A 50,081-nucleotide genomic window follows, 5' to 3' on the forward strand; every position below is an offset into this window, starting at 1 on the left:
CGGTATGACTGTAGTAACACCGAGCAAAACCACACCCGCCGAAGGCAAGCCGACCGGAGGGTCAAGGACGCGCCCCGGAAAGCTCGCCGAGTCCGGCAGCCCCACTGTCCGGCCGCCGGCCGCCGCCCACCTGAGTGATGAGCAGGTGGCGGAACTCGGGCGCGAACTCGACGCCATCCGCGACGAGATCCTGGCCAAGCGCGGTTCAGCCGACGCCGCCTACATCCGCCGCGTGATCAAGATCCAGCGTGGCCTGGAGATCTCCGGCCGTGCCGCCCTGCTGGTCAGCAAGAACAAGGCTGCCTGGGTCACCGGAACCACCCTGCTGAGTTTGGCCAAGATCCTGGAAAACATGGAAATCGGGCACAACGTCCTGCACGGCCAGTGGGACTGGATGCGGGACCCGGACATCCATTCCACCACCTGGGAGTGGGACTTCGTCACCCCCTCGCGTTCGTGGCAGCACACCCACAATGACCTCCACCACCGCTGGACCAACGTGGTGGGCAAGGACAACGACGTCGGATACAACCTCCTGCGGATGGACGAACAGCAGCCGTGGAAGCCCATCAACCTGGCCAACCCGGTGTTCAACGCCATCCTGGCGCCGCTCTTCGAGTGGGGCATCGCCATCTACGACCTTGAGCTCACGGAGTTCAAGGAAGGCAAGAAGTCCAAGGAAGCGCTGCTCAAGGACCTCAAGGCCCTCGGCAAGAAGGTTGTCACCCAGTTCACCAAGGACTACGCCGCGACCCCCGCCGTCGCCATGCTGACCGGCTCCGGAAAGCAGGCGCTATACGGGACCCTGACGGCCAATGCCGTGCGCAACGTCTGGGCCCACGCCGTGATCTTCTGCGGCCACTTCCCCGAAGGCACTGACACCTTCACGGAGGAAATGGCGGAGGGCGAAACCCGCGGCGACTGGTACATCCGCCAGATGATCGGCTCCGCCAACATTTCCGGGTCCAAACTCATGCACATCATGACCGGTAATCTCTCTCACCAGATTGAGCACCACCTCTTCCCGGACCTGCCCTCCAACCGGTACGCCGAGGTGGCGCCCAAGGTCCGTGAGATCTGCCAGCGCTACGGTTTGAAGTACACCACCGGGCCGCTGCTGAAGCAGGTCGGATCCACCTGGGGCAAGATCTTCAAGCTGGCACTGCCCGGCAAGACGGCCACGGCTTAACAACCGCACCGCCTGTCCAAAGCACTGAAGGCACCTCCGGCTCCGGGATTATCCCCGGGACCGGAGGTGCTTTTCTGTCCCCACCGACGCTCTCTCACTTAACGCAACGTTTCCCCTGACGCTCTCTCACTCCCTGCAGGTTTCCGGCAGACGCTCTCTCACTCCCTGCAGGTTTCCGGCAGACGCTCTCTCACTTTCCCTGGACCCCTCTCGTGCACCCGGGGCAGGCGCGCATAATTGATTCCACAGCCGCGGCGCCCAACGGAGGAATCATGCGGATTCTCGGAGCACTCATCGTTATCTGGCTCATCATTGGCGGCGTGGCCGCCTGGCAGCGCGGCTATTTCGGCGCCGCGCCCGGCAACTGCGCGGAGGCGGGAACCATTGCCGTCACCATCGCTGCCGGCCCCCTGAACTACATGGGAGCAAATCCCCAGATTTCCTGCGAACTTCCGCAACCCTCCCCGTAGCAGGGCCGGCCCGGCAACCAACTCACGCGGGGAAGACTGGACGGGGCGGTGGACCGCCCTAGAGTAGGTACTGCGCGGCCGCGGCTCCTTCGGCGGCCGCACCGAACCCACAGTCTCGAAAGGACCCGCCGCGATGGCCTTCATCACCGTTGGAACCGAAAACAGCACTGATATCGAGCTCTACTACGAAGACCACGGCTCCGGCCAGCCCGTCGTCCTGATCCACGGCTACCCCCTGGACGGATCCTCCTGGGAAAAGCAGACCGCTGCGCTCCTTGACGCCGGCTACCGTGTCATCACCTACGACCGGCGCGGCTTCGGGAAATCCAGCAAGACCACCGAGGGATACGACTACGACACCTTCGCCGCCGACCTCAACACCATACTGACAACTCTGGACCTGACCGACGTCGTTCTGGTGGGCTTCTCCATGGGCACCGGCGAGGTGGGCCGTTACCTGGGCACCTACGGCTCCTCCCGGGTTGCGCGGGCAGCCTTCCTCGGCTCCTTGGAACCGTTCCTGCTCAAGACTGACGACAACCCGGACGGCGTCCCGCAGGAGGTTTTCGATGGGCTGAAGGAGGCCGTCACTGCGGACCGGTATGCCTTCTTCACCGAATTCTTCAAGAACTTCTACAACTCGGACACGTTCCTGGGCACGCCCCGACTCAGCCAGGAGGCCGTCAACGCCAGCTGGAGCCTGGCCGCGGGTGCTGGCGCCACTGCATCAGTGGCGGCCCAGCCCACGTGGCTCACGGACTTCCGGGATGACATCCCTAAGATCGACGTCCCCGCGCTTATCCTCCACGGCACCGCGGACAATATCCTGCCCATCGACTCCACCGGCCGGCTGTTCGCCAAGGCACTGCCCAGCGCCGACTATGTGGAAATCGAAGGTGCCCCGCACGGCCTGCTGTGGACGCACGCCCCCGAAGTGAACGAAGCACTCCTGCGCTTCCTCGCCAAGTAGCCGCTGCCCTCCCCGCACGTCCAGCGCACGTAAAACGTCCGGCGGCGGCATGACTGCCGCCGCCGGACGTGAGTGAGCGTTGGGGGAAACGTTGCGTTAAGTGAGAGAGCGTTGGGGGAAACGTTGCGTTAGGTGATAGAGGATTGGGGGCTACCAGCGGGGGCCGCCGCCTCCGCCGGGGCCCTGCGCTGCGGTGTAGTCTCCGGCGGTGACCGTACCCTGTTCCGTGGCGCCGTCGAGCGACCCTTCACCGATGCCCGCGCTGACCGTTGCCGTCCCGCCGGTGTAAATGGTGTATTCCTGGCCGTCGCTGATGGCCGCGGAGGAGAACACCAGTGACGCTGCGGCCTTGGTGGTGACGAAGGCTGCCACCACGTTGCCGGAGGAATCGGCAATCTGGACTACCGTGCCGGCGGGAACGGAGGATTCCAGGGTCACCTGCACGCCGGACTGCGTGGAGGAGGCTCCCGGTGAGACAGCCATGCCCGCGCTGCCGGCAGCGGCCACGGTTCCGCCCGTGACGGCCAGCTCACCGTTGACGTCCAGCGCCCCGTTGCCGTTGTTGGTGGGCCCATTGACGACGACGGTGCCGCCGGAGATGCTGGCGTTGCCGTTGGAGTCCAGGCCGTCGCCTTCGGCGTTGATGGTGAGCAGGCCGCCGCTGATGTTCACGGTGTAGTCGCCCACGGCCATCTCCCCGCCACCCATGCCACCGCCCATTCCGCTGCCCATTCCGCCTGCGGCGGTGGTGCTGGAACTTGTGCTGCCGCCTGAGGCGTTCACGCCGTCGTCGTTGGCGGTGACGGTGGCGGTGCCGCCGGTCATGATGATGTGCTGGGCTTCGAGGCCTTCCTCCGATTCCTCCACGGTGGTGGTGCCGGCAGCGATAGTGAGCGTGTTGAAGGCCTTGATCCCGTCGTCTCCGGCGTTGACGTTCAGGGTGCCGCCGTTGACCAGGACCCAGCCGCGGCCCTCGTCCTCCTCGTTGTCGGACTTGAAGCCATCGTCGCCCGCTGTCACCTGGTAGGCGCCGTCCAGGAGCACCGCATAGTCCTTGCCGACGATGCCGTCGTCCGCAGCGTCCACCGTCACGTTGCCGGCGGCCAGGACCAGGCCATCCTTCGAGGAGATGCCGTCGTTGAAGTTGCCGTCTACGGTGAGGGACCCGGGCCCGGCAATCGTGAGGTCGGCCATGGAGTACACGGCGGCGTTGGGGGCGTCCGTGCCCTGGTCGGCGTAGGTTGAGGCGTCGCTGAGGGAGTTGGTGGTTCCGTCAGCGAGGTAGACGATCGCCTCGTTCGCGCCCTCCACCACAAATGGGGAACCCGTGGAGTTGGTGATGTCTGCCCCGTCGAGGATGATGCGGACCACGTCTTCTTCACCGGCAGCCACCACCACCTGCCCGTCGGACAGCGAGCCGCTGAGGCGGTAGGTGCCGGCGGCGGTGATGGTGACGGTGTCGCCGTCGATCTTTACGGCGGACGACGACGTGCCGCCGGCGGCAGTGCTGGTAGCGTCCGCCAGCGTCACGGCTACTTCGGCGGCGGCCTCCCAGGTGAGGTCGTCGGCGTCGTAGTGGGTGTCTTCTGCGAGGGCGTCCAACGAGACGGCCTCGGCAGTGCCGGTGGAGGCAGTGGAGGCGGCAGTGCCCGCGCTGGTGGTGGAGGCCGAACTGCTGACGGCCGAGACCCCGGTGGGCGTCGTGCCGCCCACCGAGCAGCCCGCCAGGCCGAGGGCGAGGGCGAGCGCGGTGACGGACAGGTGTGTGCGGAAGCGTTTCATGGTTTTTCCTTCAGGTTAAATCGGGGGGAGATGTGGTCAGGCTGCGGGCCGGAGGGAGAGGCTGCGGCGCAGCGTCCGGTTCCAGCGGTTTGCGGGCAGGTCCGGGCACAGGGCGGCCATGCCGGTGGCGAATTTTGAGATCCGGGAGGGGCGGACGCCGTAGGCCCACAGATGCCGGTCCAGCGGCCCGGCCGTGGAGCCCGACTTGGTCTCCAGGATCACCGCATCATTGAGCACCCAAGCAGTCTGGCCGGGACGCTGCCAGGTCACGTCCGTGTCGATGGTGGCGCGGCTCCCGGACTCCGGCAGGTAGAGCGTGGTCCGGTGGTAGCGGGTTTCCAGGACCGGGTGGAGGCGGCCTGGGGGCACTGAACCCACAGCCGCGGTGAGCGTTTCGCGGACGTATTCCAGGCCTTCGGCCGTGAGCCGGGCGCGGTCCTCGGGAAGGTACGGGATGCGTTCCTTGACCGTCGCTTCCCGGGCGCCTTCGGTCTTCACCTCCAGGAAGCTCACCGCGCTGTCCACGTAGGTCCGGGTGCGGATCTTGTACCGGCGCCGGCGGCCGTGGGCTGCCAACAGGTAACTGTCCAGGCCGGCGGTGTCGAAGTAGACGGAGTCGTAGGCGAAGCTGCGGGAGCCGTCCATCTCCAGGACGCGGACGTCGGCGCGGAACGTGGCGAGGAGCTGGCCCGCAAGCCGGGCCGGGACCACGTACTTGCGGTCCACCCGGGTCTGCAGTGCGGCTTCGGAGTTGAGCTCCTCCAGCCCAACGGACCGGAGGGAATGAAGGTTGCTCACGACGGCGGCCGTTGCGAGGATGCTCATGCGGCACCTGCAGGGGTTGTCAGGCGGGCGGTGGCTGGTTCTCCGGTGGAAGGTTGAAGGGAGGCAGGTTCCATGCGGGCAGGTTCCGCGTGCCGCGGCGCCGGCAGGGCCGTGACGGCTGCAGCGAAGGCTGCGGGGGAGTAGGCGTACCGGACATCCACGATGGTCTTGTCGTTCACCAGGTCCAGTTCCTGGATGGTGGCGGAGTGGACCTTGCCGTGGAGGACTTCTTCCAGCCGGGCGTAGAGTTCGCCGTCCTCGGCAATGGCGCGGTCCAGGACAACGGTCTGGTGGCGGTGGGCCGGCAGGACCCGCGGGTGGTCACCCACGAACATCACCAGCAGGATCAGGGCCATCAGGGAACCGGTCAGCCAGAGGGGCTCAATCCCCAGGCCGGCAATCAGGCCAAGGGCCAGGGCTGAGAAGTAGTAGGCCACCTCGTGCTGGGCCAGTTCGGTGGAACGGAGCCGGATGATGGACAGGACCCCGAACAGGCCCAGTCCCAGGCCAAGCCCGGCGGCGGAACCCGAGAGCGCTGTGGCCACGGCCAGGACGCCCACGTTCATGCCCAGGTAGGACACCACCAGGTCGCGGCGGCGGTGGCGGCGGAGGTACAGGGCGAAGGTCAGGATGCTGATGGCTGCCAGGTCGGCGAGGATGAAAATAAGGGGGTTCATGGGATTCTCCGGGATGTTTTCGGTGGGCTGGTATTCACGATGCCCGGCCAAACTGTGCGGGTGCTGTGACGGAACCTAGCCGGGTATGTGAGAGCTGGCTGACGGTTCGCTGGGACCGGTAGGCGCGGTTTTGCCGGCTGCTTTTCCGCGAGCTTGTGCCGTGAAGAGGAAGCGCTGCTGCACCACGAAACTGATGCCCAGCAGGATGACCTCGGCTATGACCTTGGCGGGAAGTGCCAGCAGTCCGGTGCCTTCCAGGCCCCAGATAAGGCCGAAGTTGGCGGCAAGCAGCAGGGCGGCAAGGCTGAAGTAGCGGACGCCGGTGGTGCCGGCCGGCCTGTCCCTGCCGTGGTCGAAGACGATGCGCCGGTTCACCATGAAGTTCACGGCGGAACTCACAGCCCGGGCGCCCAGCACAGCCAGGAGCAGGGAATCGACCAGCAGCGTGAGCAGCACGAACAGCACGGTGTCCACCAGGAACGCCGTGAAGGACGAGGCCAGGAACTTCAGCAGCGGGGCGTAGATCCGCACCGAGTCGGCCAGCGGCCGGAAGTGGGAACCGGAGTTGTGGTCCAGGTACACCGTGGCGATGTCCACCGAACGGATGGCGTAGCCGGCATTACGGGCTTCCAGCAGAAGGTTCAGCTCGTATTCGTACCGGTCGCCGCGGACGGACCGGAGCCAGGGGATCATGGCGGCGGGGTAGCCGCGGAGGCCGGTCTGGGTATCGGAAATGCGCTCGCCGGTGGCCAGGGTGAAGAGCAGCTTCGTTGCGGTGTTGCCGAACCGGCTGCGCGCCGGGACGTCGCCGGTGAACTTCCGGCTGCCCAGCACCATCGTGGACCTGCCCTGTCCAGCCCGGTTCTCCTGCAGGGCATGGGCTACCCGGAGGATGTCCGCCGTCAGGTGCTGGCCGTCGCTGTCGGCGCACACCACGTCATGGCCGGGCAGGTTGTCCGCAATGAAGCCCAGTCCGGACTTGAGGGCGAAGCCCTTTCCCCTGTTGCGCCCGTAACTGATGACATGGCACCCAAGGTCCCTGACGGCGTCGAACACGTTCGGGTACTCCTGGCCGCTGCCGTCATCCACCACCACGATCGGCACGCTTGGCTTGGCGGTGCGGAGGGAGCGGATCAGGGCGGGAAGCTGCAGGTCCGGCTCGTAGGCCGGGATCAGGATGATCATGGCCGGACCTACTGCGCGATGTAGAGGATGTCGGAGGTGCCGCGTTCCTTGTTTTCACCCAGCGGGTTGTTGACCAGTTCGCCGTTGAAGTACATGGTGGACGAGCCGCCGCCGTCGATGTTGTACGCCGTGGTGGCGCCCAGGCCCTGCATGATCTCGGCCAGGCCGGTCATGGTGACGCCGGCGCTGTAGCCTGGGCTGCGGCCATCCACCACCACGAAAACCAGGTGGTTCTCATCGATGATGCCGACGGCGGTGCGCGGCTGCTCGCCCTGGATGGAGTGGTTGCCGAAGTTGGTGTCCACCTCCACGTCCTCGATTCCGGAAGCCACCTCTCCGTTGTCCAGCAGGGACGGGCCGAAGGACAGTGTGTTCCAGACGCCCTCGGCGACCAGTTGCCCGGCCGTGGTGGTGGCTTCGTCATAAACCTTGACGGTGCCGTCGCGGTAGAACGCCAGGCCCTGCCGCGCGCCCTCGTCGCGGAACACCACGCCGTTGCGGATCACGATGCCTGTGTCCCGGAAGCCGTAATAATCGCCGTTAACGGCGAAAACTGCGTTGTTGGCCACGGCAGTGGCCGAGGTGGTTTCGGTGATGTTCTCGCCGAAGCTGTCGTTGGCGAAGGCGGACTGGAGGGTGGTGGCGTCATCGAGCACGACGTCGGCAACGTAGTACGCGACGGTGGTGTCGCCGCTGCCGGTGGTCACCGTGGAGATGTTGATGTTGGACGAGCCGGAGACGTAGGAGGTGTCCGTGGTGACGGCGGTGCCGCCCGAGCCGCTGGCGGTGTCTGCCGCCGTGCCGGTGGAAGCGCTGGTGGAAGTGCCGGCAGAGGTTCCTGCAGAGCTGCCGGCCTGGTTGGCTTCGTAGGCTGAGACGTCGGCGATCTCGACGTGCTGGACCACAAACCGGTCCAGCGCCCAGGCCGTGGCGCCCCCGGCAGAAAGGGTGAGGGCCACGGCCCCGGCGATGATGGCCCGCCGGGCGCGGCCGGGTTTACGTTGTCTGGTTTGTTGCGGAGTCATGCCTCATTTCTAGGGAGGCAAGCTTGCAGGGGGATTTGCCGGATATATGAGGGGCCTGTGAAAACTAGCCGTCGTAGTGCGTGCGTGCCGGCCCTTGGCCCAGCGAATTCACCACAGCCGCGGCAACGTCATGAAGCTTGGAGTTGCGGGTGCTGGACGCCGTTTTCAGGATCTCGAAGGCGTCCTGCTGGCTGCACCTGTTCTGGGCCATGATGATGCCCACGGCCATGTCGATGACCGTCCGGGACTCCAACGTGGCGCGGAGGTTCGCCGCAGTCTCGCTGTAGTGGGCAAAGCGCACTGCCAGCCGCAGGGCCAGGGAAGTCTGGCCCACGAAGTCCTCGGCGAATTCCAGGATGCGCGGCTCGAAACGGTGTGGCCGGCGGGAGTACAGCAGCAGGGCAGCCTTCGTCCCGCCCTCCAGTTGGAAGGGCAGCGCGAGGACGGAGCGGATGCCCTGGGCGAGCACGGCCGAGGAGTATTCGGGCCAGCGGCCGTCGTCGCGGGCATCTGGGACGTGAATGCTCTCCTGGGCGGCGGACGCCGTCAGGCTCGGCGTTTCGCTGAACTCGTACTCGAGGTGCGCAATGGCCTTCGCATCCGGGCTGCTGCTCGCAACGGTCGCGGCCTTGCGTTGCCGCAGGAGGGTGATGGCGCACATGATCTCATCGCCGGGCTCGGAAAGGTTACGTGCGGACACCTGTGCCAGTTCGTTGAGGAAGTCCTCAACATCAGAGCTGTTGAGGACCAGTTCATGCAGGTGCCCGGTAATGGATGTATCAGTTTTTGCTGTTGACTCGCTGGCCACGGTTTTTTTGGTGCCATTCGCTCAGGACAACCCGGCAACTTCCAGCATCCCCCCGGCGGTGCGGGCAGGCTGTGAAGGTCGCTGGATCGAGGAACTTTCCAACGGCCTGCTGCTAAACCGATTTCCAAAAGTATATACATCCTCCGGCGGGGGACATGGTCACTTTGACACATGCGGGTGTGGGCTCTCTGGCGCCGGCCGGGGACTTACCGGCAGAATGAAGCAGGCGCCGGTGCTCCCGGCGGCAGACCCCCGAAACCGGCGGCTGGCAGGCCCCGCTGGGGCAGGAAGAGGGACAGGACATGACCAGGCTGCTCATCATCGGTCCGCCGGGCTCCGGCAAGGGAACGCAGGCAGAACACCTGGCCCGGCACTTTGGCGTCCCCACGCTCTCCACCGGAGAGATTTTCCGGACCAACGTCAACGAGGAAACGGAGCTGGGAAACCAGGCTGCCGGCTATCTCGACGACGGCGATTTTGTCCCGGACCACCTCACCAACGCGATGGTCAAGGACCGCCTGCAGGACAGCGACCTGCAGGAAGGCTTCCTGCTGGACGGCTATCCGCGCACGGCTCCGCAGGTGGCGGAGCTGGACAACATGCTCGTGTCCCAAGGGTTTGCGCTGGATGCGGTCATTGAGCTGACCGCCCCCGACGCCGTCCTGGAACAGCGGATGCTCCGGCGTGCCGCGGAGCAGGGCCGCACGGATGACACCGTGGACGTGTTCCGGCGCCGCCTGGATCTCTACCACCGCGAGACGCATGAAGTAGTCTCGGTCTACGCCGGCCGCGGAATGCTCGTCTCCGTGGACGGCAGCGGGGACGCCGGCGACATCACCGAACTGGCGATCGCCGCCGTCGAAAAGTTCCTGGCTTCCCCGCGCCCCGGCGCCTGAACCGGCGCAAGCCACCAACGTAAAGGACAACCTGATGAGAATTGCGGTCACCGGCGGTAGCGGAAAACTTGGACGGCACGTGGTCCGCAGGCTCACGGAGGACGGCCACCAGGTCCTCAACCTGGACCGCGAAGGCAGCCGCAGTCCCGGCCTGGTTGTGGTGGACCTGCGGAACTACGGCCAGGTCCTGGACGTGCTGCTGGGGGTGGATGACCGGCATGACGGTTTTGACGCCGTGGTACACCTCGGTGCCATCCCCGCCCCGGGCATCATTCCCGACGCCGCCACCTTCGAAAACAACATGCTGTCCACCTACAACGTCTTCCAGGCAGCGCGCCGTGCGGGCATCAAGAAGGTGGTGTACGCCTCCAGCGAGACGGTGCTGGGACTTCCGTTCGACGTCGACCCGCCCTACATCCCTGTGGACGAGGAGTACCCGGCGCGGCCGGAAAGCACCTACTCCCTGGTGAAGCACCTGGAAGAGCAGATGGCCGCTGAACTGACGCGCTGGGACCCGGAACTGAGCATCGTGGGGCTGCGGTTCTCCAACGTCATGGACGTGGAGGACTACGAAAAGTTCCCTTCCTTCGACTCCGACGCAACCCTCCGGAAATGGAACCTGTGGGGCTACATCGACGGCCGTGACGGGGCCCAGGCGGTGGTCCGCGCCCTCGACAACGGTAAGCCGGGATTCGAGGCGTTCATCATCGCCAACGCGGATACCGTCATGGGCCGGTCAAGTGCCAGCCTGGCCGCGGAAGTGTTCCCCGGCGTCAAGGTGGTCAAGGAGTTGGGCGAACACGAAACCATGCTGTCCATCGACAAGGCACGCCGGCTGCTCGGCTTTGAGCCCGAGTACACCTGGCGGGACCACTGGCAGGACCCCGCAGGCGGCTCGCCACGCTAGCTGCTAGCCGGCACTGCCGGTTTCGAGCAGGAACTCGGCGCGCCCATGCACGGCACCGTTGACTTGCAGCTCCAGGGCGTGCAGGCCGGGGTGGTGCACCCTGGTGGTCATCTGCCTGAAAGCATGGCGTTTGGAGAGGCTCCGCGTCTCACCCGGAGCAAGGGTGAGCGTTGACACTTTGAAAACCTTGGCGGACTGGCTGCCATTGGCCTTGCGGTAGTGGACCAGATAATCCACTGCCAGGCGCGCATCGCGCGTGCCGGTATTGGCGATCTCGAAGGAGAACGTCAGCTCGCCGGGCAGGGTCAGGACCTCCCGGTCCAGGTGCGGCCCGGACACCGCCACCTGCGCCGGCGTAAAACCGAGCAGCTCCAGTGCCTCCGGATGGCCCTTCTTGATGAGCGTGCGGAGACCATGCCGCACCACCCATCCCGTGTTGCCGTCAGCTGCGGACAGCCACTCCTTCGCCGTGGCCACCACGGGGCCGGGTGCGTGCCGGGCAAGGTCATTGAGGTGATTGGCCACGGACCGCCGCACGTACTCCGAGGGGTCCCGATACAGCGCGGTGAGGACGGGAAGGGTGGCTTCGGGCCGCTCCACGAGGCCGGGCACACGCACCGCCCACGGCAGGTAGGGGCGGGTTCCCTCACTCGCCAGGCGGCGGACGTGCTCATCCGGGTGGGACGTCCACTCCAGGGCGGCGGCCAGTGCCCGGTCCAGGTTGTGGCGCAGCAGGCGGCGGACGGCAAATTCGCTGGTGAGCCGGGGCGTCAGTTCCGCCAGCAGGGCCAGGGCGTCGTCAAAGTCCTCCCCGGCGCCGGAATCAACGGCAAGGGCGGCAGCAGCCTCTGACACCGGCCACAGGATCCAGCCCGTGAACTCCGGAAACCGCAGTGCTGCACGGAAGCTGCCCGCCGCCGTCGGATATCCCGCCCCGGGAACGCCCCGGATGTCCTCCTGCAGCGCCTCGGCCACAAGATCAGTCCTGGCGCGCAGGTTCAGGTCCCCCAGCAGGGAGGCGGTGGCGCGTGTCCGGGCCCACCGCACAACGGGAGCGGCCTCCGTGAGGATGGCCGCGGCAGAATGAACGGCGGCAGCGTCAATCAGTTCGTTCATTGCACCCATGGAGTCAGGCTACCGCCAGTGCGGAACGCGATACTCTTCCCCTAGGCAATTCTCAACGGAGCAGGGACGGGCATCACAGTGGGACATCAGGATTCAGCAGGCTCCGGAACCACCAGCCGGAGCCACAGCAGGTGGCGGACCTTCCACGACAAGTTCGTGGTGGAGGAGCGCTACATGGACCCCGCCGACCGGCGCGGGCTGTACCGGGCGGCCATCATCCTGGTGGTGGCGGGGGTTGCGCTGTTCATAGCCACGCTGGTCAGTGTGCTGCAGGCCGATGGCCTCTCGGCGGCAGATGTGCCGGTCCGCGACTGGCTCCTGGGGATGAGGTCCGACGCCGGCACGGCCTTCATGATTTTCCTCGCCGTGGTCTTCGGTCCTGTCGCCCTGCCCATCATTGTCCTGGTGGTCATCCTGTGGTGGGGCTTCGCCGCCAAGCACGCCTGGCGCCCCATCCTGCTGGCGTCGGCGATGGTCACCGGCGTCATCATTTCCCAGATCATCCTGCGGATCGTCCAGCGCTCGCGGCCGCCAGTGGAGCAGATGCTGTTCGGGATCGACCATACGTTTTCGTTCCCGTCGGGGCATGTCCTGGGGGCATGCGACTTCCTCCTGGTTGGTGCCTTCCTGGTGTTCTCCCGGCACAGCAACACCAAAGCGGCCGTTCTCGGTTTCGTGGGAGCGGGGATCGGCATTGTGCTTGCCGCCCTGAGCAGGCTGTACCTGGGGTACCACTGGCTCAGCGACGCCCTCGCTTCGTTGTCCCTCTCCCTCATCATCCTGGGCGGGGTCATTGCCCTGGACACGTGGCGCACCGCCCGTGTTCCCGGGGAGCGGATCACGGGTGAACTGTCCAAGGCGGACTTGCCCCAGGATTGACTGGCTCCGGGACTGAACTGTTCACTGGCCGCCAGCCCGGCCGCCAGCCCAGCCCCTCAGCCCGGCGGCCGGGACCTGGCCCTCTTAAGGGCGCGGTGCAGCTTGTTGTTGGCCGCCTCAAGTTCCAGCACCTTGGCCACGCCCGCGAGGTTGAGGCCCTGTTCCAGGAGCTCGCCGATCCGCAGCAGGACAGCGATGTCGTCATCACTGTACTGGCGGGTGCCGCCGGACGTCCGCGACGGCGTCAGCAGGCCCTTGGTCTCGTAGAGCCGGATGTTCTGCTGGCCTGTTCCAGCCAGCTTTGCCGCCACGGAGATGGCGTACAGCGCGCGGCTGCTGCTGGGGCCGGTTTCCCGTCCCGCGTCCTGTTCCGCCATCAGTTCTCCAGTATCCGTCCGGGGTCTTGCTTCAGTTTCGCACGGGTGCTATAAAAAATCTATATCCATCACCATAGATTAAGAACAGTGGATATTGGCACAGGTGAACACCTACTGAAGCTGAAGGAGTGGGAAATGATGTTAATGCGCACGGACCCGTTCCGTGAGCTGGACCGGCTCACGCAGCAGGTCTTTGGAACCGCCGCCCGGCCGGCTGCCATGCCCATGGACGCCTGGCAGGAAAATGGCGAGTTTGTGGTGGCCTTCGACCTGCCCGGCGTGAAGATGGATTCCCTGGACCTGAACGTTGAGCGCAACGTCCTCACCGTCAGGGCGGAGCGCAAGGACCCCACCCAGCCCAGCGTGGAACTGGTGGCCTCCGAACGTCCCCGCGGCGTCTTCAGCCGGCAGCTGATCCTCGGTGACACGCTGGACACTGACAACATCAAGGCCAGCTACGACCAGGGCGTCCTGACCCTGCGGATACCGGTGGCTGAAAAGGCGAAGCCGCGCAGGATCGAGATCCAGACCCAGGAGAGCGAGAAGCGCCAGATCGGAACCTAGCCACAGCCGGCCGGCGCGGGGAACCACTTCACGGTTGCCCGCGCCCGGCATTCTTTTCTGGCCGGCGTCCGCGCCCAGATGCGGACGCCGGCGGAGCGGAAAAGGCCACCATGACATCAAGCCCCGACTACTACGACACCCTGCGGGTCCAGCCGCACGCCACTCAACAGGAAATTTCGCGCGCCTACCGGGCCCTGATGCGCAGCCATCACCCGGATGTCGACGGCGGTACCTCCCCGGAAGGTGAGCTTCTGATGATCATGCAGGCCTACAACGTCCTCCGGGATCCTGGGCGGCGCGCCGCCTATGACAAGCAAAGGGCCGCAGCTGCCGGACAGCCCGTTCCCGTCCGGAAGGTCCGCAGCCCCGGCGGTTCCCCGGACCCCATCATCAGGATCACGCCGGTGCGGTGGGAAAGCGGGCCCTGGGCCTGACAGCGGTCCTGGCACCGGTCCTGGCAATGCGTCCCGCGGGGAACGGAACGGGAGATGGAACACAACAACAACACCGCGAGGAGGCGGAGAACCGGATGAGCGACTGGCGCCGATACGATTCACACCTGATTCCGGCATTCCACGAGCGCTTTGAACAGCGCTGGGGTGCCGGAACTGCTCCCTTCCTGGACCCTGAAGCGCATGAGCAGCCGCTGCCCCGTGCGCAATGGATCAACCCCGCCACGGGCGCAGCCCTTGCCGTTGTGCCGGTATGGACTACGGATGAGAAGCAGCAGCGGTCCTTTGGCGTGTTCTACCTTCCGCCCGGAGGCGACATCTGGGTGCTGCGGCCCGGCTATACGGGCTACCTGGAACCTGCTGAGGGGGAAACCGAGCACCTGGCGACGCTCCGGAACGACGCCTTCCGGAAAGCGGTGGCCCACGCCAAGGAGTTCCTGTTCGGCTCCCAGTAACTTCAGAGGCGGACCGGCAGTCCACGGGTTACTGCTGGCCGTGGCTTTGCGCCGGCACCGTTCCGGCAGCGCTTCCGAGCAGGCTGCGGGTCAGGGACTCGGTGTCCGCCATTAGCTCGTCCACTGCGGCATACAGGTGGGCGTCAGCCACGGCCTCATCCGCTGCGGCAGCGGTCAACACCGCGCGCCGGACCAGCTCACGTGCGAAGGACGCCGTGGTGCCGGCGGTCCGTTCCGCGGCAGACTGCAGGGCCTGCGGACTGAAGGCCGCATGCCTGCTGTAAAGCCGAAGAAGGCCAGTGCGTTCGGCGAGTGCGGGGAGGGGAATTTCCACGGCCAGGTCCACGCGGCCGGGACGCTGGGCCAGTGCCCGTTCAAGTAGGTCCGGCCGGTTTGTGGTGAGCACAAAGGCGACGTCCGCGTCCTCGTCCAGGCCGTCCATGGCATCCAGTACCTCGAACAGCAGCGGCTGGGGGCCGTGGCCAAAGCTGCGGTCCTCCGCAATGAGGTCGCAGTCCTCCAGGACGACCATGGAGGGCTGCAGTGCCCTGGCTATCCGGGCCGCCTCGGAAATACGGGCGAGGGAACCGCCGGAGAGCAGGATCGCCGTGGTGCCCCCGCCCTGGCCCAAGAGGTAACGGACGGTGTGGGTTTTACCCGTTCCAGGCGGCCCGTAGAGCAGGACGCCGCGCTTGAGGTGCTGTCCATGCTCCCTGAGTGACTGCCGGTGGCTGGCAATACCGACCACATGGCCGGCCACCTTCTGCAGCAGCCCGGACGGAAGGACCACCTCCTGTTCCTTGAGCCGGGGCCTATGGTGAAAGGTCACCCCGCCGCTGCTGGGTCCGTACTCTCCCATGGTCAATGAAATGACCTGCCCCTGGAGGACGCTCTGGCTGTCCATCCGCCGGCGGTACTCCGCCAGGAACGCGGCGCCGGTTTCTGCGGTTCCAGCCACCAGTTCAAGTGCCGCGGACTGCCTCCCGGCGCGCGGATCCGCGGCCCGCTGCAGGACCGCAAGGCTGCCGCCGTCGTACGAAAAAAGCCGCAACCCAAATGCCACGGCCTGGCGTTGCGTGTCAGGGCCAACTGCCATGTTCACGAAGTCCGGCTGGGCGAGCGGAAACTGGGGGAAAAGCTGTGACTGCTGCACCATGTCGCTGAGGGATGCATGGTGGCGCTGGCCTCCGCCGCCGATGCCCACGAGCCTGCCCTGGGGATCCGTGGCTGCGAGTTCAGCCAGGACGATGTCCGCATCCACAAACCGGTGGGGCGGAATCTGTTCTTCCACCACGGCGAGTTTTTCGGCCGGCAGCCCCAGGTGCTCCGTCAGCGCCTCAAGCAGTTGCGTACCCGCCGTTGCCTTGTGGTTGCCAGCCTGTGCCAGCTGCACAAGTGCAGCGAAATCGTCGATGAACTTCCCCAGTTTTTCATCCATCCACAGACCCTAGCAGGACCCACCGGCATGCCATCCGGCCTGCCGGGCTGCCGGGAGACCAGCCGGGAACCGCCGTGCTCGTCAGGCGCCCACAGCTGTGCGATCCTGTTACGTACTTACAAACGCTCCGTTACAAAAGGCCCGCAGATGCACATCACCGCCAAAGAACTCGCTGCCCTTATCCCGTCCGGATTTACGCTGGGCGTGGCCACGGCAGCCTTCCAAATTGAGGGCGCGCTTGATGAGGACGGGCGGGGCCCCGCGGGCTGGGATGTCTTCGCGGCCAAGGATGGCGCCATCGTGGAAAACCACAGCCCCGTCGTCGCCACGGACCACTACCACCGCATGCCCCAGGACGTTGCGCTCATGAAGCAGCTCGGCGTGGACTCCTATCGGTTCTCCTTCGCGTGGCCGCGCATCCAGCCGACCGGGCGCGGGTCGGCCAACCGCGCCGGCCTGGCCTTCTACGACAGGCTCCTGGACGAACTGCTGGCCAACGGCATTTCCCCCATGGCCACCATCTACCACTGGGACACCCCCCTGACGCTGGACGACGCCGGCGGCTGGATGAACCGGGACACCGCCTACCGCCTGGGCGAATACGCTGCCATCCTGGCGGAGGAATTCGGCGACAGGGTGGCGCGCTGGGTGACCATCAACGAACCTGCCACGGTCAGCACCAACGGCTACACGCTCGGCCTGCACTCACCCGGCAAGGAACTGATGATGGGGGCGTTCCCGACTGTGCACCACCAGCTGCTGGGGCACGGCCTCGCCGTCGAGGCCCTGCGCGCCGCCAAGGTTCCTGGGGAGATCGGCATGACCAACGTCTACTCACCCATGGTGCCCAATTCCATCAACCCGCTGGACAGGATCAGTGCCGGGCTGATGGACCTGGCCCAGAACCGGCTGTACGCAGACCCGGTGCTGACCGGAAAATACCCGGACCTGATCCGGGCGGCCAAGTTCTTCAGCTCCTTCGAACACCCGGACGAGGACATGGAACTTATTTCCCAGCCGCTGGACTTCTACGGGCTCAACTACTACATGCCCACCAAAGTGGCGGTAGGGCCGGGCGGGGGAGCAGTGCCCGCCAGCATGGCCGAAGCCATGGGCAGCGACCTGAGCGCGGCCGGCAACGGCGGAACACCGTTCCACGTGGAAACCTGGCCCGAGGCGGACATTACTTCCTACGGCTGGCCGGTGAAGCCCGAGTACATGGCCGTGGCCCTGAAGGAGATGGGCGAACGCTACCCCAACCTTCCGCCGGTCATCCTCACCGAGGGCGGTGCCAGCTTCGAGGACATCATCGTCCGGGACAAGTCCACCAATACCAAGTTCATTCCGGATGAGCGGCGGCTCAAGTACCTCTCGGACCATCTGGAGGCCGCCCTGAAGGCTACTGCCCCGGGCGGGGAGGCTGCATCGGTTGACCTTCGGGGCTACTACGTGTGGTCGCTCCTGGACAACTTCGAATGGTCCGCCGGGTACAACCAGCCCTTTGGCCTCCTGCACGTGGACTTCGAAACACTGGAACGGACGCCAAAAGCTTCCTACTTCTGGTTCCAGGAACTCATCGAGGAGCGTGACCTGGCCGCCGCGGCAGGCACTGCGATCGCAGAGGCCATGGTGGGTGGCGCCATGGACGTCGAGGTCCTTGGCGCAGGGGCGTTGGGCAGTGAGATGCCCGACGACGACGTTCCCGCCGTGGGTGCCAGCGCCTAGAGCAGGTCCAGGGCCGTGAGCTGTTTGGCGATGCCGGCGCCGTCCGGGGAGTAGATCCACGGAACCTGGGACGCGGTATGGTCCCCGTCCTCGGAGTGGCCGCCGGCGAATACCGATTCACTGACGGACAGTTGGCGGATGGCGATCGCTGCTACCTTGTCCGGGTGCTCCTGCGAGAAGCCGGAGTAGATGGCTTCGTCATGCTGGCCGTTGTCTCCGATCAGGAGCCACTGCATGTCCGGGAATTCCTTGGCGAGGCGCTTCAGGTTCCGGTGCTTGTGGTCCTGGCCGCTGCGGAACCACCGGTCCTGCGTAAGGCCCCAATCCGTCAGCAGCAGCGCCCCGGACGGATACATGTTGCGGGTCAGGAAGCGTGCCAGCGTGGGTGCTGCGTTCCACGGGCCGGTGGAAAGGTAGATTACTGGCGCGTCCGGATGTTCCACCGTGAGCCGGTCCAGCAGGACAGCCATGCCGGGTGTTGCCATACGGGCCCGCTCGCTCAGCACGAAGGTGTTCCACAGTGCCAGGAACGGCCGGGGCAGGGCCGTCACCATGACGGTGTCATCAATATCGGACACAATCCCGAACTTCACGTCCGGTGCGATGACCCTAATCCTGGCCTCGACGGGCTCGGTGCCCTCGGCGCGCAGGACCGCGGTGTGCCAGCCGGGCTCCAGCTGGACGCTGACTTCCGTGTCGATCAGCCCGCCCCTGTCCGCCCGGACGTGGGTGACAACATCGCCGATGGTGATTTCGACGTCGGTGAACTGCAGGGGAACGCTCGTGAAGGCCCGCCAGCCGCGCACATTCTGGTTGCCGTTCTGCGCTGCGTGCTCTGCCTTGCTCCCCGGCATGGGCTTCTGCGTCAGCAGGACGCGTCCCAGGACGCGCACCAGGCTGGTTGATCCATAGCCCTGGTAGGCAATGGTCTGCGGCACGAACTTCCAGCGTTTGGCCAGCTGGATGCGCACACCGTTGACGCCGTCGGAAATCCGGTGGGCAAGCTTGAACACCGTGTTGCCGGAGAGCTGTGACTTCCCGTCCGGGTCAGGTGCTGTAGCTGCGTTCTGTGGCGGGGTCTGGGGGGCCGTGTCCATGGAACCACTCTGCCACAGGCTGAACCACGCGTAGCTACCCTGGACCTTGCCGTTCTTCCGTGACGTCACCCTTCCCCAAGGATCCAGCGCAGGGTCTCAGCGTTGCGCACGGCGTGGCCGCCGCCGTCGTTATTGAAATAGGCATAGACGTCCAGGCCGCTGCCGGACCACTCCCGGATCCGGTCTGCCCACCAGTGCAGGTCGGCGTCCGAGTAGGAGCCGGCGTAGAGGTGCTGGTGGTCGGGCCCGTGCAGCCGCACGTACGTGAACGGGGCAGTCGTGCGCAGGATGCAGGGAAGGTTGGCGCCGCTCATGATGCAGTAGGCGGCCTGGTGCCGCTCCAGCAGTGCGTAGACGTCGTCGCAGTCCCAGCTGGGGTGCCGGAACTCCACAGCCACCCGGATCCATTCCGGGATCCTGGCCAGGAAATACTCCAGCCGGGCGTCGTCGCGTTCCATGCCGGGCGGCAGCTGGACCAGGAGGACTGCCCGCTTGTCGCCGAGCTCGTGCCAGCACCGCTCAATCCGTTCCACCCACACCTCCGGCTGGTACAGCTTCCGGGCGTGGGTCAGTCCGCGGGGAGCCTTGACCGACATTCCGAAGCCATCAGGCAAACGCCGGTTCCAGCCGGCAAACGTGGTGTCCCGGGGCCACCGGTAGAAGCTGGCATTGAGCTCGACGGTGCCGAACCGGGCAACGTAATGCTTGAGCCGGTCCTTCGCCGGGAGCCCGGGCGGATAGAGGACGTTCTCCCAATGGTCGTAACTCCAGCCGGAGGTGCCGATGTGGACTGCCATGACTGCAGGCTACATCGAATCGTACCCATCACCGCGGGGCGGACTGTGGCAGGGTAAGGACATGGCGCGCATCGAGGATTATGCAGTTGTTGGCGACCTTCAAACGGGGGCCTTGATCAGCAAGGAAGGCTCCATCGATTGGCTGTGCCTGCCACGGTTCGATTCCCCGGCATGCTTCAATTCCCTGCTGGACACCCCTGAATCGGGGCGCTGGCTCCTCGCACCCGAGGGCGGCGGACCGTGCACGCGCCGGAGCTACCGGGACGGCACCCTGGTGCTGGAGACGGAGTGGGAAACGCCTGAGGGAACGGTGCGCGTCATTGATTTCATGCCGCCACGAGACTCCGTGGCGGACATCGTCCGCATTGTTGTGGGCGTCAGCGGGAGCGTGCGGATGCACAGCGAGCTGGTGCTCCGCTTTGACTACGGCCACATTATTCCCTGGGTCCGCAAGGACAACCTGGGCATGCACGCCATCGCCGGCCCGGACGCCGTCTACCTGGTGACACCGGCGCCCCTCCACGGCGAGAACATGCACACCATCAGTGACTTCGCCGTCAGCGCCGGGGAGCGCGTCCCGTTCGTCCTCACGTGGGCGCCAAGCCACGTGGGCCGGCCGCACAGCGTGGACGCTGAAGAAGTCCTTGGCACCACCTCGGCCTTCTGGCGCGGCTGGGCATCCCAATGCACCGTCAAAGGGAAGTACCAGGACGCCGTGGTTCGCTCCCTGGTGACCCTGAAAGCGCTGACGTACGCCCCCACCGGCGGCATCGTGGCGGCCGTGACCACGTCCTTGCCCGAGCAACTGGGCGGTCCGCGCAACTGGGACTACCGGTACTGCTGGCTGCGGGACGCCACCATGACGCTGCAGGCCCTCATGGCAGCCGGCTACACGGCCGAAGCGGCGGCCTGGCGGGACTGGCTCCTCCGCGCGGTGGCCGGCGACCCCGCCGACCTGCAGATCATGTACGGCATCCACGGCGAGCGCCGCCTGCCGGAGATGGAGCTGCCGTGGCTGAAGGGCTATGAAAATTCGTCCCCGGTGCGCATCGGCAACGGGGCAGCCGAGCAGCTGCAGCTCGACGTGTGGGGCGAGGTGCTGGACTGCCTCGCCCTGACCCGGAATTCGCTGCTGACGCATCCGGATGAATCATGGGACGTCCAGCTTTCCCTGATGGAGCACCTCGAGAAAATCTGGGACCAGCCGGACAACGGGCTGTGGGAGATGCGCGGGCCCCGCCGCCATTTCACGCACTCCAAAGTGATGGCCTGGGTAGCCGCGGACCGGATGGTCAAGGGCGTCCGCGAGTCCGGGCTGCCGGGGCCGGTGGACCGCTGGGAGCGGCTGCGGGACACCATCCACCGGGACGTTATGGCCAACGGGTTTGACGCCGACCGCAACACGTTTGTCCAGGCCTATGGCCGGCCGGAACTCGATGCCAGCCTCCTCCTGATCCCGCGCGTCGGCTTCCTGCCCCCGGACGATCCGCGGGTCATCGGCACCATCGATGCCATCCAGCGCGAACTTACCGAGGACGGGTTCGTGCTGCGTTACCGCCCCGAAGAGAGCGACGACGGCCTGCCGGGGGACGAGGGCGTCTTCCTTGCCTGCTCCTTCTGGCTGGTGGAGGCGCTCCTGGGGGCGGGCCGGCACGAGGAATCCCGGGAGCTCTTCGAACGGCTGCTGGAACTGCGGAACGACGTGGGGCTGCTGAGTGAGGAATGGGCCGTGAAGGCGGGCCGGCAGCTGGGCAACACCCCGCAGGCCTTCAGCCACTTTGCGCTTGTGACTAGCGCCCTGGAGCTGCATCAGGATACGGTTCGGCGAAGTGACACCCCCATTCCGCCGGAGACGGCGGGACCGTGCTGAGGCGGCGCGGCCAGGGGTGGCTTCTCCTTCGCAGAACAGATAAGTATACTTACTAACACCTCAGTGCTCCTGACAAAGCACAACGCGGTGACTGATGGAGGAGTGATACGAATGGCCGGGTATTTTGAGCTTGTGGATGCGCCTGACGGCGGTTACAGGGTGCGGATGCTGGATGGAGCCGGGAGCCTCATGGCCATCTCGGTCACCTTTCCCACAAAAAGGGCCGCTGTTGCCGGCGTGGCGATGGCGCGGGAAATTGCAGGGACAGGGCTGATCCGGGACAAGAGCCACGACGGCGCAGGAACGGTCCTTCGGGAACGCGTCCGCCCCGTAAGTTCTGCCAAGGAAGAGGCGGCCCGCCAGAAGAAGGCGCCGGCTGCAAAGCGGGCAGCGGTCAGCTGATGGCACCCCTCAGCCCTGTACCCCCTGGCGGACGACGCCGGGGGGTTCTTTTTGACGTTGACGGCACCCTGATCGACTCGTCCTATATCCATACGGTCGCCTGGTGGGGAGCCTTCCGGCAGCAGGGCTACGACATCCCGATGGCCACCATCCACCACCATGTGGGCATGGGCGGGGACCGCCTGGTGGACAGCCTTCTGCCCGAAGGGCGCGACCGGTCCCTCGATCCGGAGATCCTGGCCAGCCACGGGGCGCTGTACGCGTCCCACTGGCCGTCCCTCCGGGCCTTTGACGGGGCCAAGGACCTGCTGGGCCAGTGCCATAGCGGAGGACTGGCCGTGGCGCTCGCCTCCTCGGCGCGCAGGAAAGACCTGGATGTGATGAAGTCCATCCTGGATGCCGACGCCTTCATCGACGGCGCAACCAGCGCCAATGACGCAAAAAACAGCAAGCCCGCCCCGGACATCCTTGTGGCCGCTCTGGAGGCCATTGACGTCCAGGCCGCAGACGCCGTCTATATCGGCGACGCCGTGTGGGACATGATGGCCGCGGCAGCCCTGGGAATCCCGGCGATTGCCGTGACATGCGGGGGAATCAATGCCGGTGAACTCCGGGATGCAGGCGCCGTGGAGGTCTACGAAGGGCCGCGGGACCTCCTGCGGAACCTGCCCTTAAGCGCCCTTAGCCCGCTGCTCACCAGGACAGAAGGACCGTACTGAGGCGCCCGGCTCAGACCGCTTGCCCGCCGGTGACGGCGTCCTCGTCGCCTGCGTTCGCAGGCTTGTTCCACACCACGGCCACCTTGACGGACCCGTCGTCGTTCCGCTCAATGTCCGTGCTCACTTCCGCTATGTTGGCGCCCATCTCCATGATCCGGGCGTGGTACGTGCCAACGAGCGCCTCCAGGCTCTCCTCCGTCCACTCGCCGGGCCGCATGCGGGTGGAGATCTCGACCGGTTCCGGCTGGTAGAGCGTCATGGCGTTCCTCTTTCACGCGTTTCCTGGGATCTGGCCCTTCCTACGCTAGAAGCCCAGGGCCACAAGGACAAGAGTTTAGTCAGCTTGCTTACTTTTTTCTGCCGGAGCCGATACCGTCGAGTGATGGGCTCTGGCCCGGACTAAAGGCAACACCACCGGAAGGCGAATCGTGAAAGCTCTGACCTGGCAAGGAAAACGCTCGGTAAGCGTGGAAGAAGTACCTGATCCCGTAATCCAGGAACCCACCGACGCCATTGTCCGCATCACCTCCACGGCCATCTGCGGCTCGGACCTGCACCTGTACGAGGTCCTGGGGCCGTACATGCATAAAGGCGACGTGATCGGCCACGAACCGATGGGCATCGTGGAAGAGGTGGGAAGCGCCGTCACCAACCTGCGCAAGGGCGACCGCGTGGTGATCCCCTTCAACATTTCCTGCGGCAACTGTTATATGTGCAGCCAGGGCCTGCAGTCGCAGTGCGAAACCACCCAGGTCAAGAGCAAGGGTTCAGGCGCAGCCCTCTTCGGTTACTCCGAGCTTTACGGGTCCGTTCCCGGCGGCCAGGCCGAGTACCTGCGCGTGCCGCACGCCGATTACGGCCCGGTGAAAGTGGGAACAGAGCTCCCGGACGAGCGGTACCTGTTCCTCTCGGACATCCTCCCCACAGCCTGGCAGGCAGTGGAATACGCGGACACCCCGGCCGGCGGCACCCTTGCCGTGTTCGGGCTGGGCCCGGTAGGCCAGTTTGCCAGCCGGATCGGTGTGCAGCGGGGGCTCCGCGTCATTGGCGTGGACCCGGTCCCCGAACGCCGCGCGATGGCGGAGCGGCACGGCGTGGAAACCCTCGATTACGGCAAGGGCGTGGCGGACCAGCTGCGGGAGATGACAGCCGGAAGGGGCCCGGACGCGGTGGTGGACGCCGTCGGAATGGAGGCCCACGGTTCCCCTGTAGCGGGCTTCGCCCACCAGGCCCTCGGGCTCCTGCCTGACAAGCTTGCGCAGAAGGCGATGGAGACCGCCGGGGTGGACCGCCTCGCCGCGCTCCACACGTCCATCGACGCCGTCCGGCGCGGCGGCACGCTTTCCCTGAGCGGCGTCTACGGCGGCCAGGCCAGCCCAATGCCCCTGCTGACCATGTTTGACAAGCAGATCCAGGTCAGGATGGGGCAGTGCAACGTGCGCCGCTGGACTGACGACCTCCTGCCCCTGGTAGAGGACGACGCCGATCCGCTCGGTGTAATGGACCTGGTCACCCACCGCTCGGGGCTGGAAGGCGCGCCCGCCCTGTACGAAAAGTTCCAGAAGAAAGAGGACGGCTGCATCAAGGTGGTCCTCAACCCGGGAGCCTGACCCTCCAGCAGAAAGCCTGCAGGAAGCCCTCAGCACAGGCTGTTGAGGGCTTCCTGTGCCACGTCCTGCATCTCATGGATCAGGGGGTTGGCCTCAAGGGTGGGCGGTGCCGGAGGGTAGGCGAGGGAGATCGCCAGCTGGCTCCTGCCGTCCTCGCTGGTCATGGCGATCATTCCATAGCCGTCGGTATCACCGGGCAGGCCGTAGTAAAAGCGGTTGTTGCAGGTGTTGTTCCAGCGCCGCAGGGCAAAGCCGTAGTACTGCGAGTAGCCGCCCTTCATGGCCGTCACGCTGTCCGGGGGCAGCAGCCTGCCCTGCAGCAGTGCGGCGTAGAACGTGTTCACTTCCTCCACCGTGGACACAGCCCCGGTGGAGGGCGACTCCGCCTGCCAGGCCGGCATGCTGGCATCCGTGCGCCTGCCTTCCAGCGTGACGTATCCGTGGACCATGCCGTTGGGCGGGGGACCGCCCAGCCGGGTGGACTCCAGGCGCAGGGGGCGGGCGATGTCCTCAGCCAGGACCTCGTCGATCCCCTGGCCGCGGAGCCGCTCAACGATCAGGGCGAGCGCCGCGTAGTTCGAACGGGAATAGTCGAAGATCCGTGCCAGCCGGCCGTCCCACGGTTCGGTGGCCGCCAGGGCCAGCTGCTGTTCGAGGCTGAGCGGCCGGTTCATCGTTTCTGCCCAGCTTCCGGACGCCAGCAGGGGGACCGAAAAGTCGGGGATCCCTGATTCGTGGGTCAGGAGCTGCCGGACGCTCACGGGGCCGGGTGGATGGAGGACGCTGCCGAACTCGGGCAGGTAGCGGCTCGCCTGGCTGTCCAGGTCCAGGCGGCCCTCTGCTGCAAGTTTCATCACTGAGACTGCGATGAGGGATTCGGTGATGCCGCCCACGCGGACGGGGTCGGACACCGTGGCGGGCTCGGCCGAGTCCAAGCTCCGCACCCCGGCGGCATGGGTCCAGGTGCGGGTTCCGGTCCTGACGGCGATCAGGACGGCAGGGGCGCCCTCGGCCAGCATCCGGGCGCTGAAAGCTTCCAGCAGCGCAAAGGCTGCGGGCGGCTCTGGCTCCGGTGGATCGGGTTCGCCGATGCAGCCGGCAGAGGATCCCGCCAGCAGGACCACGCACAGGGCTGCCGCAGTGCGCTTCCACCCGCGGAGCCGGATTGTGCCCATGACACCAATTTTCCCCCAACCAGGTCGCGCTAAGTGTCGTTTTGGAGCTCCAAAACGACACTTGGCGCTACCCAGTTGGGTGGAGGGGGAAGCAGGTCAGGTGAGGCGCACCTGCCGGTTCATGTCCTTGTACAGCAGGTAGCGGAACTCACCCGGGCCGCCCGCGTAGCAGGCCTGCGGGCAGAAGGCGCGCAGCCACATGAAGTCGCCGGCCTCCACCTCCACCCAGTCGTTGTTCAGCAGGTACATGGCCTTGCCCTCAAGGACGTAGAGGCCGTGCTCCATGACGTGGGTTTCGGGGAACGGGATGACGCCGCCGGGCTGGAACGTCACGATGTTCACCTGCATGTCGTGGGCCAGGTCGCTGGAGTCCGTGAAGCGGGTGGTCTTCCAGGCGCCGTCGGTGTCCGGCATCGCCGTCGGCTCCACGTCCTTTTCGTTGGTGACGAAGGACTTGGCCTCGTAGCCCTCAAGGCGCTCGTAGGCCTTGCGGATCCAGTGGAAGGACACGACGTCGCTGGAGACGTTCTCCAGGCCCCACTCCGAACCGGCAGCCAGGTAGGCGTAGCCGCCTTCCTCCAGCTGGTGCAGTTCACCGTCGAGGGTGAGGCTGACCCTGCCGCGGGTCACGAAGATGACGCCTTCCACACCGGCCTCGAATTCGGCCTTGGGGGCGCCGCCGCCCGGGCCGATCTCCACGATGAGCTGCGAGAACGTTGTGGCAAAGCCGGAGATGGGGCGGGCGATGATCCAGGACCGGGTGTTCGAGAAACCGGGCAGGTTGGAGGTGACGATGTCCGTCATGACGCCCTTCGGGATCACCGTGTACGCCTCGGTGACGATGGCGCGCTCGGTGGTCAGATGGGTCTGCGGCGGCAGTCCGCCGGTGGGGGAATAGTACTTGCCCATGAAAAGGGATCCTTACCTAGGAGTTGGACGTGGTGGCGAGCCGCGGGTGCGCCAGTGCAGTGAGCTGCGGAATTCCGACGCCGGCGAGCGCCTGGACTTCATCGGCTCCGACGGCGCCGCACTGGACGCCGCGGAGGACGAATGCGGCCAGGGCGCGGGCCGTGGCGGGTTCATCCATGACGCCACCCTCGGTCCGCTCCACATAGTTGCGCAGGCGGGCCGCGGCGGCAGGAAGACCCTGCCGGTAGAAGGCATAGGTGGCGGCGAACCGGCTGGGCAGCTGGGCCGGGTGCAGGTCCCAGCCCTGGTAAAAGCCGCGCTCCAGCGAACGGCGAACCAGCCGGCCGTGCAGCTGCCACGCATTCTCTACGTTGTCGCCTACGGGAATGATGTTGGTGGACCCGTCAGAGAGCCGGATACCAGTGCCGGCGACGGCCAGCTGCATGACTTCCTTGGCGAAATCGGCCACCGGGTGCTCCATGGACTGGTACTCGGCAGAGATCTGCAGGGAGGCGGAATAGTCGTAGGTTCCGTAGTGCAGGCCGCTGATCCGGCCGGGGACGGCGTGCGGCAGCTGCGCCACCGGAGAGGTGCCGTCCGGACCCAGGATGAGCTGCGGGGTTTCCACCTGGACCTCGAAGCGGAGCCGGCCGGCGGGGAGCGAGTGGACCTCTTCCAGCCGGGACACGGCATAATCCATGGCCTGGACCTGGGCCACGGTGGTGACCTTGGGCAGGGTCAGGACCAGGCCCTCGGGAAGTTCGCCGGCCGCTGCGAGCCCGGAGACAAAGAGGTCCAGCGTCCGGAGCCCCCGGGCCCTCGTGGGCGCCTCGAAGCACTTGAACCGGATGCCGATGAACGGGGGAGCGGACCCGGCCGCGACGGAGGCGGCCACCGCAGATGCTGCGGCAACCGCGGCGGCGTCCTCGGCGTCGTCGCCCCTGTCCCCGAACCCGTCCTCGAAATCGAGCCGCAGGTCCTCGACCGGCTCAGTGTTCAGCTTGGCTTCCACTCGGGCCGCGACGGCCTCAGCCAGCGCGTTGTCCTGGCCCAGCAGCGTGCCCAGGCGTACCAGCCCGCCGTGGCCGGCCGCCGTGGCCAGCGCCTGCGCGCCCCAGTCAGCAGCGAACGACGGCGTAAACCGGTCCGCGGGGACGTACACGGTGTGGACGGGCTGGCGGGAGCCGTCGTCGCCCGGGTAGTTCCGCTCAAGCAGGCGGTCCGTCGCGGCGAGCTGCCCGTCGATGTTCACCAGGTCGCCTACGGACAAGGACGGCTTGGGTGTTTCCGCCATGCCTCAGCCCACCAGTTCGTAGGCCGGGGTGGTGAGGAAGTCTGTGTAGTCCTCCGAGAGGCAGATGCCGGCGATCAGTTCGCTGGCAGGCTGGTAGTAGCGGCGGAAGGCTTCGTCGCCGAATTCCGTGCGCAGCCGCTCGGTTTCCTCGGCCAGGATCCGCTCCACCAGCTCGCGGGTCACGGTGTTGCCCGTGTCCGCCAGGACGGACTTGTTGCGGATCTGCTGCCATACCTGCGAGCGGGAGATTTCTGCCGTGGCGGCATCCTCCATGAGGTTATGGATGGCAACCGCCCCGTTTCCGGAGAGCCATACCGCCGTGTAGGCAATGGCCACATAGAGGTTGAGGCGCAGGCCGGACTCCGTCACCTGGCCTTCGGCGGACGCCACGTCCAGCAGCTGTTCCGCGGTCACTGAAACCTCCGGGCGCTGCTTGTCCAGCTGGTTCGGCTTGTCACCCAGCACCGAATCGAATACCTCGCGGCAGGTGGGGACCAGGTCCGGGTGGGCAACCCAGGAGCCGTCGAAGCCGTCGTTGGCCTCACGCGTCTTGTCCGCGCGGACCTTGGCGAAGGCAGCCTCGGTCACCTCAGGGTGGCGGCGGTTGGGGATGACGGCGGCCATGCCGCCCATGGCGAAGGCCCCGCGCTTGTGGCAGGTCTTGACCAGCAGCTCGGTGTAGGCGCGCATGAATGGAGCCGTCATGGCCACCGAGGCGCGGTCCGGCAGCACGAACTCCTCGCCGGCATCGCGGAAGTACTTGATAATGCTGAACAGGTAGTCCCAGCGGCCGGCGTTCAGGCCCGCGGCGTGGTCCCGCAGTTCATAGAGAATCTCGTCCATTTCGAACGCGGCCGGGATGGTCTCGATCAGGACGGTGGCGCGGACGGTCCCCTGGCCCAGGCCCAGGTAATCCTGCGCGAAGACGAAGACGTCGTTCCACAGCCGCGCCTCGAGGTGGCTCTCCATCTTGGGCAGGTAGTAGTACGGCCCCTGGCCGTTCTCCACCAGCTGCTTCGCAACGTGGAAGAAGTGCAGGCCAAAGTCCACCAGGGCACCCACGCCCGGTTCGCCGTCGAGCAGCAGGTGCTTCTCCGGCATGTGCCAGCCGCGGGGGCGGGCCACCACGACGGCGAGCGGCGCGTCCGTGCGGAGCCTGTACTCCTTGCCTTCCTCTGAGGTGTAGCTGAGGGTGCCGCGGGCGGCATCGCGGAGGTTGAGTATGGCGTCGATGACGTTGGCCCAGGTGGGTGTGCTGGCGTCCTCGAGGTCAGCCAGCCACACCTTGGCACCCGAGTTCAGCGCGTTGATGGCCATCTTTGCCGGCGAGGCCGGCCCGGTCATCTCGACCCGGCGGTCCTGCAGCGCTGCCGGTGCGGGCGCAACCTTCCAGTCGCCGTCGCGCACGTCCATGGTTTCCGGTAGGAAGTCCAGCCTGCCGGTCTCCGCCACGCGCTGGCGCTTCACGGCACGCGCCGCCAGGAGCTCGTTACGGGTGCCGGCAAAACGCTGGTGGAGCTCCTCGACGAACGCCAGCGCCTCCGGGGTGAGGATCTCCTCCGCGCGGTCGATGGGCCGGGGGTCTGTGACAGTGATGGCCATTTCTGGTCCTTTCCTTGTGCTGAAGTCAGGCGGTGAATCAGGCGCGGGCCAGGGCGGCTTCAGGCTGCACGGCCCTGGCTGCCGGTTCCGCCGCATGTGCCGCGTCGGCATTGCGGGCGGCCGCGGCCACGGCTGCAGCCACGTCAGCGGCAACATGGGGATCGAAGACGCTGGGGATAATGTAGCTGGCATTGAGCTCGTCGTCAGCAACCCGGTTGGCGATCGCCTCCGCGGCGGCCACCAGCATCTCGGGCGTGATGTCCGAGGCTCCCGCGTCCAGCAGGCCGCGGAAGAAGCCGGGGAATGCCAGGACGTTGTTGATCTGGTTGGGGAAGTCGCTGCGGCCGGTTGCCACTACGGCGGCGTGCTTGGCAGCGATAACGGGGTCGATTTCCGGCGTCGGGTTGGCCATGGCGAACACGATGGCGTCCTTGGCCATGGAGGCCACCTGCTCCTCGCCGATCACGTGGGGAGCGCTGACGCCGATGAAGACGTCCGCTCCCTTGAGGGCCTCATGCAGCGTGCCGGAGAAACCCTCCTGGTTGGTGTTCGCGGCGATCCAGCTGCGGTGCTCGTCCCCGTACTCCTGGCCCGAGTGGATGGCCCCGGAGCGGCCGGCGGCGACGATGTGCTGTGCGCCCTGGGCTTTGAGGAGCTGGATGATGGCGGAACCGGCAGCGCCGACGCCCGAAACAACGATTTTGACCTCGGAGAGCTTCTTGCCCACGACGCGCAGGGCGTTGACCAGGGCGGCGAGCGTCACGATGGCGGTGCCGTGCTGGTCATCGTGGAACACGGGAATGTCCAGTTCCTCGCGGAGCCTGTTCTCGATTTCGAAGCAGCGCGGGGCCGCGATGTCCTCAAGGTTGATGCCGCCGTAGACGGGCGCCATGGCTTTGGCGATCATGATGATTTCTTCGGTGTCCTGGGTGTCCAGGCAGACCGGCCAGGCGTCAACGTTGGCGAACTGCTTGAACAGGGCGGCCTTGCCTTCCATCACGGGAAGGGCAGCGGCGGGGCCGATGTTGCCCAGGCCAAGAACGGCCGAACCGTCGGTGAGTACGGCGATGGTGTTGCGCTTGACGGTCAGGTTGCGGGCAGCTGCGGGATCCTCGGCGATGGCAAGGCACACGCGTGCGACGCCGGGAGTGTAGGCCCGGGAGAGATCGTCGCGGTTGCGCAGGGCTACCTTGGGGACGACCTCCAGCTTGCCGCCGAGGTGCATCAGGAAGGTGCGGTCCGAAACATGCTGGACCGTGACGCCGTCGAGCGCATTGAGGGAGTCCTTGACGCGCGCGGCGTGGGCGTCGTCGGTGGTGTTGCAGGTGACGTCCACCACGAGTGTCTCGTGGTGGGACTCCGTGACGTCCAGGGCGGTAATGGCGGCGCCGGCCGCTCCTACTGCGGCGGCAAGCTCGCTGGTGGCGCTGAAGCTGGACGGAGCTTCCACGCGCAGGGTGATCGAGTTTCCGGGGCTGGGGTTCGCCATTGAATGTCCTCCTGTTGGGCCCTGTCCGGGCTTCTTCGAAATCCGAATGTTTTCGTATTATGGATATTATTATCTACAAGATGGAATTACAAGCCCTTGGTGGCTATCCGGGGTAAGAGCATCGCGGGTGCAGATGCCGTGCTGTATCTTGGGTGTTCTAAGCAGCTCTTTCACGATGCGGATAAGAGTTGTCGGATTCCGAGCCGTAGGAGACAACGGAATGGCAGAAAAAGCCTCAGGCGGCGTGCAGTCGGTGGAGCGCGTTTTTGAGCTGCTGGAGCTCATCACGGACGCCGGCGGCGACGTGACGCTCAGTGAGCTCTCCTCATCAACCGACCTGCCCCTGCCCACCATCCACCGCCTGTTGCGCACCCTGGTGTCGCTGGGCTACATCCGCCAGCTGCCCAACCGGCGCTACGCCCTGGGCCCGCGGCTCATCCGGCTGGGTGAAGGAGCCAACAAGCAGCTTGGCGCCGTGGCACGGCCGCAGCTGAAAACCCTCGTGGACCGGCTCGGGGAGACGTCCAACATGGCCGTGCTCGACTCGGACATGGTCATCTATGTGGCGCAGGTGCCCTCGCTCCACGCCATGCGCATGTTCACCGAGGTGGGCCGGCGTGCCCATACCCATGCCACCGGCGTCGGCAAGGCCATCCTGGCCCAGCTGGACGACGACGTGGTCCGCGGCATCGTCACCCGCGCCGGGATGCCCACCCCCACGCCCAAGAGCATCGGGGACGTTGACGACCTCCTGGCCGACCTCAAGCTCATTCGGGAACGCGGCTACTCCATCGACGAGGAGGAGCAGGAACTGGGCGTCCGCTGCTTCGCGATGGCTGTGCCCAACGCCCCCACGCCCACCGCTATTTCGGTTTCCGGCCCCGTGTCCCGTGTGGACGAGCACTTCGCCGACAAGGCGGTGCCCGTCCTCCGTGAGGCTGCCGAAGCCATCTCCCTGGAGATGAACCGCACCTGACCCAGGAGTTTTTGTCCAGATATGCAGACTTAAAGGCCCGTTTGCCCTGCAGATGTGGACAAAATCTCCGCCCTGACGACGGCGGCGGCCCGCCCTTTCCGGGACGGGCCGCCGCCGCTTTCTCATGCCGTGTTCCTGCTGCTCCGGCGTTCCTAGTGGTCCGATGCCTTTTCGGATGACTGGACCGGAACTTCCTTGCCGTCGCAGTCGATGAGCTTGCCGCCTTCGAAGCGGTCGCCGTCGGCCAGGCACTTGAGGTCCTCCTCCCGGACCACCCGTCCGGTGCCGGCCACGAATACAGACTGGTTTTCGGAGTTGCCCGCCTGAAGGTGGTTGAACAACAGGTTCAGCAGAATGGCCATGACGGCGGCCGAGCTGATGCCGGAGTGGAAGATGGTGCTGAACCAGGACGGAAACTGGTCATAGAAGGTGGGCGCGGCGATGGGGATCATGCCAAAACCGATGGACGCCGCCACGATGATGAGGTTCATGTTGTTCTTGTACTCCACCTTGGCGAGCGTCCGGATGCCGCTGGCGGCCACCGTGCCGAACAGGACAATTCCTGCTCCGCCCAGAACCGCGGTGGGGACTGCTGCGACAACCCGGCCCATGACGGGCAGCAAACCCAGGATCACCAGAATGACGCCGCCGGCGGCTACAACGTAGCGGCTCTTGATTTTGGTGACAGCCACCAGGCCGACGTTTTGTGCGAACGCGCTTTGGGTGAACGAGCCGAAGATCGGGGCGATCAGGCTGGATCCCATATCGGCCCGGAGTCCTGCGGCGATCCGCTTCGAATCGACTTTGGTCCCGACGATTTCACCGACTGCCAGTATGTCTGCCATTGTCTCCGTGAGGATGACCAGCACCACGATCACCATGGAGATGATGGCGGCGATTTCGAAGGTGGGTGCGCCGAGATGGAACGGGGTGGGGAAGGCCGCGATGGGTCCTTGACCCACCTTGGAGAAGTCCGCCATGCCGGTAACGACGGCGATGACGGTGCCGCCCACCATGGCGAGGAGGATGGACAGGCGGGAAATGGTGGCGCTGCCCACCTTGCTCAGGAGAAGCACCAGGACCAGCGTGACGGCGGCGAGGCCGATGTTTGCCATACTGCCGTAATTCTCTGCATTCCGGTTGCCGCCCATGGCCCAGTTGGCGGCGACGGGCATCAGCGTAAGGCCGATGGTGGTGATGACCGTGCCGGTCACTACCGGCGGGAAAAACCGCACGATCTTGGAAAAGACCGGGGCGATCAGCAGGCCGATGGCCGCCGATACGATGACCGCGCCGAAGACGGCCGGCAATCCTCCGCCGCCGCTGACGATGGCCACCATGGTGGCGACACTGGCGAAGGACACACCCTGCACCAGGGGAAGCTGGGAGCCAAAGAACGGAACTCCGATGGTCTGCAGCAGGGTGGCCAGACCGCCCATGAAGAGCGCCGCGGCAATGAGGATGCCGATGTCGGCAGGGGAGAGGCCGGCGGCCTGGCCCACAATCAGGGGGACGGCGATGATGCCGCCGTACATGGTGAGTACGTGCTGGAAGCCGTAGGCAAAGCTGCTCCCAATGGAAAGGCGTTCGTCCTCCGGCCGGTGGGAGGCAGGGCGCTTGCCGTGCTTCTTGGCGTCGGCTTTGAGGGTGTTCTTGATGTTCATGGCAGACTTTCTGGTTCATGGCAGACGTCATCGTCTGGCTAACGTTGTCTGGCTAACGGTGGTGCTGAAAGACGTTCGGTGCGGGTCCGGAGTTTTTGTCCACGTCTGCGGACTTCAGGTGCTCAGAAGCCGTCTTATCTGGACAAAAACTCCGGACCGGATGGAGTTAGTGGTGCTGCGGGCCTAGCAGAAGCCGGCGATGCCGGACCAGGCGATGTCCGCCGGGGCGGCGTCCTCGCGCTGGACGGTGGCCTCGATCAGGCCGTACGGCCGGTCCGCCGCGTAGAAGACCTCGTTGGGGTTGTCGAGGCCAAACGGGGAGAGGTCCACGAGGAAGTGGTGCTTGTTAGGCATCGAGAACTTGATCTCGTCGATCTCGCTGTGGGCTTCCAGGACCTTGGTGCCCATGTCGAAGAGGGTCTGCTGAAGGGCGTGGGAGTACTTCTCCGTGAAGCCTTCCAGCAGGAGGGCTTTGACGTCGTCGTAGCCCTTGTTGAAATCGATGGTGCTGAAGTCGGTGCCGGTCTTGAAGCGCCAGCGCGCAGAGACGTCGGTGGCCAGGATCCGGTCCGTTGTTTCCGCGAGGGTGGTGTACTTGTCCTTGGGGTAGCCGGCGAAGCCGGACTGGGTGGACTTGAGGACGGTAAGGTCCTTGAGGCCGGAAATCAGGTGTTCCGTGGCGCCATCCCGGACCAGGACGGCCGTGCGGACTTCCTGGCCGTTGCGCACGAAGGAGTGGTCGTGCTCGGCGCCGTGTGCCTGGATCCGGTTCCAGCTGTAGGACTCGGCTTCCCAGCGTCCACCGGTAACCCAGTCAAAGCTGGACGTGAAGTGCTCGCCGAGGCGCAGCAGGAAGGCTTCCGGCGAACCGACACCTTCACGGGCAAAGGCGTAGACGGTGTTCTTCTGGGTGTCGGTGGGCACCACGTGGGCGTTGTCGCCTGCGAGGTGGGCGGCCGCGAAGTCGCCGCGGAGCTGCGAGGTGACGTTCAAGTCTTCGATTTCGTGGCGGTCCGTGTCGCGGGTGATTTTGACGACCCGGACTTCGGCCTTTCCGAACTGGTTGTGGCCGAGGATGATGTTGCTGCTCATGGTCAGATTCCCAACTTCAGGTATGTGGGACCACGGTCCCGCATAGAAATTAAGCGCGCGTTTCCCGCACGTTTCTTGTACCGTCGGCCCACAAAAAAGAGCCGACATCGATTGATGTCAGCTCATTACGACCCTGCCTGCTGCTCCCAGGTTACGTGACTCGCGCCACGAATTGACATTCAGCGTAGCTCAGTCCTGCGGTGGTGTACATCACAAATCTAAAAATTGGTTTGTGACTGGGGTGGTGCGGGGCCGGCCGTGGCCGGGGAGGTGCGCCCCTTGACCCTGCTCATCGCGAAGCTTACTCTTTCCATATAACAATATTTATTTTCCGCACTGCGGAATCGTGAAACACCTACTGCAAACGGAAGGAGGACGAGATGGAACTGCAGGATACAAAACCCGTGGCCGAGTTTCCGGCTCCCGGCCAGGAGCTGTACCACCCGTATGGCGGCACTGACCCGGACTTTTACATCCCGGCCGATTGCGACCGGCCCGCCGGCGGTTTCTCGCGCTGGTTGCGTGCGCTCCCGGTTTTCGGACGACAGAACTCACTGTGAGGGCTGGGCGGACGGCAGGCTGCCGAGCAGGGCCGCCGCGGCGCTCACCGCAATAACCGCGGGCGCCTTTCCCCTCACGTCCGGCAGTCCTATTGGGCACTGGATCCGGTCAATCTCCGGGTCCGCAAACCCTTCCGCTGCCAGCTTCTGCCGGAACCGCAGCCACTTGGCACGCGAACCAATCAGCCCGATGCTCCCGAGGTCGCCGCGGCGCAGGGCGGCGTGGCAGAGAAGAAAATCCTCGGAGTGGTCGTGACTCATGATGAAGACGTGCGTGCCGCGTGGCAGGTCGCCAAGGAACGAGTCCGGGACAGGGGTGTGCACCGCCCGGACGTCGGCAACACCCGAAGCCACGTCACGCAGCCGTGCAGGATCAAGTTGTTCGCCTCGGCTGTCCACCAGATACAGGGTCATGGGCAGGCGCGAAAGGATGCGCCCGAGCTCGTACCCAACATGCCCGACGCCGAAAATTGCCACCACGGGAAGGGACAGGAAGGGTTCAAGCAGCACCCGTACCTTCCCGCCGCAGCACTGCCGCCCGTGCTCCGTGGTTGCGTGCTCATTCAGCGCGAACTCGGCGTTGTGGGGTACGGAGGTGCCCTTGGCCATCATGTCCCGGGCCTGGTCCACCACCGTCGCCTCGAGATTGCCGCCGCCGATGCTGCCCCACGTTGACTCTGTGCCCACCACCATTTTGGCGCCGGCCTCCCGCGGCGCGTGGCCGCGGACTTCGGTAACCGTCGCCAGGACACCAGGTAACCCTGCTGACCTCAGGTGCTGCAGGGCTTCGAGCCAGTCCATGTCACAGCGCTGACGTTGGGACCGGCGGGCGGACTGTGTCGCGCTCCTGGTCGTTGGAGGAAGGTGAGGACGCCCTGACCCGTTCAAGGGCCCAAAACACCGCTTCCGGTGTTGCCGGGCTGGCCAGTTCCACGGCGGTGCCGCCGGAACCGAAGGCCGCCACGGCTTCCCGCAACGCCTCGCGCACGCTGATGGCCAGCATAAGCGGCGGCTCTCCTACAGCCTTCGAGCCGTAGACGACACCGCTTTCTGTGGCCCGTTCAAACAGGTGGACGTTGAACTGCTCCGGCATTTCGGAGAAGCTCGGCAGCTTGTAGGTGCTGGCCGACTGGGTTGTCAGGCGTCCCCGCCCTTCGCCGTCGGACACGTCCCACCGCAGGTCCTCAAGGGTCAGCCAGCCGGCACCCTGGACGAAACCGCCTTCAATCTGCCCGATGTCGATCAACGGCGAAAGGCTGTCGCCGACGTCGTGCACTATGTCGGCACGCAGCTGCCGGTAAGCGCCCGTGAAGCGGTCCACCTCCACCTCCGTGACCGCTGCGCCGTAACTGAAGTACTTGAATGGCTCACCCTGCATGCGGGCGCTGTCCCAGTGCAGTCCCTCTGTCCGGTAGTACCCCGCCGCCCAGAGCGGGACCCGCTGGAAGTACGCGTCGCGAGCTACCTCGGCGAAACTGAGGTGGCGGTCATGGAACCCGATCCCGGTCACCTTGCCGTCGTCGAAGCGCACATCGTCCGGGTGGATGTTGAGCTTCCGGGCAGCTACCTCTGCGAGCCGGGAACTGATCTGCTCGCAGGCGTTCTTGACCGCCCCGCCGTTGAGGTCAGCGCCGGAACTGGCGGCAGTCGCGGACGTGTTCGGTACCTTGTCCGTCCGTGTCGGCGCCAACCTGATGAATGAAAGGGGCACGCCCAGCGCCGTCGCTGCAACCTGGCGCATCTTGGTGTGCAGGCCCTGGCCCATCTCGGTGCCCCCGTGGTTGATGAGCACCGATCCGTCCTTATACACGTGGACAAGCGCGCCGGCCTGGTTGAAGGCTGTGAGGTTGAAGGAGATGCCAAACTTCACGGGCGTCATCGCGATGGCCCGTTTGATGTTCGGGTGGGCGGCGTTGAATTCCGCGATGTCAGCGCGCCGCTGCGCCACGTCTGCTCGGTCCAGGAGCGACTGCCAGATTGCAGTGAGCCTTTCGGCGTGGCGCACGGGCTGCCCGTACGGGGTGCTCTGTCCAGGTTCGTAGAAGTTGCGGGACCGCAGCTCAGCCGGGTCAATGCCCAGCAGCGGTGCGCACCGGCCCAGGAGGTCCTCGATCACCAGCATCCCCTGGGGTCCGCCAAAGCCGCGAAACGCTGTCTGCGATGTCTTGTTGGTCTTGGCTACCCGGCCGTGCACTTCAATGTTGGGGATGTAGTACGCGTTGTCGATGTGGCACATTGCCCTTGCCAGGACGGGCTCGGAGAGGTCCAGGCTCCAGCCGCCGTCGCTCGTAAGGGTGGCCTTGAGCGCCTGGAGGCGGCCGTCGTCGTCGAATCCTGCTTCCCAGCGTGCATGGAACGGATGGCGCTTGCCGGTCAAGGTGATGTCCTGGGCCCGGTTGAGGCGGACGCGCACGGGGCGTCCGGTCAGGCTTGCACCTAGGGCTGCGATGGCAGCGAAGCCGTGCGGCTGCATCTCCTTGCCGCCAAAACCCCCGCCCATCCGGAGGCACTGCACTGTCACTTCGTGGTTGGCGAGTCCCAGGACGTGCGCCACGATTTCCTGCGTCTCGGACGGGTGCTGCGTGCTGGACTGCACAAACACCTGCCCGCCTTCATCGATGTACGCGAAGGACGCCTGCGTCTCAAGGTAGAAGTGCTCCTGGCCGCCGAATTCAAACTCGCCGCTGAACCGGTGGGCCGCGTTTATTAAGGCGGAGTCCGGTTCGCCGCGCGCAACTGTCGGCTGGTTCCCTTGGAAGCTCCCTGCCGCCATTGCATCAGTGAGCGTCAGGAGCGAAGGCAGCGGCTGGTACTCGACCTCCATGGCCTCCGCACCCAGCCGTGCCGCTTCCAATGATTCGCCCAGCACCCAGCACACGGCATGGCCATGGAACATGACCTCGCTGGGAAAGAGCGGCTCGTCATGCTTCACGCCGGCGTCGTTGACGCCGGGAACGTCCGACGCCGTCAGTACCTTGACTACGCCAGGAACCTTGAGTGCGGGCCTGGTGTCCATGCCGATTATCAGGGCATGGGCGTGCGGTGCCTGGACAGGCCAGGCGTGCAGGACATTCCGGGAACGGACAAGGAGGTCGTCAGTGTAGAGGGCTGTTCCGGTCACGTGTGCGGAGGCGCTCTCGTGGGAAACAGGGACCCCCACCACCGGGTTGACTGGACGGTCTGCCAGGGACTTCACTTGGCTGCCTCCAACGCCGTAGCCTTTTCGGCATGGAACTTGAGGAGTGCCTGCCTCAGCATGGCCTGCCGGTAGAGTGCGCTCGCGCGCATGTCGTCGATCGGGGTTCCCTCGCCGGCCATGACGCCCGCCGCCGTGGCTACAGTGTCCGCGGTCCAGGGCTGGCCCGTCAATGATTCTTCCGTAGCGAAGGCCCGGATCGGCGTGGCTGCCACGCCGCCGAGGCCAATTCGGGCCGAATTTACGACGCCGTCTGCCACCTGCAGCGCGATGGCAGCCGAGACACTTGAGATGTCGTCGAAGCGCCGTTTGGAGATTTTGTAGAACGCGGTGCTTTCGGCCAGTGGCAGCGGGATCCGTACTGCGCGTAGCAGCTCGTGGGGCTTCCTTACGCTCTGCCGGTACCCCGTGTAGTACTCGGACAGCGGGACTTCGCGCTCGCCGTCGAGCGAGCACAGAACAACTGTGGCGTCCATGGCGAGGAGCGCCGGTGCGGAGTCGCCGATCGGTGAGCCCGTAGAAAGGTTCCCGCCCAAGGTGGCTGCGTTGCGGATCAGGCGGGACGCAAATTGGGGAAACAGCTGGGCCAGGAGAGGCAGACGGCCGTCGAGGCCCCGTTCCACCTCGGAAAGGGTGAGGGCTGCGCCGATCTCAACCCGGCCGTCGTCGAACGATAAAGTCCGCAGCTCTTCCAGCCGATCGATGGCAAGGAGCAGGGGCGGACGGGAGTGCCGGAGGTTTACCTCCACGCCGAGGTCGGTTGCCCCTGCCACCAGCTTTGCCTCCGGGCTTTCCTGCATGACCTCCAGGGCTTCACCAAGGGTTTCAGGGCGGAGGAATTGTGCTCCGCCGCCCGTCCTGGTGTGCTTGACGGGCGGGGCAGGCCGGTTCTGCCGGTCCAGCAAGGGGTCTGCGTCCAGGGGATTCCCGAGCGCATAGGCTGCGTCCCTGATGGGGCGGTAGCCGGTGCACCGGCAGAGGTTGCCGCTGAGCGCGTGGAGGTCGAAGCCGTTCGGACCGCATTCGTGATCGGTGGCATGCTGCTCGCCTACCTCGCGGGATCCGGTTTCTTTCCTGCCCTGCCCGGGGCGCCGGTCCGGACGGTAGTACTCAGCCGCCATGGAGCAGATGAACCCCGGTGTGCAGTATCCACACTGGGAACCGCCGCGGTCCGCCATTTCACGCTGGACGGGATGCAGGTCTTCTCCGGAACACGGCCCGGCTGCGGTACCCAGGCCCTCCGCGGTGACGATCTCCTGCCCGTCGAACGCCAGCGCGGGAGGCAGGCACGAGTTCAGGGATGTCCAGCGGCTCCCCTCGGGTCCGTCCGGCCTGGCCACCAGGACGGCACATGCCCCGCACTCGCCCTCCGCGCAGCCTTCCTTAGCCCCTGTGAGGCCTTCCGCCCGAAGCCAGTCAAGGAGCCTCGTGTGCGGGCTGGTCCTGCTGCAGTCCTGGGCCTGCCCGTTGACGAATATCTCTATTCCGTCCATGTTTCACGCTCCCCATACGAACCGGACCGACGCGCCTAAAACCAAACCCTGGTGACGGGAAATGTATCCCAGCGCTGCCAGAATGTCGGCTGTTCAATGTGATTAAGCTTACCTTTCTGTGTGGAAGCGATTTTCCAGAATCCGGATGGTTCCTCGGCGCGGCGGCGGCACCCCGTAAAATTCCGGCCTCCCACCGGGCACCCCATATAGTCGAGGGATGGAACAGCGGATTTTAGGCAAGACCGGACGTAACGTCTCCGTCGTGGGGCTCGGCACCTGGCAGCTTGGCGCGGACTGGGGCAACGTTGACCCGGCACAGGCCCAGGCCATCCTGGCGGCGTCCGCGGAAGCCGGCGTGAACTTCTTCGACACCGCCGACGTCTACGGCGACGGCAAGAGCGAGCAGGCCATCGGAAAGTTCCTTGCGGACAACCCGGGCCTGGACATCACGGTTGCCACTAAGATGGGCCGGCGCATGGACCAGCAGCCGGAGAACTACACGCTGGCCAACTTCCGCCAGTGGGTGGACCGGTCCAGGAAGAACCTGGGCACCGACACCCTGGACCTGGTCCAGCTGCACTGCCCGCCCACCCCGGTGTACAGCACCTCCGAGGTCTACGACGCCTTGGACACCTTGGTGTCCGAGGGCGCCATCCGCAACTACGGCGTCAGCGTGGAGCGCACGGATGAGGCGCTGGAAGCGATCAAGCACCCTGGCACCGCCTCGGTCCAGATCATCCTGAACGCTTTCCGCCTCAAGCCCCTGGACGAGGTCCTTCCCGCAGCGAAGGTGGCCAACGTGGGCATCATCGCCCGTGTACCGCTCGCTTCCGGCCTCCTGTCCGGCAAGTACTCAAAGGAAACCACTTTCGCGGAGAACGACCACCGGAACTACAACCGCCAGGGTGACAAGTTCGACGTCGGCGAGACCTTCTCCGGCGTGGACTACGAGCTCGGACTCAAAGCCGTGGCCGAGTTCGAGCAGCTGGTTCCGTCAGGGGCCACCACCGCCCAGGCGGCCATCGCCTGGATTGCGGCCCAGGACGGCGTCACCTCCGTGATTCCCGGCGCGCGCAACGTGGAGCAGGCATCCGCAAACGCTGCGGCTGCCTCCGTGCAGATCAGCGAAGAGTTCGACGCCGGCGTCCGCTGGATTTACGACCACTACTTCCGCGAAGCCATCCACCCGCGCTGGTAGCCCCGTTCGCTGGGGAGCACTCCGGTGACAGACCGTTCCATAAGGTCTTTTGTGGACCGGCTCGCGGCAGTGCCCACGGTGCCGGGCCGAAACAACTTCCTTGCCCACAGCCACCCGGGCAATGCCGTGCGCCGGCGCAACCTTGAGCTTTACCTCTCCGAGATGCTGGACCGTTCGCCGAGGGTGCTGCTGCTGGGCGAAGCCCCCGGTTTCAGGGGCATGCGGATCACTGGCGTGCCGTTCACCAACCGCACCATGTTCCAGGGACCGGCCAACACCTTCGGCCTTTTCGGGCCGGGCAAAGGATATGCCCTGCCCGCCGAGGCGGAGGGTGTGGCTGCCGAGCCGACGGCAACGGTGATGTGGGAGGTCCTGGCGGAACTGGATTTCCTGCCCCTGCTGTGGAGCGCCTGTCCGTGGCACACCCACGTGCCGGGAGAACCGCAGTCCAACCGGACGCCGCGGATAACGGAAGCAAAGCTGGGCACACCTTACTGGCAGTCGCTGGTGGAGCTGTTTGGCATTGATGCAGTGGTCGCCGTGGGAAACATCGCGCACCGAAGCCTGCAGGCCAGCGGCGTGGATGCGCCCAAGGTCCGGCATCCCGCCCACGGCGGACGCTCCGGCTTCAAGCGCGGCCTGGAGGAGTTGCTCCTCGCCGGAACAATTACCACCTAGTCCAGCCGACAAAGCCGCTCCGGCGCCTCCGTGTTCCGCATAGCCACACCCTCATGGAGTTTTTGTCCAGATATGCAGGGTTCCGGGCCCTGGAAGCCTGCACATCTGGACAAAAACTCTTGTTGGCTCAGGCGTCGCCGCCGGCCCCGCCGGTGGTTCCGGCGCTGACGTCCAGGAGTTTGTAGCGGTCCATGGCGTACGACGGCGCCCCCTCCTCGACCTCGCCCCTCGCCGCGAGCATTTGCAGCGCTTTGACCACGATGGAGTGGGTGTCGTTTTTGAAGAAGCGGCGGGCTGCTGCGCGGGTGTCGGAGAAGCCGAATCCGTCGGCGCCGAGGGTGGCGAATTCGTTGGGGACGAATTGGCGGATCTGGTCGGGGACGGCTTTCATGTAGTCGGAGACGGCGACGACGGGTCCGGTGGCTCCTTCGAGCTGCTGGGTGATGAAGGGGACGCGGGCGGGTTCGCCGGGGTTGAGGAAGGCTTCCTCTTCGGCGGCGAGTCCGTCGCGGCGCAGTTCGTTCCAGGAGGTCACGGACCAGACGTCGGCGGAGACTGACCAGTCTTCGGCGAGGATCCGCTGGGCTTCGATGGCCCAGGGGACGGAGACGCCGGAGGCGAGGATCTGGGTCTTCGGTCCTGCAAGGTCCGACGCCGACACCCGGTAGATGCCTTTCAGCACACCTTCCACATCGAGGTTCTCCGGTTCGGCGGGCTGGATGATGGGCTCGTTGTACACCGTGAGGTAGTACATGAGGTTCCGGTCCTGCGAACCTGCCGCGCCGCCGTCGGACTTTTCCCCGTACATGCGTTCGAGGCCGTCGCGGATGATGTGGCCCATTTCGTAGCCGTAGGCGGGGTCGTAGGTGACCACGGCGGGGTTGGTGGAGGCCAGGAGGGGGGAGTGGCCGTCGGCGTGCTGGAGTCCTTCGCCGGTGAGGGTGGTCCGTCCTGCGGTGGCGCCGATGATGAAGCCGCGGGTCATTTGGTCTGCTGCTGCCCAGAACGCATCGCCGGTGCGCTGGAAGCCGAACATGGAGTAGAACACGTAGACCGGGACCAGGGGCACGCCGTGGGTGGCGTAGGCGGTGCCGGCGGCGGTGAATGCTGCCACGGCGCCGGCTTCGTTGATGCCGGGGTGGATCAGCTGGCCCTGGGCGGATTCCTTGTAGGCCAGGACCAGGTCGCGGTCCACGGAGAGGTAGTTCTGGCCGCCCGGGTTATAGATCTTCGCGGTGGGGAAGAACGCATCCATGCCGAAGGTCCGGGATTCGTCGGGCACGATAGGCACGATCCGGTGCCCGAAGTTCCTGTCCCTGATGAGGTCTTTCAGGAGCCTGACAAAAGCCATGGTGGTGGCGGCCTGTTGTTTGCCCGAGCCGCGTTTGGCAACGTCAAACGTCTTGGGGTCTGGCAGCGCAACGGCATCATGGGATGACCTGCGTTCAGGGACGGCGCCGCCCAGGGCCCTCCGCCGTTCATGGAGGTACACGATCTCCGGTGCATCATGCCCGGGGTGGTAGTACGGCGGGGAATAGGGATCCGCTTCCAGTTGCGTATCGGTAATGGGGATCCGCAGGTAGTCCCGGAACTCCTTTAAATCCTCAACCGTCAGCTTTTTCATCTGGTGCGTGGCATTACGCCCTTCAAACCGCGGTCCGAGGCCGTAGCCCTTGACGGTTTTGGCGAGGATGACGGTGGGTTTGCCCTTGAATTCGGTGGCTGCCTTGTATGCGGCGTAGACCTTGCGGTAGTCGTGGCCGCCGCGTTTGAGGTTCCAGATCTGGTCATCGGTGAGGTCCGCGACGAGGTCTTTGGTGGCCGGGTCCTTGCCGAAGAAGTGTTCGCGGACGAACCCGCCGGATTCTGCCTTGTAGGTCTGGTAGTCCCCGTCGGGGGTTTCGTTCATGATCTTCACCAGCGACCCGTCGGTGTCCTTGGTGAGCAGGTCATCCCATTCCCGGCCCCAGACGACCTTGATGACGTTCCAGCCCGCGCCGCGGAAGAACGCCTCGAGTTCCTGCATGATCTTCCCGTTGCCCCGCACGGGCCCGTCCAGGCGCTGGAGGTTGCAGTTGATCACGAAGTTCAGGTTGTCCAGGTTCTCGTTCGCGGCGAGTTGGAGCAGGCCGCGGGATTCGGGCTCGTCCATTTCCCCGTCGCCCAGGAACGCCCAGACCTGCTGGTCGCTGGTGTCTTTCAGGCCGCGGTTGTGCAGGTACCGGTTGGACTGGGCCTGGTAGATCGCGTTCATCGGCCCGATGCCCATGGACACGGTGGGGAATTCCCAGAACCCGGGCATCAGCCGCGGGTGCGGGTAGGAGGACAGGGCGTGGCCTTCCTTGGACTTTTCCTGCCGGAACCCGTCCAGGTCCTCCTCCGAGAGCCGGCCTTCCATGAACGCCCGGGCGTACATGCCGGGGGAGGCGTGGCCCTGGAAGAAGACCTGGTCACCGCCGCCGGGGTGGTCCTTGCCGCGGAAGAAGTGGTTGAAACCCACCTCGTATAGGGTCGCGGCCCCGGCATAGGTGGAGATATGCCCGCCCACGCCGATGTTCGCCCGCTGCGCCCGGTGCACCATCACCGCGGCGTTCCACCGCATGTACGCCCGGTACCGGCGCTCGTATTCCTCGTTGCCCGGGAACTCCGCTTCCTGGTCCACCGGGATCGTGTTCACGTAATCGGTGGTGGTCACCATCGGCACCCCGACGCTCTGCGCGCCCGCGCGCTGCAGCAGGCTCCGCATGATGAATTGGGCACGCTCAGTGCCCTGTTCCCTGATCAAGGAATCCAGGGACTCAACCCATTCGGCAGTCTCTTCCGGATCACGATCAGGCAGCTGGTTAGTCAACCCGCTGAGGATATGGGAGGTATCTTCTCCTGCAGCCACGGCAGCCTCTTTTCGTCTTTGAATGCTGGGCCAATGTTTTCGTATTGTGAGAAAACATTATTGCCATACGAGATTAGCTACTCCATGGAAGGTGGGTCAAGCATAATCGACGCCGGCACTTCCCGTGCGGCGAACCGTCGCCTGCCAACCGATTGTGACCGTTGGCACCCCTGCGGCTCCTTGACCATAGGGTGACCCAGGTCATACTCTTATTCCACTTAGCAATATCTACTTTTCGCAATGTGGAATAACAGAACCGGTCCTCCAGACCAGCGCTCACCACTGCGAATCCTTCAAGAACCGGAGATCCCCATGCAGACCCCTCCACCGGTCGGCGTCGAAAAGGCTCCTGACCTGACAGCGCCGTCAGACTCTTCAGCCCACTCCGCCACAGGCGTCGAAGCTCTTTGTGAATCAGCCAGCGCAGCTTCAGGCCAGGCCATCAGCCCCACCCTTTATAACGTCGATCTTGCCCCCACCAAACGCGCCGGCCGGAGCTGGTCCGGCTACAGCATCTTCACCCTCTGGGCCAACGATGTCCACAGCCTCGGCAACTACGCCTTCGCCATCGGACTGTTCGCCCTGGGACTGGGCGGCTGGCAGATCCTGCTGGCACTCGGCATCGGAGCTGCCCTGCTCTTCGGCCTCCTGAATCTCTCCGGATTCATGGGTGTTAAGACCGGCGTCCCCTTCCCGGTGATGAGCAGGATCAGCTTCGGCATCCGCGGCGCCCAGATCGCCAGCCTCCTCCGCGGCGCCGTTGCTGTCGCGTGGTTCGGCATCCAGACCTACCTCGCATCCGTCGTCTTCCGCGTGATGCTCGTGGCCATGTTCCCGGGCCTTGGAGCACTGGACAAGGACTCCATCCTGGGTCTGTCCACCCTGGGGTGGATCGCCTTCGTCATCCTCTGGATTGTCCAGCTGGTCATCGTGAGCTTCGGTATGGAAATGATCCGCAAGTACGAGGCCTTTGCCGGCCCCATCATCCTGGTCACCATGGCCGCCATCGCCGTCTGGATCTTCATGGAAGCGGGCGGCGCAATCGCCTGGTCCTCGGACAACGCCCTCGAAGGGCCGGAAATGTGGCTAACCATCTTCGCCGGCGGCGCCCTCTGGGTCTCCATCTACGGCACGTTCGTCCTGAATTTCTGCGACTTCACCCGCTCCGCCGTCTCCAAGAAGGCCGTGGTCCGCGGAAACTTCTGGGGCATTCCCATCAACATGCTCGTGTTCGGCGCCATCGTCGTCGTGATGGCGGGAGGGCAGTTCAAGATCAACGGCACCATCATCGAGAGCCCCTCGGACATCGTCCAGACCATCCCCAACACCCTCTTTCTGGTCCTTGCCTGCCTGGCCTTGCTGATCCTGACCATCGCGGTCAACCTCATGGCCAACTTCGTGGCTCCGGTCTATGCCCTCACCAACCTGTTCCCCAAACACCTGGACTTCCGCAAGGCTGCCTTCGTCAGCGCCGTCATCGGCCTGGTGATCCTGCCGTGGAACCTGTACAACAACCCGCTGGTGATCGTGTACTTCCTGGGCGGCCTCGGCGCCCTGCTCGGCCCCCTGTTCGGCGTCGTCATGGCTGATTACTGGCTGATCCGCCGTGGCAAGGTCAATGTCCCCGAGCTGTACACCGCATCGCCGGAAGGTGCCTACTACTACAAGAACGGCGTCAACCCCAGGGCCATCATCGCCATGGTGCCGGCGGCCGTCCTGGCGCTCCTCATCGCCTTCGTCCCGGCGCTGGCGGCGGCAGCACCGTTCGCCTGGTTCTTCGCCGCCGGCATCGCAGCCGTTGTGTACTTCTTCATCGCGGACCGCTCGCAGCGGCTCGAAGACCGCGACGGCGAGGCCATCGCCGTCGCCAGCAAACACTAAGGATCCCCTGATGCGCATACTCGTTGCGAACGTCAACACCACCCAGTCCATGACGGATTCCATCGCCGCTTCGGCACGCAGCATCGCGGCACCCGGCACGGAGATCGTGGGAATCACACCCCGGTTCGGGGCCGACTCCTGCGAAGGGAACTTCGAAAGCTACCTGGCCGCCATCGCCGTGATGGACGCCGTCACTTCCTACCAGGAGCCGTTCGACGCCGTGGTGCAGGCCGGCTATGGCGAACACGGGCGGGAAGGGCTGCAGGAGCTCCTGGACGTCCCGGTGGTGGACATCACCGAGGCCGCCGCCAGCACCGCCATGTTCCTGGGCCACAAGTACTCGGTAGTCACCACCCTGGACCGGACCGTTCCGCTCATCGAGGACCGGCTCAAGCTCGCAGGGCTCGATGCGCGCTGCGCCTCCGTCCGTGCCAGCGGCATGGCCGTCCTTGAACTTGAGGAGGAGCCCGAACGCGCCGTGGAAGCCATTATCAACCAGGCAATCTTGGCCGTCAGCCAGGACAAGGCCGAGGTGATTGTGCTCGGTTGCGGGGGCATGGCGGGGCTGGACGAGCAGATCAGGCAGCGTGCCGGAGTGCCCGTGGTGGACGGCGTGGCCTCCGCCGTGGCCATCGCCGAGTCCCTCGTCCGCATGCGCCTGTCCACCTCCAAGGTGCGGACCTACGCTGCGCCGCGGCCCAAGACCGTCATAGGCTGGCCATTGAACAGCACAGGCGTGCCGGCCGCCCTCTAGCACCACATCCCAAGGAGAACAGCGTGAACAGTACCCCTCCCGCCGCGCGGGTTGCCGTCGTTACCGGAGCAGGTTCCGGCATCGGGCGGGAGGTGGCCCGGCAGATGCTGGCCGCCGGATACCGGGTAGCGCTGGCGGGCCGCCGGGAATCGCAGCTAAAGGAGACTGCGGACGACCACCCCGAAGCGCTGGTGGCGCCTTGCGACGTCACCCGGCAGGACGACGTCGAGCATCTTTTCGACGCCGTCCGCCGGCGGTGGGGCCGGGTGGACCTGCTGTTCAATAACGCCGGAGTGTTCGGTCCGGCGGCCAGCGTGGATGAGATTTCGCTGGAGGACTGGAACGCCACCCTCGCGGTCAACCTGACGGGTTCCATGCTGTGCGCCGCCGCCGCGGTCCGGGCCATGAAGGCGCAGGACCCGCAGGGCGGGCGGATCATCAACAACGGCTCCATCTCCGCGCACTCGCCCCGGCCCCGGACGGTGGCCTATGCCGTTACCAAGCACGCCATGACCGGCCTGACCAAAAGCATTGAGCTGGACGGGCGGGGCTTTGGGATTACGTGCGGCCAGATCGACATCGGCAACACGGCGACGGACATCATGGACACCATCGGCGTGGGCGCTGGGGCACTCCAGGCAGACGGCAGCCGCCGGGTGGAGCCGACCTTCCTCGTGGAGGACGCCGCGCGGGCGGTCCTGATGATGGCCAACATGCCGCCGTCAGCCAGCATCGGGTCTGTGGTGATCACCGCCGCAGGGATGCCCTTCATCGGCCGCGGCTGACCCCCGAACCCCCGAGTTTTTGTCCACATATGCAGGGTTCCAGGCATCGGAAGTCTGCATATCTGGACAAAAACTCCGTAGGAGCGGGTGCGGGCTGTGGATAACTGTCTGAAGCCCGGATTCGCGTGACTCAATGAAGCATGAGCAGATTGTTGCCCCTCCCGGAACACTTTGGAGACCGGCCGTTCGGCAAAGGTGAGGCTGGATACTCCGGCCTGAGCCGGAGCAGGCTTGCTGCCGGGGACCTGCACCGGCCGAGCAGGGGGATCCGGGTGCCGAAATCGAGCCCTCCGGATCTGGCCGCCCTTGTCCGCTCCCATACCAGGCTGGATCCCGAGACCTTCGGGAGCCTTACTACCGCTGCCGAGATCCTCGGGCTTCCGCTTCCGCCGTGGGCTGAGTTCCGGCCAGACGACGGCGGCCCGGTGACTGCCGCCGTCGAACCTCCTCCCTGGGGGAAGAAATCAGGTGCACATTTCCGCGAGCCCGGCCGTTTCCTGCATCTTGCCAGGCGCGGGGGTGGGACGCTTCCGCGGCGGACGGGAATCGCCGGGCACCGGCTGAAAGTCCGGGACGGCGACCTCATCGATATTGACGGGTTGAGGCTGACCTCGGTGGCCCGGACCTGGGTGGATCTCGGCTCGGTCCTGCCGTTGGAGGACCTTATCGTTGCGGGCGACGCCATTGTCAGCGAACACTCCAGGACTTTCGGAGAGCCGAAGCGCCCGATGCTTCCGCTGCCCGAACTGCGCACCTTCGTGGCGGGCGCCAACGGGATCCATGGCATCCGCAAGGCCAGGGAAGCACTTGAACAGCTGCGCGTCGGCGTCGACTCGCCGCCGGAAACGAAACTGCGCCTGATGCTGGACGATGCCGGCCTTCCCGAGTTTTCCCCAAACTGCCGGGTGGATGATGCCCTGGGAAGGCCCGTCTGGACGGATCTTGGCTGCGCCCGGTTCCGGACCTGCCTGGAGTATGAGGGCCTGCACCATCTCTTGCCGGAACAGCAGGCCCTGGACTCCTACCGGGATCAGCGGGTCTTCGAAGCAGGCTGGCGGCAGGTGAAGATCAACCGGATCGATATGCAACGCGGCCCGGAGTGGGTGGTGTCGCGCGTCCGGCAGGCATTGCGGAAGCAGGGATGGCAGCGGTGAGTTTTTGTCCAGATATGCAGGGTTGCGCGGTCCGGAAGCCTGCATATCTGGACAAAAACTCGGGGGTCAGAGCGGGAGCAGCGCGGAGAGGTCCGCGCGGAGGCCGGAGGCGGCAACCTTGTGCGCGGCCACCGCGTCCGCCCATCCCAACTGGCCGGTCACCATCGCGAGCCAGGTGGCGGCGTCGCACTCAATGACATTGGGCGGCGTGCCGCGCGTGTGCCGCGGGCCTTCCACACACTGGGTGACGCCGAACGGCGGCACCCGCACCTCCACCGAATTGCCCGGCGCCCGCGCTGTGACCTCCTCAAGCGTGTAGCGCACCGCCGTTGCCAGCATGGTTCGCGGGACGGGAACGTCCGACGACGGTCCGGCAGCTTTACGCCACGCCTCCACCGCTGCGGCGCCTTCCTTCGGGTCGATCCGGCGACGGGCTACAGCCATTCTTCGGGTCCCCTTTCGTGGTGATGCAGCGACAAAGGCAACCAGAGTACCGCGGATGCTTAGCAGTAAGGAATTGGGTGGGGGAGTACGATCGGTAGCACTCGTCACAAGGGAAGGGAACGGCCCGTGCAGCTCGGCGCTTTCTCAGTAAGCCTCAACGTCAAGGACATCGCCGCTTCTACGGCTTTCTACGAAAAACTTGGGTTCACGCGTTTTGCCGGTGACATCGCGCAGAACTGGCTGATCCTGAAAAACGGCCAGGCGGTGGTGGGCCTCTTCCAAGGGATGCTGGAGAGGAACGCCCTGACCTTCAACCCCGGCTGGGACCAGGACGCCCGGCCGCTGGAGTCCTTCACGGATGTCCGTGACCTCCAGCGGGAACTGCAGGGCCAAGGTGTCAGTTTCGCCAGCGAAGCGGAGGAAGGAACAACCGGACCGGCGAGCTTCATTGTTATTGATCCGGACGGCAACCCGGTCATCGTGGACCAGCACGTGTGACACGTTTAGTCCAGGAGTCCCAGCCCGGAAGCACCTAGGGTGTGTCTCCTTATTGGCGTAGCCAGATGACGACGGCGTACAGGACGACGCCGGCTCGATAGGTCA

Annotated in this window: 47 protein-coding genes; 23 read left to right on the plus strand and 24 right to left on the minus strand. The window is 65.5% G+C overall.

The annotated features are described in order from the left end of the window. The first annotated feature begins 4 nt into the window (after positions 1–4). The 3 genes from IEX43_RS17255 (at position 5) to IEX43_RS17265 (ending at position 2,629) form a co-directional block, all read left to right on the plus strand. Positions 5–1,189: a fatty acid desaturase family protein gene (locus tag IEX43_RS17255; protein ID WP_188812976.1), complete on the plus strand. Its 1,185-nt coding sequence runs from the start codon at positions 5–7 to the stop codon at positions 1,187–1,189. Between the two features lie 272 nt (positions 1,190–1,461). Further along, positions 1,462–1,659, plus strand: coding sequence for a hypothetical protein (locus IEX43_RS17260; RefSeq protein WP_188731640.1), 198 nt, complete (start codon positions 1,462–1,464; stop codon positions 1,657–1,659). Positions 1,660–1,792: 133 nt separating this feature from the next. Further along, the gene (locus tag IEX43_RS17265) at positions 1,793–2,629 is read left to right on the plus strand and encodes an alpha/beta fold hydrolase (RefSeq protein WP_188812978.1); all 837 of its coding nucleotides are present in this window, start codon (positions 1,793–1,795) and stop codon (positions 2,627–2,629) included. A gap of 150 nt (positions 2,630–2,779) precedes the next feature. Here the strand turns inward: IEX43_RS17265 and IEX43_RS17270 are convergent, their stop codons facing one another. The 6 genes from IEX43_RS17270 to IEX43_RS17295 form a co-directional block, all read right to left on the minus strand. After that, on the minus strand, positions 2,780–4,411 hold the full coding sequence (locus tag IEX43_RS17270; RefSeq protein ID WP_188812980.1) for a carbohydrate-binding domain-containing protein: 1,632 nt from the start codon (positions 4,409–4,411) through the stop codon (positions 2,780–2,782). A 36-nt stretch (positions 4,412–4,447) separates the two neighbouring features. Beyond that, positions 4,448–5,236 (minus strand): polyphosphate polymerase domain-containing protein, encoded by a 789-nt coding sequence (locus tag IEX43_RS17275; protein ID WP_188812982.1) that lies wholly within the window; start codon positions 5,234–5,236, stop codon positions 4,448–4,450. Further along, complete coding sequence (locus tag IEX43_RS17280) at positions 5,233–5,913, minus strand: DUF4956 domain-containing protein (protein WP_188812984.1); 681 nt, start codon at positions 5,911–5,913, stop codon at positions 5,233–5,235. Before IEX43_RS17280 ends, IEX43_RS17275 begins: the two co-directional genes overlap by 4 nt. Before the next feature lie 75 nt (positions 5,914–5,988). Next, the gene (locus IEX43_RS17285; RefSeq protein ID WP_188812986.1) at positions 5,989–7,098 is read right to left on the minus strand and encodes a GtrA family protein; all 1,110 of its coding nucleotides are present in this window, start codon (positions 7,096–7,098) and stop codon (positions 5,989–5,991) included. Between the two features lie 8 nt (positions 7,099–7,106). Beyond that, entirely contained in the window at positions 7,107–8,123 is a 1,017-nt protein-coding gene (locus IEX43_RS17290; RefSeq protein ID WP_188812988.1) for a phosphodiester glycosidase family protein, read from the minus strand. Positions 8,124–8,187: 64 nt separating this feature from the next. Beyond that, positions 8,188–8,931, minus strand: coding sequence for a GAF and ANTAR domain-containing protein (locus IEX43_RS17295; protein ID WP_188812989.1), 744 nt, complete (start codon positions 8,929–8,931; stop codon positions 8,188–8,190). Between the two features lie 302 nt (positions 8,932–9,233). Here IEX43_RS17295 and IEX43_RS17300 point away from each other — a divergent pair, with 302 nt between their 5' ends. Continuing rightward, positions 9,234–9,827, plus strand: coding sequence for an adenylate kinase (locus tag IEX43_RS17300; RefSeq protein ID WP_188812991.1), 594 nt, complete (start codon positions 9,234–9,236; stop codon positions 9,825–9,827). Positions 9,828–9,861: 34 nt separating this feature from the next. After that, positions 9,862–10,734 carry an NAD-dependent epimerase/dehydratase family protein gene (locus tag IEX43_RS17305; RefSeq protein WP_188812993.1) on the plus strand — a complete coding sequence of 291 codons (873 nt, stop codon included), beginning with the start codon at positions 9,862–9,864 and terminating at the stop codon, positions 10,732–10,734. Between the two features lie 3 nt (positions 10,735–10,737). Here IEX43_RS17305 and IEX43_RS17310 read toward each other — a convergent pair whose 3' ends face one another. After that, entirely contained in the window at positions 10,738–11,859 is a 1,122-nt protein-coding gene (locus IEX43_RS17310) for a DNA alkylation repair protein (RefSeq protein ID WP_188812995.1), read from the minus strand. A gap of 78 nt (positions 11,860–11,937) precedes the next feature. Between IEX43_RS17310 and IEX43_RS17315 the strand changes: the two genes are divergently transcribed. Continuing rightward, the gene (locus IEX43_RS17315) at positions 11,938–12,738 is read left to right on the plus strand and encodes a phosphatase PAP2 family protein (RefSeq protein ID WP_188812997.1); all 801 of its coding nucleotides are present in this window, start codon (positions 11,938–11,940) and stop codon (positions 12,736–12,738) included. A 56-nt stretch (positions 12,739–12,794) separates the two neighbouring features. On the opposite strand, the gene IEX43_RS17320 is transcribed toward IEX43_RS17315, so the two are convergent. Continuing rightward, on the minus strand, positions 12,795–13,115 hold the full coding sequence (locus IEX43_RS17320) for a MerR family transcriptional regulator (RefSeq protein WP_188812999.1): 321 nt from the start codon (positions 13,113–13,115) through the stop codon (positions 12,795–12,797). A 138-nt stretch (positions 13,116–13,253) separates the two neighbouring features. Between IEX43_RS17320 and IEX43_RS17325 the strand changes: the two genes are divergently transcribed. The 3 genes from IEX43_RS17325 (at position 13,254) to IEX43_RS17335 (ending at position 14,586) form a co-directional block, all read left to right on the plus strand. Beyond that, positions 13,254–13,679 carry an Hsp20/alpha crystallin family protein gene (locus IEX43_RS17325; protein ID WP_188813055.1) on the plus strand — a complete coding sequence of 142 codons (426 nt, stop codon included), beginning with the start codon at positions 13,254–13,256 and terminating at the stop codon, positions 13,677–13,679. A 110-nt stretch (positions 13,680–13,789) separates the two neighbouring features. After that, positions 13,790–14,113 (plus strand): J domain-containing protein, encoded by a 324-nt coding sequence (locus tag IEX43_RS17330; RefSeq protein ID WP_188813001.1) that lies wholly within the window; start codon positions 13,790–13,792, stop codon positions 14,111–14,113. A 95-nt stretch (positions 14,114–14,208) separates the two neighbouring features. Next, on the plus strand, positions 14,209–14,586 hold the full coding sequence (locus IEX43_RS17335) for a hypothetical protein (RefSeq protein ID WP_188813056.1): 378 nt from the start codon (positions 14,209–14,211) through the stop codon (positions 14,584–14,586). A 28-nt stretch (positions 14,587–14,614) separates the two neighbouring features. On the opposite strand, the gene IEX43_RS17340 is transcribed toward IEX43_RS17335, so the two are convergent. Beyond that, complete coding sequence (locus IEX43_RS17340; RefSeq protein ID WP_188813003.1) at positions 14,615–16,024, minus strand: AAA family ATPase; 1,410 nt, start codon at positions 16,022–16,024, stop codon at positions 14,615–14,617. 147 nt (positions 16,025–16,171) lie between these two features. Between IEX43_RS17340 and IEX43_RS17345 the strand changes: the two genes are divergently transcribed. Next, positions 16,172–17,749: a glycoside hydrolase family 1 protein gene (locus tag IEX43_RS17345; RefSeq protein ID WP_188813005.1), complete on the plus strand. Its 1,578-nt coding sequence runs from the start codon at positions 16,172–16,174 to the stop codon at positions 17,747–17,749. Here the strand turns inward: IEX43_RS17345 and IEX43_RS17350 are convergent. Both IEX43_RS17350 and IEX43_RS17355 read right to left on the minus strand, forming a co-directional pair. Next, on the minus strand, positions 17,746–18,846 hold the full coding sequence (locus IEX43_RS17350) for an App1 family protein (RefSeq protein ID WP_188813007.1): 1,101 nt from the start codon (positions 18,844–18,846) through the stop codon (positions 17,746–17,748). The genes IEX43_RS17345 and IEX43_RS17350 overlap by 4 nt on opposite strands. Positions 18,847–18,911: 65 nt before the next feature. After that, complete coding sequence (locus tag IEX43_RS17355) at positions 18,912–19,643, minus strand: DUF72 domain-containing protein (RefSeq protein WP_188813009.1); 732 nt, start codon at positions 19,641–19,643, stop codon at positions 18,912–18,914. A 61-nt stretch (positions 19,644–19,704) separates the two neighbouring features. Here IEX43_RS17355 and IEX43_RS17360 point away from each other — a divergent pair, with 61 nt between their 5' ends. From IEX43_RS17360 to IEX43_RS17370, 3 genes are all read left to right on the plus strand, one after another. Then, the gene (locus IEX43_RS17360) at positions 19,705–21,513 is read left to right on the plus strand and encodes a glycoside hydrolase family 15 protein (RefSeq protein WP_188813058.1); all 1,809 of its coding nucleotides are present in this window, start codon (positions 19,705–19,707) and stop codon (positions 21,511–21,513) included. Positions 21,514–21,624: 111 nt separating this feature from the next. Next, positions 21,625–21,915, plus strand: a complete 291-nt coding sequence (locus tag IEX43_RS17365) for a hypothetical protein (RefSeq protein WP_104189536.1) — start codon at positions 21,625–21,627, stop codon at positions 21,913–21,915. Further along, positions 21,915–22,634, plus strand: a complete 720-nt coding sequence (locus IEX43_RS17370; protein ID WP_188813011.1) for an HAD family hydrolase — start codon at positions 21,915–21,917, stop codon at positions 22,632–22,634. The genes IEX43_RS17365 and IEX43_RS17370 overlap by 1 nt, the downstream gene beginning before the upstream one ends. A 10-nt stretch (positions 22,635–22,644) precedes the next feature. On the opposite strand, the gene IEX43_RS17375 is transcribed toward IEX43_RS17370, so the two are convergent. Continuing rightward, on the minus strand, positions 22,645–22,893 hold the full coding sequence (locus IEX43_RS17375; RefSeq protein WP_188813013.1) for a hypothetical protein: 249 nt from the start codon (positions 22,891–22,893) through the stop codon (positions 22,645–22,647). 169 nt (positions 22,894–23,062) lie between these two features. Here IEX43_RS17375 and IEX43_RS17380 point away from each other — a divergent pair, with 169 nt between their 5' ends. Then, positions 23,063–24,244, plus strand: a complete 1,182-nt coding sequence (locus tag IEX43_RS17380; RefSeq protein ID WP_188813015.1) for a zinc-dependent alcohol dehydrogenase — start codon at positions 23,063–23,065, stop codon at positions 24,242–24,244. Positions 24,245–24,273: 29 nt separating this feature from the next. Here IEX43_RS17380 and IEX43_RS17385 read toward each other — a convergent pair whose 3' ends face one another. The 5 genes from IEX43_RS17385 to IEX43_RS17405 all read right to left on the minus strand — a co-directional run bounded on the left by IEX43_RS17385 (position 24,274) and on the right by IEX43_RS17405 (position 30,713). Further along, positions 24,274–25,419 (minus strand): serine hydrolase domain-containing protein, encoded by a 1,146-nt coding sequence (locus tag IEX43_RS17385; RefSeq protein WP_188813017.1) that lies wholly within the window; start codon positions 25,417–25,419, stop codon positions 24,274–24,276. 96 nt (positions 25,420–25,515) lie between these two features. Beyond that, positions 25,516–26,328 (minus strand): bifunctional allantoicase/(S)-ureidoglycine aminohydrolase, encoded by an 813-nt coding sequence (locus tag IEX43_RS17390; RefSeq protein WP_188731673.1) that lies wholly within the window; start codon positions 26,326–26,328, stop codon positions 25,516–25,518. A 16-nt stretch (positions 26,329–26,344) separates the two neighbouring features. Further along, positions 26,345–27,622 carry a DUF6986 family protein gene (locus IEX43_RS17395; RefSeq protein WP_188813019.1) on the minus strand — a complete coding sequence of 426 codons (1,278 nt, stop codon included), beginning with the start codon at positions 27,620–27,622 and terminating at the stop codon, positions 26,345–26,347. 3 nt (positions 27,623–27,625) lie between these two features. Continuing rightward, complete coding sequence (gene aceB / locus IEX43_RS17400) at positions 27,626–29,224, minus strand: malate synthase A (protein WP_188813021.1); 1,599 nt, start codon at positions 29,222–29,224, stop codon at positions 27,626–27,628. Positions 29,225–29,261: 37 nt separating this feature from the next. Next, the gene (locus tag IEX43_RS17405) at positions 29,262–30,713 is read right to left on the minus strand and encodes an NAD-dependent malic enzyme (RefSeq protein WP_188813023.1); all 1,452 of its coding nucleotides are present in this window, start codon (positions 30,711–30,713) and stop codon (positions 29,262–29,264) included. A 220-nt stretch (positions 30,714–30,933) separates the two neighbouring features. Between IEX43_RS17405 and IEX43_RS17410 the strand changes: the two genes are divergently transcribed. Beyond that, positions 30,934–31,689, plus strand: coding sequence for an IclR family transcriptional regulator (locus tag IEX43_RS17410; protein ID WP_188813025.1), 756 nt, complete (start codon positions 30,934–30,936; stop codon positions 31,687–31,689). A gap of 152 nt (positions 31,690–31,841) precedes the next feature. Here the strand turns inward: IEX43_RS17410 and IEX43_RS17415 are convergent, their stop codons facing one another. Beyond that, a complete protein-coding gene (locus tag IEX43_RS17415; RefSeq protein WP_188813027.1) occupies positions 31,842–33,353 on the minus strand; it encodes a nucleobase:cation symporter-2 family protein in 1,512 nt (503 codons plus the stop codon). Positions 33,354–33,536: 183 nt separating this feature from the next. Next, the gene (gene pucL, locus IEX43_RS17420) at positions 33,537–34,445 is read right to left on the minus strand and encodes a factor-independent urate hydroxylase (RefSeq protein WP_188813029.1); all 909 of its coding nucleotides are present in this window, start codon (positions 34,443–34,445) and stop codon (positions 33,537–33,539) included. A 380-nt stretch (positions 34,446–34,825) separates the two neighbouring features. On the opposite strand from pucL, the gene IEX43_RS17425 reads away from it, so the two are divergent. Next, positions 34,826–35,005, plus strand: coding sequence for a hypothetical protein (locus IEX43_RS17425; protein WP_188813031.1), 180 nt, complete (start codon positions 34,826–34,828; stop codon positions 35,003–35,005). Here the strand turns inward: IEX43_RS17425 and xdhC are convergent. The 3 genes from xdhC to IEX43_RS17440 are packed head-to-tail and all read right to left on the minus strand — an operon-like array spanning position 34,997 to position 39,694. Continuing rightward, positions 34,997–35,806, minus strand: coding sequence for a xanthine dehydrogenase accessory protein XdhC (gene xdhC, locus IEX43_RS17430; protein ID WP_188813032.1), 810 nt, complete (start codon positions 35,804–35,806; stop codon positions 34,997–34,999). The genes IEX43_RS17425 and xdhC overlap by 9 nt on opposite strands. 1 nt (position 35,807) lies before the next feature. After that, positions 35,808–38,201: a xanthine dehydrogenase molybdopterin binding subunit gene (gene xdhB / locus IEX43_RS17435; protein WP_188813033.1), complete on the minus strand. Its 2,394-nt coding sequence runs from the start codon at positions 38,199–38,201 to the stop codon at positions 35,808–35,810. After that, positions 38,198–39,694, minus strand: a complete 1,497-nt coding sequence (locus IEX43_RS17440; protein WP_188813034.1) for a xanthine dehydrogenase small subunit — start codon at positions 39,692–39,694, stop codon at positions 38,198–38,200. The genes xdhB and IEX43_RS17440 overlap by 4 nt, the downstream gene beginning before the upstream one ends. Positions 39,695–39,911: 217 nt before the next feature. Between IEX43_RS17440 and IEX43_RS17445 the strand changes: the two genes are divergently transcribed. Together IEX43_RS17445 and IEX43_RS17450 are read left to right on the plus strand one after the other, a co-directional pair. Beyond that, on the plus strand, positions 39,912–40,892 hold the full coding sequence (locus IEX43_RS17445) for an aldo/keto reductase (protein ID WP_188813036.1): 981 nt from the start codon (positions 39,912–39,914) through the stop codon (positions 40,890–40,892). A gap of 24 nt (positions 40,893–40,916) precedes the next feature. Continuing rightward, positions 40,917–41,570, plus strand: a complete 654-nt coding sequence (locus IEX43_RS17450; protein ID WP_188813038.1) for a uracil-DNA glycosylase — start codon at positions 40,917–40,919, stop codon at positions 41,568–41,570. A gap of 127 nt (positions 41,571–41,697) precedes the next feature. On the opposite strand, the gene aceE is transcribed toward IEX43_RS17450, so the two are convergent. Beyond that, on the minus strand, positions 41,698–44,460 hold the full coding sequence (aceE, locus tag IEX43_RS17455; RefSeq protein WP_188813040.1) for a pyruvate dehydrogenase (acetyl-transferring), homodimeric type: 2,763 nt from the start codon (positions 44,458–44,460) through the stop codon (positions 41,698–41,700). A 312-nt stretch (positions 44,461–44,772) separates the two neighbouring features. On the opposite strand from aceE, the gene IEX43_RS17460 reads away from it, so the two are divergent. The 4 genes from IEX43_RS17460 to IEX43_RS20355 all read left to right on the plus strand — a co-directional run bounded on the left by IEX43_RS17460 (position 44,773) and on the right by IEX43_RS20355 (position 49,034). Then, entirely contained in the window at positions 44,773–46,341 is a 1,569-nt protein-coding gene (locus IEX43_RS17460; RefSeq protein ID WP_188813041.1) for an NCS1 family nucleobase:cation symporter-1, read from the plus strand. Positions 46,342–46,351: 10 nt separating this feature from the next. Then, positions 46,352–47,095, plus strand: a complete 744-nt coding sequence (locus tag IEX43_RS17465; protein WP_188813043.1) for an aspartate/glutamate racemase family protein — start codon at positions 46,352–46,354, stop codon at positions 47,093–47,095. Between the two features lie 23 nt (positions 47,096–47,118). Continuing rightward, on the plus strand, positions 47,119–47,880 hold the full coding sequence (locus IEX43_RS17470; protein WP_188813045.1) for an SDR family oxidoreductase: 762 nt from the start codon (positions 47,119–47,121) through the stop codon (positions 47,878–47,880). Positions 47,881–48,020: 140 nt separating this feature from the next. Beyond that, positions 48,021–49,034, plus strand: a complete 1,014-nt coding sequence (locus tag IEX43_RS20355; RefSeq protein WP_229666515.1) for a hypothetical protein — start codon at positions 48,021–48,023, stop codon at positions 49,032–49,034. 66 nt (positions 49,035–49,100) lie between these two features. Here the strand turns inward: IEX43_RS20355 and IEX43_RS17480 are convergent, their stop codons facing one another. After that, a complete protein-coding gene (locus IEX43_RS17480) occupies positions 49,101–49,478 on the minus strand; it encodes a sterol carrier family protein (RefSeq protein ID WP_188813047.1) in 378 nt (125 codons plus the stop codon). A 126-nt stretch (positions 49,479–49,604) separates the two neighbouring features. On the opposite strand from IEX43_RS17480, the gene IEX43_RS17485 reads away from it, so the two are divergent. After that, entirely contained in the window at positions 49,605–49,976 is a 372-nt protein-coding gene (locus IEX43_RS17485; protein WP_188813049.1) for a VOC family protein, read from the plus strand. The last annotated feature ends 105 nt before the right edge of the window (positions 49,977–50,081 follow it).

This window comes from Pseudarthrobacter polychromogenes (genome assembly GCF_014644495.1).
In the GTDB taxonomy this organism is placed as follows: Bacteria; Actinomycetota; Actinomycetes; order Actinomycetales; family Micrococcaceae; genus Arthrobacter; species Arthrobacter polychromogenes.

Bases quoted from the DNA above. Each gene is read 5' to 3' on its own strand.
- IEX43_RS17335 (WP_188813056.1), top strand. From the start codon at position 14,209: ATGAGCGACTGGCGCCGATACGATTCACACCTGATTCCGGCATTCCAC.
- IEX43_RS17290 (WP_188812988.1), bottom strand. From the start codon at position 8,123: ATGACTCCGCAACAAACCAGACAACGTAAACCCGGCCGCGCCCGGCGG.
- aceB (WP_188813021.1), bottom strand. From the start codon at position 29,224: ATGGCCATCACTGTCACAGACCCCCGGCCCATCGACCGCGCGGAGGAG.
- IEX43_RS17390 (WP_188731673.1), bottom strand. From the start codon at position 26,328: ATGGGCAAGTACTATTCCCCCACCGGCGGACTGCCGCCGCAGACCCAT.
- IEX43_RS17410 (WP_188813025.1), top strand. From the start codon at position 30,934: ATGGCAGAAAAAGCCTCAGGCGGCGTGCAGTCGGTGGAGCGCGTTTTT.
- IEX43_RS17395 (WP_188813019.1), bottom strand. From the start codon at position 27,622: ATGGCGGAAACACCCAAGCCGTCCTTGTCCGTAGGCGACCTGGTGAAC.
- IEX43_RS17440 (WP_188813034.1), bottom strand. From the start codon at position 39,694: ATGGACGGAATAGAGATATTCGTCAACGGGCAGGCCCAGGACTGCAGC.
- IEX43_RS17370 (WP_188813011.1), top strand. From the start codon at position 21,915: ATGGCACCCCTCAGCCCTGTACCCCCTGGCGGACGACGCCGGGGGGTT.
- IEX43_RS17285 (WP_188812986.1), bottom strand. From the start codon at position 7,098: ATGATCATCCTGATCCCGGCCTACGAGCCGGACCTGCAGCTTCCCGCC.
- IEX43_RS17255 (WP_188812976.1), top strand. From the start codon at position 5: ATGACTGTAGTAACACCGAGCAAAACCACACCCGCCGAAGGCAAGCCG.
- IEX43_RS17405 (WP_188813023.1), bottom strand. From the start codon at position 30,713: ATGGCGAACCCCAGCCCCGGAAACTCGATCACCCTGCGCGTGGAAGCT.
- IEX43_RS17350 (WP_188813007.1), bottom strand. From the start codon at position 18,846: ATGGACACGGCCCCCCAGACCCCGCCACAGAACGCAGCTACAGCACCT.
- IEX43_RS17465 (WP_188813043.1), top strand. From the start codon at position 46,352: ATGCGCATACTCGTTGCGAACGTCAACACCACCCAGTCCATGACGGAT.
- IEX43_RS17460 (WP_188813041.1), top strand. From the start codon at position 44,773: ATGCAGACCCCTCCACCGGTCGGCGTCGAAAAGGCTCCTGACCTGACA.
- IEX43_RS17340 (WP_188813003.1), bottom strand. From the start codon at position 16,024: ATGGATGAAAAACTGGGGAAGTTCATCGACGATTTCGCTGCACTTGTG.
- IEX43_RS17345 (WP_188813005.1), top strand. From the start codon at position 16,172: ATGCACATCACCGCCAAAGAACTCGCTGCCCTTATCCCGTCCGGATTT.
- IEX43_RS17385 (WP_188813017.1), bottom strand. From the start codon at position 25,419: ATGGGCACAATCCGGCTCCGCGGGTGGAAGCGCACTGCGGCAGCCCTG.
- IEX43_RS17445 (WP_188813036.1), top strand. From the start codon at position 39,912: ATGGAACAGCGGATTTTAGGCAAGACCGGACGTAACGTCTCCGTCGTG.
- IEX43_RS17425 (WP_188813031.1), top strand. From the start codon at position 34,826: ATGGAACTGCAGGATACAAAACCCGTGGCCGAGTTTCCGGCTCCCGGC.
- IEX43_RS17310 (WP_188812995.1), bottom strand. From the start codon at position 11,859: ATGGGTGCAATGAACGAACTGATTGACGCTGCCGCCGTTCATTCTGCC.
- IEX43_RS17365 (WP_104189536.1), top strand. From the start codon at position 21,625: ATGGCCGGGTATTTTGAGCTTGTGGATGCGCCTGACGGCGGTTACAGG.
- IEX43_RS17280 (WP_188812984.1), bottom strand. From the start codon at position 5,913: ATGAACCCCCTTATTTTCATCCTCGCCGACCTGGCAGCCATCAGCATC.
- IEX43_RS17300 (WP_188812991.1), top strand. From the start codon at position 9,234: ATGACCAGGCTGCTCATCATCGGTCCGCCGGGCTCCGGCAAGGGAACG.
- IEX43_RS17275 (WP_188812982.1), bottom strand. From the start codon at position 5,236: ATGAGCATCCTCGCAACGGCCGCCGTCGTGAGCAACCTTCATTCCCTC.
- IEX43_RS17480 (WP_188813047.1), bottom strand. From the start codon at position 49,478: ATGGCTGTAGCCCGTCGCCGGATCGACCCGAAGGAAGGCGCCGCAGCG.
- IEX43_RS17305 (WP_188812993.1), top strand. From the start codon at position 9,862: ATGAGAATTGCGGTCACCGGCGGTAGCGGAAAACTTGGACGGCACGTG.
- IEX43_RS17415 (WP_188813027.1), bottom strand. From the start codon at position 33,353: ATGAACATCAAGAACACCCTCAAAGCCGACGCCAAGAAGCACGGCAAG.
- IEX43_RS17330 (WP_188813001.1), top strand. From the start codon at position 13,790: ATGACATCAAGCCCCGACTACTACGACACCCTGCGGGTCCAGCCGCAC.
- IEX43_RS20355 (WP_229666515.1), top strand. From the start codon at position 48,021: ATGAGCAGATTGTTGCCCCTCCCGGAACACTTTGGAGACCGGCCGTTC.
- IEX43_RS17260 (WP_188731640.1), top strand. From the start codon at position 1,462: ATGCGGATTCTCGGAGCACTCATCGTTATCTGGCTCATCATTGGCGGC.
- IEX43_RS17320 (WP_188812999.1), bottom strand. From the start codon at position 13,115: ATGGCGGAACAGGACGCGGGACGGGAAACCGGCCCCAGCAGCAGCCGC.
- IEX43_RS17375 (WP_188813013.1), bottom strand. From the start codon at position 22,893: ATGACGCTCTACCAGCCGGAACCGGTCGAGATCTCCACCCGCATGCGG.
- IEX43_RS17360 (WP_188813058.1), top strand. From the start codon at position 19,705: ATGGCGCGCATCGAGGATTATGCAGTTGTTGGCGACCTTCAAACGGGG.
- IEX43_RS17325 (WP_188813055.1), top strand. From the start codon at position 13,254: ATGTTAATGCGCACGGACCCGTTCCGTGAGCTGGACCGGCTCACGCAG.
- pucL (WP_188813029.1), bottom strand. From the start codon at position 34,445: ATGAGCAGCAACATCATCCTCGGCCACAACCAGTTCGGAAAGGCCGAA.
- IEX43_RS17270 (WP_188812980.1), bottom strand. From the start codon at position 4,411: ATGAAACGCTTCCGCACACACCTGTCCGTCACCGCGCTCGCCCTCGCC.
- xdhC (WP_188813032.1), bottom strand. From the start codon at position 35,806: ATGGACTGGCTCGAAGCCCTGCAGCACCTGAGGTCAGCAGGGTTACCT.
- IEX43_RS17355 (WP_188813009.1), bottom strand. From the start codon at position 19,643: ATGGCAGTCCACATCGGCACCTCCGGCTGGAGTTACGACCATTGGGAG.
- IEX43_RS17265 (WP_188812978.1), top strand. From the start codon at position 1,793: ATGGCCTTCATCACCGTTGGAACCGAAAACAGCACTGATATCGAGCTC.